At 43.8% G+C, this 57,671-nt stretch carries 51 protein-coding genes and 1 tRNA gene (1 of these 52 running past the window's edge); 34 read left to right on the top strand and 18 right to left on the bottom strand.

All coding sequences use genetic code 11. The annotated features are described in order from the left end of the window. Positions 1–182 carry the 3' portion of a UDP-glucose--hexose-1-phosphate uridylyltransferase gene (locus ACLI09_RS14800; RefSeq protein ID WP_411420413.1) on the top strand. It extends 868 nt beyond the left edge of the window, so 182 of the gene's 1,050 nt are visible here — the last part of the coding sequence; the start codon falls outside the window, past its left edge; the stop codon is at positions 180–182. A 110-nt stretch (positions 183–292) separates the two neighbouring features. Here ACLI09_RS14800 and ACLI09_RS14795 read toward each other — a convergent pair whose 3' ends face one another. After that, positions 293–610 (bottom strand): HPF/RaiA family ribosome-associated protein, encoded by a 318-nt coding sequence (locus ACLI09_RS14795; protein WP_411420412.1) that lies wholly within the window; start codon positions 608–610, stop codon positions 293–295. Between the two features lie 159 nt (positions 611–769). Here ACLI09_RS14795 and ACLI09_RS14790 point away from each other — a divergent pair, with 159 nt between their 5' ends. From ACLI09_RS14790 to fabF (ACLI09_RS14780), 3 genes are all read left to right on the top strand, one after another. After that, on the top strand, positions 770–1,360 hold the full coding sequence (locus ACLI09_RS14790) for a TetR/AcrR family transcriptional regulator (protein ID WP_411420411.1): 591 nt from the start codon (positions 770–772) through the stop codon (positions 1,358–1,360). A gap of 68 nt (positions 1,361–1,428) precedes the next feature. Beyond that, the gene (locus ACLI09_RS14785) at positions 1,429–1,863 is read left to right on the top strand and encodes a PaaI family thioesterase (protein ID WP_411420410.1); all 435 of its coding nucleotides are present in this window, start codon (positions 1,429–1,431) and stop codon (positions 1,861–1,863) included. Then, positions 1,860–3,104 carry a beta-ketoacyl-ACP synthase II gene (gene fabF, locus ACLI09_RS14780; protein ID WP_411420409.1) on the top strand — a complete coding sequence of 415 codons (1,245 nt, stop codon included), beginning with the start codon at positions 1,860–1,862 and terminating at the stop codon, positions 3,102–3,104. The genes ACLI09_RS14785 and fabF (ACLI09_RS14780) overlap by 4 nt, the downstream gene beginning before the upstream one ends. Positions 3,105–3,317: 213 nt before the next feature. Here fabF (ACLI09_RS14780) and ACLI09_RS14775 read toward each other — a convergent pair whose 3' ends face one another. After that, on the bottom strand, positions 3,318–5,216 hold the full coding sequence (locus ACLI09_RS14775) for an amidophosphoribosyltransferase (RefSeq protein WP_411420408.1): 1,899 nt from the start codon (positions 5,214–5,216) through the stop codon (positions 3,318–3,320). Positions 5,217–5,278: 62 nt separating this feature from the next. Continuing rightward, a complete protein-coding gene (locus ACLI09_RS14770) occupies positions 5,279–6,208 on the bottom strand; it encodes a PfkB family carbohydrate kinase (RefSeq protein WP_411420407.1) in 930 nt (309 codons plus the stop codon). A 174-nt stretch (positions 6,209–6,382) separates the two neighbouring features. Here ACLI09_RS14770 and ACLI09_RS14765 point away from each other — a divergent pair, with 174 nt between their 5' ends. Both ACLI09_RS14765 and ACLI09_RS14760 read left to right on the top strand, forming a co-directional pair. Then, complete coding sequence (locus ACLI09_RS14765; protein WP_411420406.1) at positions 6,383–7,321, top strand: phospholipase D family protein; 939 nt, start codon at positions 6,383–6,385, stop codon at positions 7,319–7,321. 137 nt (positions 7,322–7,458) lie between these two features. Continuing rightward, positions 7,459–7,593, top strand: a complete 135-nt coding sequence (locus tag ACLI09_RS14760; protein WP_411420405.1) for a hypothetical protein — start codon at positions 7,459–7,461, stop codon at positions 7,591–7,593. Positions 7,594–7,770: 177 nt separating this feature from the next. Here the strand turns inward: ACLI09_RS14760 and rnhA are convergent, their stop codons facing one another. Both rnhA and ACLI09_RS14750 read right to left on the bottom strand, forming a co-directional pair. After that, the gene (rnhA, locus tag ACLI09_RS14755) at positions 7,771–8,238 is read right to left on the bottom strand and encodes a ribonuclease HI (RefSeq protein WP_411420404.1); all 468 of its coding nucleotides are present in this window, start codon (positions 8,236–8,238) and stop codon (positions 7,771–7,773) included. 80 nt (positions 8,239–8,318) lie between these two features. Further along, on the bottom strand, positions 8,319–8,891 hold the full coding sequence (locus ACLI09_RS14750) for a phosphoribosylglycinamide formyltransferase (protein ID WP_411420403.1): 573 nt from the start codon (positions 8,889–8,891) through the stop codon (positions 8,319–8,321). A gap of 177 nt (positions 8,892–9,068) precedes the next feature. On the opposite strand from ACLI09_RS14750, the gene ACLI09_RS14745 reads away from it, so the two are divergent. From ACLI09_RS14745 to pyk, 5 genes are all read left to right on the top strand, one after another. Beyond that, on the top strand, positions 9,069–9,305 hold the full coding sequence (locus ACLI09_RS14745) for an acyl carrier protein (RefSeq protein ID WP_026980165.1): 237 nt from the start codon (positions 9,069–9,071) through the stop codon (positions 9,303–9,305). 210 nt (positions 9,306–9,515) lie between these two features. Next, on the top strand, positions 9,516–10,769 hold the full coding sequence (gene fabF, locus ACLI09_RS14740; RefSeq protein WP_411420402.1) for a beta-ketoacyl-ACP synthase II: 1,254 nt from the start codon (positions 9,516–9,518) through the stop codon (positions 10,767–10,769). Between the two features lie 8 nt (positions 10,770–10,777). Then, positions 10,778–11,524 carry a ribonuclease III gene (gene rnc / locus ACLI09_RS14735; protein ID WP_411420401.1) on the top strand — a complete coding sequence of 249 codons (747 nt, stop codon included), beginning with the start codon at positions 10,778–10,780 and terminating at the stop codon, positions 11,522–11,524. Positions 11,525–11,635: 111 nt separating this feature from the next. Continuing rightward, positions 11,636–12,115 carry an IPExxxVDY family protein gene (locus tag ACLI09_RS14730; RefSeq protein ID WP_411420400.1) on the top strand — a complete coding sequence of 160 codons (480 nt, stop codon included), beginning with the start codon at positions 11,636–11,638 and terminating at the stop codon, positions 12,113–12,115. Between the two features lie 4 nt (positions 12,116–12,119). Continuing rightward, positions 12,120–13,550 (top strand): pyruvate kinase, encoded by a 1,431-nt coding sequence (pyk, locus tag ACLI09_RS14725; RefSeq protein ID WP_411420399.1) that lies wholly within the window; start codon positions 12,120–12,122, stop codon positions 13,548–13,550. A 165-nt stretch (positions 13,551–13,715) separates the two neighbouring features. Here pyk and ACLI09_RS14720 read toward each other — a convergent pair whose 3' ends face one another. The 3 genes from ACLI09_RS14720 to ACLI09_RS14710 form a co-directional block, all read right to left on the bottom strand. Continuing rightward, entirely contained in the window at positions 13,716–14,900 is a 1,185-nt protein-coding gene (locus tag ACLI09_RS14720) for an MFS transporter (RefSeq protein WP_411420398.1), read from the bottom strand. Between the two features lie 218 nt (positions 14,901–15,118). Continuing rightward, a tRNA-Ile gene (locus ACLI09_RS14715) sits at positions 15,119–15,192 on the bottom strand. A gap of 146 nt (positions 15,193–15,338) precedes the next feature. Continuing rightward, positions 15,339–18,110: a PD-(D/E)XK nuclease family protein gene (locus ACLI09_RS14710; RefSeq protein WP_411420397.1), complete on the bottom strand. Its 2,772-nt coding sequence runs from the start codon at positions 18,108–18,110 to the stop codon at positions 15,339–15,341. A gap of 110 nt (positions 18,111–18,220) precedes the next feature. Here ACLI09_RS14710 and ACLI09_RS14705 point away from each other — a divergent pair, with 110 nt between their 5' ends. Beyond that, positions 18,221–18,892 carry an MBL fold metallo-hydrolase gene (locus ACLI09_RS14705; RefSeq protein ID WP_411420396.1) on the top strand — a complete coding sequence of 224 codons (672 nt, stop codon included), beginning with the start codon at positions 18,221–18,223 and terminating at the stop codon, positions 18,890–18,892. A gap of 295 nt (positions 18,893–19,187) precedes the next feature. Here ACLI09_RS14705 and ACLI09_RS14700 read toward each other — a convergent pair whose 3' ends face one another. Both ACLI09_RS14700 and ileS read right to left on the bottom strand, forming a co-directional pair. After that, a complete protein-coding gene (locus tag ACLI09_RS14700; RefSeq protein WP_143374565.1) occupies positions 19,188–19,571 on the bottom strand; it encodes a TraR/DksA family transcriptional regulator in 384 nt (127 codons plus the stop codon). A gap of 10 nt (positions 19,572–19,581) precedes the next feature. Next, a complete protein-coding gene (gene ileS / locus ACLI09_RS14695) occupies positions 19,582–23,049 on the bottom strand; it encodes an isoleucine--tRNA ligase (RefSeq protein WP_411420395.1) in 3,468 nt (1,155 codons plus the stop codon). 182 nt (positions 23,050–23,231) lie between these two features. On the opposite strand from ileS, the gene ACLI09_RS14690 reads away from it, so the two are divergent. The 5 genes from ACLI09_RS14690 to ACLI09_RS14670 all read left to right on the top strand — a co-directional run bounded on the left by ACLI09_RS14690 (position 23,232) and on the right by ACLI09_RS14670 (position 27,656). Next, positions 23,232–24,563, top strand: coding sequence for a hypothetical protein (locus tag ACLI09_RS14690; RefSeq protein WP_411420394.1), 1,332 nt, complete (start codon positions 23,232–23,234; stop codon positions 24,561–24,563). Positions 24,564–24,589: 26 nt separating this feature from the next. Further along, positions 24,590–24,781, top strand: a complete 192-nt coding sequence (locus ACLI09_RS14685; RefSeq protein WP_411420393.1) for a hypothetical protein — start codon at positions 24,590–24,592, stop codon at positions 24,779–24,781. 127 nt (positions 24,782–24,908) lie between these two features. Beyond that, positions 24,909–25,331, top strand: coding sequence for a hypothetical protein (locus tag ACLI09_RS14680; protein WP_411420392.1), 423 nt, complete (start codon positions 24,909–24,911; stop codon positions 25,329–25,331). Positions 25,332–25,512: 181 nt separating this feature from the next. Continuing rightward, positions 25,513–26,994 (top strand): amino acid permease, encoded by a 1,482-nt coding sequence (locus ACLI09_RS14675; protein WP_411420391.1) that lies wholly within the window; start codon positions 25,513–25,515, stop codon positions 26,992–26,994. Positions 26,995–27,077: 83 nt separating this feature from the next. Next, positions 27,078–27,656 carry a 5-formyltetrahydrofolate cyclo-ligase gene (locus ACLI09_RS14670; RefSeq protein ID WP_411420390.1) on the top strand — a complete coding sequence of 193 codons (579 nt, stop codon included), beginning with the start codon at positions 27,078–27,080 and terminating at the stop codon, positions 27,654–27,656. A 42-nt stretch (positions 27,657–27,698) separates the two neighbouring features. Here ACLI09_RS14670 and ACLI09_RS14665 read toward each other — a convergent pair whose 3' ends face one another. After that, positions 27,699–28,298 carry a lipoprotein signal peptidase gene (locus tag ACLI09_RS14665; RefSeq protein ID WP_411420389.1) on the bottom strand — a complete coding sequence of 200 codons (600 nt, stop codon included), beginning with the start codon at positions 28,296–28,298 and terminating at the stop codon, positions 27,699–27,701. A gap of 258 nt (positions 28,299–28,556) precedes the next feature. Between ACLI09_RS14665 and ACLI09_RS14660 the strand changes: the two genes are divergently transcribed. Further along, positions 28,557–28,982 (top strand): hypothetical protein, encoded by a 426-nt coding sequence (locus ACLI09_RS14660; RefSeq protein WP_411420388.1) that lies wholly within the window; start codon positions 28,557–28,559, stop codon positions 28,980–28,982. 90 nt (positions 28,983–29,072) lie between these two features. Then, positions 29,073–29,537 carry a PEGA domain-containing protein gene (locus ACLI09_RS14655; protein ID WP_411420387.1) on the top strand — a complete coding sequence of 155 codons (465 nt, stop codon included), beginning with the start codon at positions 29,073–29,075 and terminating at the stop codon, positions 29,535–29,537. 81 nt (positions 29,538–29,618) lie between these two features. Here the strand turns inward: ACLI09_RS14655 and ACLI09_RS14650 are convergent, their stop codons facing one another. After that, positions 29,619–30,092, bottom strand: a complete 474-nt coding sequence (locus tag ACLI09_RS14650; protein WP_411420386.1) for a sporulation protein — start codon at positions 30,090–30,092, stop codon at positions 29,619–29,621. A 276-nt stretch (positions 30,093–30,368) separates the two neighbouring features. On the opposite strand from ACLI09_RS14650, the gene ACLI09_RS14645 reads away from it, so the two are divergent. Beyond that, positions 30,369–31,421, top strand: coding sequence for a PA0069 family radical SAM protein (locus ACLI09_RS14645; protein ID WP_411420385.1), 1,053 nt, complete (start codon positions 30,369–30,371; stop codon positions 31,419–31,421). Positions 31,422–31,562: 141 nt separating this feature from the next. On the opposite strand, the gene ACLI09_RS14640 is transcribed toward ACLI09_RS14645, so the two are convergent. Next, a complete protein-coding gene (locus ACLI09_RS14640; protein WP_411420384.1) occupies positions 31,563–31,919 on the bottom strand; it encodes a TfoX/Sxy family protein in 357 nt (118 codons plus the stop codon). A gap of 107 nt (positions 31,920–32,026) precedes the next feature. Next, positions 32,027–32,635, bottom strand: coding sequence for a superoxide dismutase (locus tag ACLI09_RS14635; protein WP_411420383.1), 609 nt, complete (start codon positions 32,633–32,635; stop codon positions 32,027–32,029). A 155-nt stretch (positions 32,636–32,790) separates the two neighbouring features. On the opposite strand from ACLI09_RS14635, the gene ACLI09_RS14630 reads away from it, so the two are divergent. Beyond that, the gene (locus tag ACLI09_RS14630) at positions 32,791–33,444 is read left to right on the top strand and encodes a hypothetical protein (protein ID WP_411420382.1); all 654 of its coding nucleotides are present in this window, start codon (positions 32,791–32,793) and stop codon (positions 33,442–33,444) included. 22 nt (positions 33,445–33,466) lie between these two features. Here ACLI09_RS14630 and ACLI09_RS14625 read toward each other — a convergent pair whose 3' ends face one another. Together ACLI09_RS14625 and ACLI09_RS14620 are read right to left on the bottom strand one after the other, a co-directional pair. After that, positions 33,467–33,814 carry a DUF86 domain-containing protein gene (locus ACLI09_RS14625; RefSeq protein ID WP_411420381.1) on the bottom strand — a complete coding sequence of 116 codons (348 nt, stop codon included), beginning with the start codon at positions 33,812–33,814 and terminating at the stop codon, positions 33,467–33,469. Beyond that, positions 33,804–34,091, bottom strand: a complete 288-nt coding sequence (locus tag ACLI09_RS14620) for a nucleotidyltransferase family protein (RefSeq protein ID WP_411420380.1) — start codon at positions 34,089–34,091, stop codon at positions 33,804–33,806. The genes ACLI09_RS14625 and ACLI09_RS14620 overlap by 11 nt, the downstream gene beginning before the upstream one ends. A gap of 56 nt (positions 34,092–34,147) precedes the next feature. Here ACLI09_RS14620 and ACLI09_RS14615 point away from each other — a divergent pair, with 56 nt between their 5' ends. From ACLI09_RS14615 to ACLI09_RS14605, 3 genes are all read left to right on the top strand, one after another. Beyond that, entirely contained in the window at positions 34,148–37,312 is a 3,165-nt protein-coding gene (locus ACLI09_RS14615) for a UvrD-helicase domain-containing protein (RefSeq protein ID WP_411420379.1), read from the top strand. A 166-nt stretch (positions 37,313–37,478) separates the two neighbouring features. Next, positions 37,479–38,672, top strand: coding sequence for a glycine C-acetyltransferase (gene kbl, locus ACLI09_RS14610; RefSeq protein ID WP_411420378.1), 1,194 nt, complete (start codon positions 37,479–37,481; stop codon positions 38,670–38,672). A gap of 110 nt (positions 38,673–38,782) precedes the next feature. Next, the gene (locus tag ACLI09_RS14605; RefSeq protein ID WP_411420377.1) at positions 38,783–40,171 is read left to right on the top strand and encodes an OmpA family protein; all 1,389 of its coding nucleotides are present in this window, start codon (positions 38,783–38,785) and stop codon (positions 40,169–40,171) included. A gap of 354 nt (positions 40,172–40,525) precedes the next feature. On the opposite strand, the gene ACLI09_RS14600 is transcribed toward ACLI09_RS14605, so the two are convergent. Both ACLI09_RS14600 and uvrC read right to left on the bottom strand, forming a co-directional pair. After that, positions 40,526–42,730 (bottom strand): patatin-like phospholipase family protein, encoded by a 2,205-nt coding sequence (locus tag ACLI09_RS14600; RefSeq protein WP_411420376.1) that lies wholly within the window; start codon positions 42,728–42,730, stop codon positions 40,526–40,528. 230 nt (positions 42,731–42,960) lie between these two features. After that, positions 42,961–44,757, bottom strand: a complete 1,797-nt coding sequence (gene uvrC, locus ACLI09_RS14595; protein WP_411420375.1) for an excinuclease ABC subunit UvrC — start codon at positions 44,755–44,757, stop codon at positions 42,961–42,963. A gap of 190 nt (positions 44,758–44,947) precedes the next feature. Between uvrC and ACLI09_RS14590 the strand changes: the two genes are divergently transcribed. From ACLI09_RS14590 to pgi, 10 genes are all read left to right on the top strand, one after another. Continuing rightward, the gene (locus ACLI09_RS14590; protein ID WP_411420374.1) at positions 44,948–45,910 is read left to right on the top strand and encodes a succinylglutamate desuccinylase/aspartoacylase family protein; all 963 of its coding nucleotides are present in this window, start codon (positions 44,948–44,950) and stop codon (positions 45,908–45,910) included. 141 nt (positions 45,911–46,051) lie between these two features. After that, positions 46,052–48,805, top strand: coding sequence for a TrlF family AAA-like ATPase (locus ACLI09_RS14585; RefSeq protein WP_411420373.1), 2,754 nt, complete (start codon positions 46,052–46,054; stop codon positions 48,803–48,805). Positions 48,806–48,917: 112 nt separating this feature from the next. Next, complete coding sequence (locus tag ACLI09_RS14580) at positions 48,918–49,169, top strand: type II toxin-antitoxin system Phd/YefM family antitoxin (RefSeq protein ID WP_411420372.1); 252 nt, start codon at positions 48,918–48,920, stop codon at positions 49,167–49,169. Next, complete coding sequence (locus ACLI09_RS14575; protein ID WP_411420371.1) at positions 49,166–49,420, top strand: Txe/YoeB family addiction module toxin; 255 nt, start codon at positions 49,166–49,168, stop codon at positions 49,418–49,420. The genes ACLI09_RS14580 and ACLI09_RS14575 overlap by 4 nt, the downstream gene beginning before the upstream one ends. A gap of 702 nt (positions 49,421–50,122) precedes the next feature. Then, the gene (locus tag ACLI09_RS14570; RefSeq protein ID WP_411420370.1) at positions 50,123–51,280 is read left to right on the top strand and encodes a homogentisate 1,2-dioxygenase; all 1,158 of its coding nucleotides are present in this window, start codon (positions 50,123–50,125) and stop codon (positions 51,278–51,280) included. Positions 51,281–51,558: 278 nt separating this feature from the next. Next, a complete protein-coding gene (hppD, locus tag ACLI09_RS14565; protein ID WP_411420369.1) occupies positions 51,559–52,719 on the top strand; it encodes a 4-hydroxyphenylpyruvate dioxygenase in 1,161 nt (386 codons plus the stop codon). A 305-nt stretch (positions 52,720–53,024) separates the two neighbouring features. Then, on the top strand, positions 53,025–53,792 hold the full coding sequence (locus ACLI09_RS14560; protein WP_411420368.1) for a DUF3108 domain-containing protein: 768 nt from the start codon (positions 53,025–53,027) through the stop codon (positions 53,790–53,792). A gap of 5 nt (positions 53,793–53,797) precedes the next feature. Next, positions 53,798–54,730, top strand: coding sequence for a tryptophan 2,3-dioxygenase family protein (locus tag ACLI09_RS14555; protein WP_411420367.1), 933 nt, complete (start codon positions 53,798–53,800; stop codon positions 54,728–54,730). An 11-nt stretch (positions 54,731–54,741) separates the two neighbouring features. Further along, entirely contained in the window at positions 54,742–55,977 is a 1,236-nt protein-coding gene (locus tag ACLI09_RS14550) for a peptidoglycan DD-metalloendopeptidase family protein (RefSeq protein WP_411420366.1), read from the top strand. Positions 55,978–55,990: 13 nt separating this feature from the next. Next, on the top strand, positions 55,991–57,634 hold the full coding sequence (gene pgi, locus ACLI09_RS14545) for a glucose-6-phosphate isomerase (RefSeq protein WP_411420365.1): 1,644 nt from the start codon (positions 55,991–55,993) through the stop codon (positions 57,632–57,634). Positions 57,635–57,671 lie beyond the last annotated feature (37 nt).

Raw genomic sequence — 57,671 nt, 5'->3', positions numbered from 1 at the left:
GCCTGGCCCACCCGGAATGGCACTTCCACATGCATTTCTACCCACCGTTGCTTCGCTCTGCTACGGTTAAGAAGTTCATGGTTGGCTACGAGCTTATGGCCGAAGCCCAAAGGGATATATCGCCCGAAAAAAGCGCTGCCATGCTTAGGGAACTTCCGGAGGTGCATTACAAGCAAAAGTAGTTTCGCGTTGACCGATATATAAAAGTTACGAAAATACCCGGTAATATTGCAACATAAAAAAGGCTTCTGTACTATTTCGCAGAAGCCTTTTTAGTATGCGATGCATTTTACTAGTGCGTCTTAATTTTGTCAAATGTATGCTCCAGCAGGGCCTTCATTTTAGTTACCGCACCTAAAACTGATTTTTCAACAGTATCAGCATGGTTAGTAACTGCAAGAGGCTTTATGCCGGTAATGTGTGCTTCAATTGTGCAACGCTTATCATCCGTGCCTTTTTTGTCGCTGCTGTTTTCATCCGCCAGGTATACTTCAAGGTTGGTAATGCGTTCTTCAAAGCGTTTCAGTTTTTCCTGGATAACGTTATCAAAATAATTCTCCATCCTGTTACTCCCCTCAATATGATTGTCTGTATTTACACGAATTTGCATAATTGCTTATTTTAATGATTATACCCAAAGTTACCTTTTATCTTTTCGGTAAGCATGCATATTAGCATAAGATTAATATTTTCAGTAAATAAAATTACTAAGCAAATAATTTGGTTATTAATACCGATTGGTATAATTTTACATATCGAAACTGACGATATGACAAAGGCAGAAAAAACACGGCAATTTATAATAGAGAAAGCCGCCCCCGTTTTTAATAAAAACGGCTATGCAGGTACCTCTATAGCCCACCTTACCGAGGCAACCGGGCTTACTAAAGGAAGTATTTACGGTAACTTTGAAAATAAGGACGCTGTAGCCGTGGCGGCTTTTGAATATAACCACGCTAAAATTTCGGGGCTGGTTGCGGCAAAAGTTGCCGAAAGTAAATCGGCTGTTGACAAACTGAAAGCGTATACGATAGCCTTTTCTGAATTGTACAAAAACCCAACGCTGCAATATGGTTGCCCCATACTTAATACCGCCACCGAAGCAGATGATACGCATCCGCAGCTCAGGGCTAAAGTAGTTAAAGCTATTGATAACTGGTATGGCAGCATTGAGGCAATAATTAAGGAAGGCCAACAAGATAAAGAAATTAGAAAGAAAATTAATTCACGTGAATTTGCAGGGGCATTTATCGCGGTTATAGAAGGAGGTGTCATGCTCTGGAAGGTTACGGGAAAAAGTGATGGGCTTCAGGCGGCTTTAAAACATGCCCGGGTAATGATAGCCGAAATAAAACGTTGATATTTAAACATAATACCGAAAGGTATTTTTTAATAAAAAATAATATACCAATTGGTATTTAAACAAATATGGATACAAAAGAAGCCGCCTTTTTAAGGCAATTTATAGGCAAGGAAGTGCAGGGTTCACCCTCGCCTTTTCTTAACTGGCTCAGGCCTGTACTGTTAAAAGTGGAAGAGGGAAGCCTGGCATTTCAATATACGGTAAGAGCAGAGATGACTAACCCGTTTGGTACATTGCACGGTGGTATAACCGCGGCAATAATAGACGATGCTATAGGCGCCACGCTAATTGCGTATGGCGGGCCGGATTTTCATGTTACTATAAACCTGGTGGTGGATTACTTTGCTGCGGCGCGCGAGGGCGACGTAGTTATTGCCGAAACACAGGTAATTAAAAAAGGCAGCCAAATTGTAAACGCACAAAGCGAACTGTGGAATGAAGCCCGCACTAAACTACTGGCAAAGGGATATACAAACCTTATAAAAACAAAAACACGATGAAAAGGGTAGCAGTAACAGGTATGGGTGCCATAACCCCCCTGGGTAATACCGTTAAAGATTTTTGGAACAGTATACTCGCCGGAAAAAGCGGTGCCGGGTACATAACAAAGTTTGACGCCTCAAAATTTAAAACACAGTTTGCCTGTGAGGTAAAAGGCTTTAACGGCGAAGATTTTATAGATAAGAAAGAGATACGTAAATACGACCTTTTTACGCAATATGCCATAGTAGCCGCAGATGAAGCCATTCGCCAGGCAGGGCTTGATTTTGCAGCCATGCCGCAAACGGAGCGGTATGACGTGGGTGTTATCTGGGCCAGCGGCAATGGCGGTATCGGCACGTTTGAAGAGCAGCTGCGCGAATTTCATTCCGGCGATGGCACACCCAGGTTTAACCCGTTCTTTATCCCGAAAATGATTATAGATATTGCCGCCGGTGTACTATCCATACGATATGGTCTGCACGGGCCTAACTATGCTACAGTATCTGCCTGTGCATCGTCTAATACTGCAATTATTGCCGCCGCCGATACCATTCGCCTGGGCAAGGCCACCATAATGATAGCCGGTGGTAGCGAGGCGGCGCTTACACCATCTTCAATAGGTGGGTTTAACGCGGCTCAAGCCTTAAGCAAAAATAACGCCGACCCTTATGGAGCATCGCGGCCATTTGATAAAAACCGCGACGGCTTTGTAGCAGGCGAAGGTGCAGGCGCTTTGATATTAGAGGAATGGGAGCACGCTATAGCACGCGGCGCTACCATATATGCTGAAATTGCCGGTGGCGGTATGGCTGCTGACGCCTACCACCTTACAGGCACCCCACCGGACGGGCTTGGTGCTATGTTAGGCATGCGCCGTGCGTTAAAAGAAGCAGGTGTAACGCCTAAATCTGTGGGTTATGTAAATGCACATGCCACTTCTACAGGTCTGGGCGATATAAGCGAAGCGGTAGGTATAGCTACTGTATTCGGCCAAATCCCTATAGCGGTTACGGCTACTAAAAGCATGACCGGGCACCTGCTGGGCGCCGCGGGTGCGGTAGAGAGCATCATCAGCATCATGTCGTTAAACGATGGGGTTATCCCTCCGACAATAAATACTGTAACCATTGATGAAAATGTTCCGCCTGGTATAGAGATTATTTTAGGCAAACCCAAAAAGGCAGCACTCAACTATGTGCTTAACAATACTTTTGGCTTTGGCGGGCATACCGCCAGTACCCTATTTAAAAAGGCTTAAGGTATTGTTATTAATAAAAAAAGGGAAAACGTTTTTAGTTTTCCCTTTTTTAGCCCCCAAAAATACCGTAAAATTTACTTTTACTAATGCTATTTTGGGTAAAGATATAGGTTATTATAACAGACCACAACTTTATTAGACCAACGGCATATATTAACGATAAAATACATTAATTATCGTTAAACTACAACGGTTTCGCTAATCTGCTTTAAATTAATATGCCCTTGCGTCATTACCCTCATAAAAATTGATGAACGCACGGTTTACCACCCGGTTACCACCCGGCGTAGGATAGTCGCCTGTAAAATACCAGTCACCCAGGTTTTTAGGGCAGGCTAAGTGCAGGTTATTCACCGTCTGGAATATAATTTTCACCTCAGCTTTCACCCCTTTGGTAGTAAGCATCTGTGCAATCTTATCAGATATTTCCTGATCGGTAAACGGGGCATAAAACTCCGTAACATGGTTTACCACGTCGGCATCTTCCAGGTTTTCCTGGACCTTACATTTGGCATAAACGTCATCTACAATGTGCTGTAGCCCGCGCTCTTTAAGCAGCTCCAGCGCTGCCTGAAACGCAATAAGCCCTTCAAGCCTGGCCATGTCTATACCATAACAATCAGGATAGCGTATTTGCGGCGCGCTCGATACCACCACAATACGCTTAGGGTTAAGCCGATCCATCATTTTAATGATGCTCTTTTTCAGTGTCGTACCACGTACTATAGAGTCGTCTATAATAACAAGGTTATCCTCGGGCTTTACCACGCCATAGGTAACATCATATACGTGCGCTACAAGTTCGTCGCGGCTGCTGTCTTCCGTAATAAAGGTGCGCAGCTTGGCATCTTTAATGGCAATTTTCTCGGTGCGTATTTTTACAGAAAGCAATTCTTTAAGCGTATCTTCGGTAAGTTCACTACGCCTTCTTAATATCTCGTTATTCTTGCGGTCGTTAAGGAAATCCTGCGCGGCCTCAACCATGCCATAAAATGATGTTTCGGCGGTATTGGGTATATAAGAGAACACGGTATTATCGGTATCATCTTCGATTGCTTTAAGCACATCAGGCAGCACGAGGCGGCCAAGCTGTTTACGCTCGGTATATATTTCGGCATCACTACCACGTGAAAAGTAGATACGCTCAAACGAACATGCTTTTTTAGGGAGTGCGGGTATGATTTCTTTAACCGATATGGTGCCGTTCTTTTTTATAATGATGGCATGGCCGGGCTCCAACTCCTGCACATCGTCATATGCTACGTTAAACACGGTTTGTATTACCGGCCTTTCGCTGGCTACTATGGCTATTTCGTCGTCCTGGTAGTAGTATGCCGGGCGTATACCCGCCGGGTCGCGGAACACAAACGAGTCGCCGTGGCCAAACATACCGGCCATGGCATAGCCGCCGTCCCACTGCTTAGAGGCACGCCTTAAAATGCGGGCTATATTTAATCTTTCAGATATCACTGCCGAGGCTTCCTGCTTGGTATAGCCTTCGTTCTTGCAATCCTGGTACAGGTCGCTTACCTCGTCATCCAGGAAGTGGCCTATCTTTTCCATTACCGTTACCGTATCGGCAAGTTCTTTAGGGTGCTGCCCCAGCTCTACAAGGCTGTTAAAGAGCTGCTGCACATTAGTAAGGTTAAAGTTACCTGCTACTATAAGGTTACGGTGCATCCAGTTGTTCTGGCGCAAAAACGGGTGAACGCTCTCAATACTGTTTTTACCAAAGGTACCGTAGCGCACGTGGCCCAAATACACCTCGCCTATGTAGGGAATCATTTCTTTCTGCAGGGCTACGTTATCGGCATATTCGGGGTGGTTGGTAAGTTCCTCGTTAATGCGGTCGTTTATCTGGGCAAAAACGTCCTGTATGGGCTGCTGCTGGTTGCTGCGCACGCGGCTTATGTAGCGCTGCCCGGGCTTTACATCCATTTTAATGCTGGCAAAACCAGCCCCGTCCTGGCCCCGGTTGTGCTGCTTTTCCATCATCAGGTACATTTTTTGTATGCCGTAAAAAGCAGTACCGTATTTCTCCTTATAATATTCTAAAGGTTTAAGGAGCCTTAAAAGTGCAATACCGCATTCATGTTTGATAGCATCGCTCATAGTGTAGTTGTGTGTTGTAGTTGTATTAAAAAAAGCCCCGTAATGAGGCCTTAGTGTTTTTATTATTCTGCCAGCGAAATATCAAACTGGGTAAGCGATTTAAACTGTTGCAGGCGGTCTAGCATTTCTGCTTTGCCAAGCCCCACCATGCGTTCTGTGCCAAACTTCTCTACACAAAACGAAGCCAGGTTAGAACCATAGATAATCGCGTTCTTCATATTAGCGAATGATATGTTTTCGCTTTGCGCCAGATAGCCGCTAAAGCCCCCTGCAAATGTGTCTCCGGCGCCGGTAGGGTCAAACACTTCTTCAAGCGGAAGCGCAGGCGCGTAAAATACCTTTTTATCATGAAACAGCAGTGCGCCGTGTTCGCCTTTCTTTATCACAACATATTCCGGACCCATAGCATGAATTTTAGCAGCAGCCTTAACCAGGCTGTATTCGCCGGTAAGCTGGCGTGCCTCCTCGTCGTTAACGGTAATAACGTCAACACGTTTTATAACTTCGGTAAGTTCGGGCAGGGCACAGTCCATCCAAAAGTTCATCGTGTCAAGCACTACGAGCTTCGGGGTAGCGGTAAGCTGGTCTAATACGCTTATTTGTACCAGCGGGTGCAGGTTGCCCAGCATTACCACATCGGCATCTTTAAAGTTTTCGGGTACTTTTGGCTGAAAGTCGGCCAGCGTGTTCAGCTGTGTATCCAGCGTGTCGCGGCTGTTAAGGTCGTTATGGTAGCGGCCGCTCCAAAAGAATGTTTTGCCGCCGGGCACTATTTCGATGGCCGAAATATCAATACCGCGGTCAGTCAAAAGGTCAAGATATTCCTGCGGGAAATCATCACCTACAACCGATACTATGGCGCTTTGCGTTTTAAAGAAAGAAGCAGACAAGCCTATGTAAGTGGCGGCCCCGCCCAGTATTTTGTCGGTTTTGCCGAAAGGTGTTTCTATAGCGTCAAAGGCTACGGTACCCACAATGAGTAGTTTGTTCATCTTAATGTCCCAATTTTTGAGGACGCAAAGATAATGCATAAGTGTGACAGAAGCAATATGGTTAGTATCAATTTAAGTTATGGTATTATAGCTTTCGCGAATCAATTTTTTGATGACAATGCTAAATATTTTAACATTTTTATTAGTTTTACACTTCAACCAATATTATTTTTCATGAATAAATTTATTACCGGTAAAGACTTAGAAGAGGCAGTTTACGATATAATCTGGGATGCTAAGCAAATACTAATGATAGTTTCACCTTATGTTAAACTTGATGAGTATTTCAAAAAAATCTTCAATAACCATAAAAACAATCCAAAAGTTCATTTATTATTAGTGTTTGGTAAAAATGAGACAGCGGTTAGCAGGAGCTTAAGCAAAGATGATTTTGACTTTTTTAAACAGTTTCCTTTTGTCAGTATTATTTATGTTCCTAATCTCCATGCCAAATATTACGGTAATGAGCGGAAAGGAATTGTGACTTCAATTAACCTTTATGACTATTCGTTTAAAAATAATATTGAGTTTGGTATTTACACGGAGCAAAATGTTCTAAATACACTTACTGACCAATTTACAGGTAATCCTGATAAAGAGGCATGGAGTAAGTGCATAGACATTGCGGAGGAAAATGACGCGATTTTCATTAAAAGGCCTGTTTATGAAAAAACTTTTATGGGCCTAAGCAAAAATTATATCACATCTGAAATACTGTTAGATTATACAGATCATTTCTATGCCAAGAGTACTTCAAATTATAAAAAAAGAAGATTGACGGAATTTGATGATGAACTTGAATTAGGCGCAGCGCATGGTGCTCGCCCCATAAGATATGAAATCGAAATAAAAAAGCGGGAAGTAAAGCAAAATCATTACGAATCTCCAAAAGCATCTTACAACAAAGAAAGGCAAAATGAACCGCAGTATGGCTACTGTATTCGCACAGGTGAGCAAATTCCGTTTAATCCAGCCAGGCCTTTTACTTACGGGGCATGGCAAACGTGGAATCAATTTAAAGATGAAGTATATCCCGAAAAATACTGCCACCGTACAGGAAAGCCATCATACGGCAAAACTTCTATGAGAAACCCCATCTTATTTCACAGTTAAGCAATAAAACAATTTATTTTTCGTTAAAAATAAATATTAACAATGTGTAAAGAAAAAATTAATGTATTATTGTGAGGGTTAAGTTACATTACGCAGTAACTTTAGCCGTAAGACCTAACTATTAAAAACTTATTATCATGTCACTAAATCAAAATGAGGGGTTTACGCCGTCTGACGATTTGCCTGTTGGGATGGCTACAAGGATACTTGCTGTAAGCATAGGTTCTGTTGTAGGCGTTGGACTGTTGGTGCTGGCTATTTTTAGCCTGTAGTTCGCAATCGATTTCGGTTCAGATCATAGAAAAACCCGGATGCATGGCGCGTCCGGGTTTTTCTATTCTGTAAAATTCCAAAAATCAAATCTGAATAATAAATTCCCCCTGAGCGTTACATACGCTGATAAATCTGACCCGAGGGCAACGCATCTACAATCTGAAATCTTAAATGAATCACTCTCCCTGCTGCTCGTAGAACGCATCAATATTAAGCTGGGGCAGAGCAGATGCCATAACGGCGAGCTGATCGCAGCGCTCATTTTGTGGGTGGCTGTTATGGCCTTTAATCCATTTAAAGTCTACTTTGTGCTGGCGGTATATTTTCAGGAAACGTTTCCATAAGTCGGGGTTCTTTTTGCCGGCGTAACCTTTCTTCTCCCAGCCAAAAACCCAGCCTTTGCTGATGCTGTCTACCACATACTTACTATCTGATACTACCAGAACCGACGTGCCCGGTGTTTTAAGCTTTTCCAGCCCTACAATCACGGCCAGTAGTTCCATACGGTTGTTTGTGGTGTGCCTGAAGCCTTCATAAAACTCCTTGCGGTAGCCGGTGCCCACCTGCTCTAATATTACGCCATAGCCGCCCGGCCCGGGGTTTCCCTTGGCAGCGCCATCGGTATATATGTGTACAGTATGCATTTTTAATTGTAGATTTTAGATTGAGCTTCGCCCATCGGGCGGAACAACGGCATTTTCAAATTTTCAAATTAATAGAGGAATTAATCAATTTTTCCGTTAATCAATTCCTCAATAACCTTCGGAAAATGTTCATGTTCCAGTTCCAGCACCTTAAGGGCTACTTCATCGGGGCTCAGGCATTCTTCAATGCTAACCGCTTTCTGGAAAATTACGTTGCCCTCATCATAATTATCGTTTACATAATGTATGGTAATGCCGCTCTCTTTGTCGCCGTTTTCATGCACGGCGCGGTGCACATGGGCGCCATACATGCCTTTTCCGCCATACTTGGGCAACAGGGCAGGGTGAATATTGATTACTTTATGTGGATATGCCGCTATAATATCGCCCGGAAATTTTTGCAGGAACCCCGCCAGCACTATAAGATGAGGGTTAAACGCCTGCAGGTGGCGCAGTACAAAACCGCTGTTAAGCTGTTCTTTTGTAAACACAAGCGTGGGCACATTATGGGCTTCGGCCTTTGCCAAAACACCCGCTTTTTCGTTATTACTAAGCACTAATACAACTTTAGCAGTACTTGAATGTAAGAAATAACTTATTATTTTTTCAGCATTACTGCCGCTTCCGGAGGCAAAGATTACAATATTTTTCATGGTACAAACCCTTTTCAGGATGCAAAAAAAAGAATAATATCCCGCAAATTAACTAAGGTACAACATTTTTCTAAAATTAATTTTTTACCTTAGTGCTCACATTTTTTAGGGAATGTGCGGTTTTAAAATAAAGTTTTTTATTTTTGCCGTTCAATTTAAATTCTAAAATTAAAGATTATGTCAGACATTGCATCAAGAGTAAAAGCGATTATCGTAGACAAACTGGGCGTAGACGAGAATGAAGTAGTATCAGAAGCAAGCTTCACTAACGATCTGGGCGCCGATTCACTAGATACTGTTGAGCTTATTATGGAGTTTGAAAAAGAATTTGATATTCAGATTCCGGACGATCAGGCTGAGAACATCTCTACTGTTGGTCAGGCTATTTCTTATATAGAAGAAGCAAAAAAGTAATAAATACCTAACATCCGTGCGGCCTTAAAATTGCATGGATGTTATTGTTTATTAATACATTGCAATGCCATTTTTATAACATAACGGAGTTAATGCTGCGCTGTGCGCGGCAGTTTTATATAATTTATGAACAGTACCCATGTTTTCTTACCACTCAGTTGAAAGAGCACATGGGTATTGTTTTACAATAATAAACCAAAAAGTAACTGTATGACATTAAGGAGAGTTGTGGTAACCGGTTTAGGAGCCCTTACACCCATAGGCAACACAGTAGAGCAATACTGGAACAGCCTGATAAACGGGGTAAGCGGCGCGGCGCCCATTACATACTTTGACGCCACCAACTTTAAAACCAAATTTGCCTGCGAGCTAAAAAACTTTAATGTAGAAGAGTTTATAGACCGCAAGGAAGCCCGCCGTATGGACCGCTACGCACAGTATGCCATGGTGGCCAGCGAAGAGGCTGTAAATGATGCCGGTTTTAATTTTGAAGCCCTTGACCATGACAGGGTAGGTGTTATATGGGGTTCCGGCATAGGCGGCCTTGAAACTTTTCAGGAAGAGGTTATAAACTGGGCAAATGGTAACGGTGTGCCTAAGTTCAACCCGTTCTTTATACCAAAAATGATTGCCGATATTGCCGGTGGGCATATCTCTATGAAATATGGTTTCAGGGGGCCTAATTTTACTACAGTTAGTGCCTGTGCATCGTCTACAAACGCCCTTATAGATGCCTTTAATTACATACGCCTGGGCTATGCAGATGTAATGGTAAGCGGTGGCAGCGAGGCGGCAGTAACCATAGCAGGCATGGGCGGGTTTAATGCCATGCATGCACTTAGCACCCGTAATGACGACCCCCAAACAGCCAGCAGGCCTATGGATAAGGACCGTGAAGGCTTTGTACTGGGCGAAGGCGCCGGAGCACTGATACTGGAAGAATATGAGCATGCTAAGGCACGCGGTGCCAGGATATACTGCGAGATAGGTGGCGGTGGCATGAGTGCCGACGCACACCATATTACCGCACCGCACCCCGAGGGGCTTGGTGCGCGTAATGTAATGAGGGCATGCCTTAAAGATGCGGGCTTAAAACCTGAAGATGTAGATGGCGTAAACATGCACGGCACCAGCACACCACTGGGAGACATTGCCGAAAGCAAAGCGATACTGGAGGTTTTTGGTGAGCATGCCTACAACCTTAACCTTAACTCTACAAAAAGTATGACAGGCCACCTTTTAGGCGCGGCCGGGGCTATAGAAACCATTGCGTCAATACTATCTATTGTGCATGGTATTGTACCGCCTACCATCAACCACTTTACCGATGATGAAAACATAGACCCTAAGCTTAACTTTACTTTTAATACTGCCCAAAAGCGCGATATGAAAGTAGTAATGAGTAACACGTTTGGTTTTGGCGGGCACAACGCATGTGTATTGGTTAAAAAGCTTGAAGAATAATTTTGCCCATGGCATTCTTTAAAAAAATATTTACTAAGTCCCGCCAGGTTCCTAAGGAAGGCGGGATTTTTTTTTCTGAAATGAAAACTATCCTGGGTTTTGACCCCATTAACCAGGAGCATTACCGAAGGGCTTTTACACACCGCAGCAGCAATAAGCTCGATATAAATGGCAGCCCTATTAGCTATGAGCGGCTTGAGTTTCTGGGTGATGCCATGCTGGGGGCTGTTATTGCAGCACACCTGTTTAACGAGGTACCCGGCGGCGATGAGGGCTACCTTACTAAGATGCGCTCAAAAATTGTGAGCCGTGAACACCTTAATGAACTGGGCCGCGACCTCAACCTTATAAAATGGGTAGAGAGCAAAGTTGCAGCACAGCATTTCGGTGAAAACATACACGGTAACCTTTTTGAGGCCTTTGTGGGTGCCATATACCTTGACGGCGGCTTTGCAGCCTGCGAAAAATTTATCCACGAAAAAGTAATTTTGCCCTATGTAGATATCCCAAAGCTGGAAGGCAAGGTAATAAGTTACAAGAGCCTTGTTATAGAATGGTGCCAAAAGCAGAAAAAACCATTTTATTATGAAATTTATGAAGACAACGGTATTGAGGGACAAAAACATTTTGGTGTAAAGCTTAAAATAGATGGTAAAATAGTGGCAAGGGCGCGTGCAACATCAAAAAAGAAGGCGGAAGAAAAAGCATCTCAGCGGGCTTTTTTTGCATTTCAGGAAAAAATTAACAAAAAATAAATGAAGTTGGCAGTTTGCTCAAACGTTTTCGTGAATAAAATAGCATAAACTTAATTTTAAGATTATTTTATATAATTTATAAGTATTATATTTACCGCTTAATGTAATACAATGGCTGTTCACAAGTTAATAATAGATGATTTTGATAGCGCCGATTATACGCTAATCGCTATCCATTCGTCATTAGAAGACTACAGGCTTGCGTATTTTGTTAACCGGGAACTTGATATAAGGCTAGAGAAATGTTATAAGGATATAGGTGTTAAAAAGCAAGATGAACTTGTTTACTTTTCACGCTATAACTTTGAAGACCCCTACCAGGATGCCGCCTGGAACCTTATCCAGAACAAAAACAACATCAGAGCTTCACAAACGGCTACGGGTACATTTTTTTCCAATCCGGATTTTGCTGTAAGTACAAGTATATTTTTTATTCCTGAGCTCAAAACAGCCGATTATGTACTTAAAGTAGACAACAGTGAAATTAAAGATACGGCTATAGTGCAGGGCCTGCTTGCCGTAAAATACATAGCTACCGCCTATAAAGTAGACCACTATAAACTAAAATCGAAGAACAACTTAATTTTTTAAGAGAATGCCGACAAACAAAAAAACAAAAATTGTAGCCACGTTAGGCCCTGCCTGCAGCACAAGGGAAGTCATAAAAGATATGATTGATGCTGGTGTAAACGTGTTCAGGATAAACTTTTCGCATGCTGACTATGCCGACGTTCAGGAGCGTATTGATATTATCCGTGGCCTTAACGCTGAATTTGGGTACAATACATCAATACTTGCCGACCTTCAGGGGCCTAAACTAAGGGTAGGCGTAATGAATGAAGAGGTGGTGGTAAACCCTGGTGATTTAATTACATTCCAGACCTCAGAAAACATTCCAGGTACTGCCGAAAGGGTGTATATGAATTATAAAGAATTTCCACGGGATGTAAACCCTGGAGAACGCATATTGCTTGATGACGGTAAACTTATGTTCCAGGTTGTTTCTACCAATAAAGTTGATGAGGTTGTTACTGTAGTGGTACAGGGTGGCCCGCTTAAGTCTAAAAAAGGGGTAAACCTGCCTAATACTAAAGTATCGCTACCAGCACTTACCGAGAAAGACATAAAAGACGCCATCTTTGCTATTAAAGCTGAGGTCGACTGGTTAGCGCTTTCTTTTGTACGCACGCCGCGCGACATTGAAGACCTCCAGGAGCTGATCGCTGAGCATTCTGCCTATAAAATTCCAATTATTGCAAAAATAGAAAAACCGGAAGGCGTAGAAAACATCGATAAGATTGTAGCTTATTGCGACGGCCTTATGGTGGCGCGTGGCGACCTGGGTGTAGAGATGCCTGCACATGAGGTGCCCCTTATCCAGAAAAAGCTAATCCAGAAAGCTAAGGCCGCACGCATACCTATAATTGTGGCTACCCAAATGATGGAAACTATGATAAGCAGCCTTACGCCTACACGTGCTGAGGTAAATGACGTGGCTAACTCTGTAATGGATGGTGCCGACGCTGTGATGCTTTCCGGGGAAACATCGGTAGGAAGCTACCCGGTACAGGTTATTGAAAAAATGACACAGATTATAGAAGCTGTAGAAGATTCTCCGCTTATTAACGTGCCTCAAAATGTGCCGACTGTTCGCACAAGGCGTTATATCACTAAATCGATATGTTACCACGCTGCGCAAATGGCAGGTACCGTAGGCGCTAAAGCCATCTGTACCATGACAAACAGCGGATATACTGCATTCCAGATATCTGCCTGGAGGCCAAACGCACACATACTTGTGTTTACCGATAACAAAAAGATACTTACACAAATGAGCCTGCTTTGGGGCGTTAGTTCATTCTTTTATGACAAATCGCTTAGTACTGATGAAACCATAGAAGAGGTAAATGCTGTAGTAACTGAAAAAGGCTTTGCATCTAAAGGCGATATAATCATTAACCTTGCTGCGATGCCTGTGGCAGAGCGCGGTATGGTTAATACCTTAAGGGTATCTGAAGTAGAGTAGTTTTCTGCTGCCGGATAAAAAATACACAATACCGGATAAAATAAGGAAACCGCCCCGATGAAGGGGCGGTTTTCCTATTTATATATACACGGCAAAATCAATAATTCGTAGTGAACGTTTGAGTGTACAGTGCTTTAACTTATAGATATTGGGATAACGTCTATTTCAATGCATAATAACTGGCTTTTCGCCTTCAACTACGTAGGCGGGATTTGCCATTTTAATAAATACCACTGTAGCTGCTATGCCTACCAGTACCATAGCAATGCCTACCAGGTTTGGCGATGTATAGCCATAACCATATACTAACGGCAGCCCGCCTAAAAAAGCGCCCAGAGCATTACCTATATTAAAGCTGGCCTGTATGGTAGCACTTGCTATCATTTCGGCGCCTTTAGCCGTTTGTATTACAAGCATCTGTATAGGGGCTATGAGCGCAAAAGCCAGGCATCCGGTAAGGAATACCAGTACCAGCGATATTGCCTGGTTGCCGGACAAAAAGTATACCCCCGTAAGCACTATCGCCATGGCAATAAGAGTACCTAACAGGCTCTTTGCGGGGCTAAAGGCATCGGCAAGTCGTGCGCCCAACAGGTTGCCCACCACCATGCCGGTACCTGCAAGCATTAATATATATGGTACGCTCTCTGCCTTAAAGCCAGATACATCGGTAAGCAGTTTTGCAATATAGCTCATCCAGCAAAACAATCCACCCGTACCTATAGCGGTAATGATTATAAGCAGCCAGGCCTGGTATTTTTTAAAGAAGCCCAGCTGGGTTTTTACGCTCCCGGTTTTTTCATGATGCGTTACCGGCATAAGAGCGAGCATGCTAACAATGGTAATAAGGCCTATAATGGCAATAACTACAAAGGTGTACCGCCAGCTTAGGTTATGTCCTATCCAGGTACCCAGCGGCACGCCTACGACATTAGCTATGGTAAGGCCGCTAAACATAACGGCTACGCTGCGTGCCTCCTTCCCCTTTTCGGCAAGGCGGCTGGCTACCACAGCGCCTACTCCAAAGAAGGCGCCATGTGGCAGCCCCGATAAAAACCTTGAAGCTAAGAGCAAATTATAGCCTGGTGCTATAATACTTAGTGCGTTAAACACGGTAAGCATAAGTGCCAGTGTTACCAGCATTTTCTTGGGCGGCACATTACGGCCGGCAATAACCAGCAGCGGTGCACCTACCACTACCCCCAGCGCGTAGGCCGATATGAGGTAACCGGCTTTGGGTATAGAAACATTAAGGTCGGCAGCGATATCGGGCAGAAGGCCCATCATTACAAATTCGGTAATACCAATGGTAAGCCCGCCAAGGGCGAGGGGAAGGAGGCTTAGTTTCATGGGGAATCTTTTAAGCGTTATTAGGAGCGGCAAAGGTACGATGCAGCCTTGTTAATAAAATGGTATATTTACAATACAATTTCAGGAAAATGCTGTTGTGAGTATAAAATTTATAAAATCAAAAAAGCACAGTATTTAAAAAAGCACAAGGCCTTTTTAAATACTTACTAAACAAAAAAGCAACCACTTAATTTACAAGTGATTGCTTTTACCTTATGTGGTCCCACCTGGGCTCGAACCAGGGACCACCTGATTATGAGTCAGGTGCTCTAACCAACTGAGCTATAGGACCGGTTTTGTGGGTGCAATATTACTATTATTTTTAATACCAAACAAGCAAATCTCATGGTTTATTCACTGCTTTCTTATTACTGCCTATAACTCACTAATTCTCAACACCGCAGAAGCCGAAAAAATTTAGTTACCTATGGTGTTTTACTACACTTCCTCTTTAAAAGTAACCGCCGCATCCAGCAATTGCAGTATCAGCGTGGCCAGTTCGCCTTTAAAAGCATCCAGCAAAGCCGGAGTAATAACAGCAACCGCATCGGCTGTTTTATCAAAACCATCTTTAAAGCTAAAGCCCATAAAACCGCTTTTCATGTTTTTGAACGAAATGATGCCTGCTTCCATTTCAAGGCCGTTAGCCAGCGGTTCGTACATAAAAGCATAGCAAAGCAACTGTATAATCTTGTCGTTCTTTACATCGGCGGTAAGGCCGTTCCAGTCCTTAAGCGTTACATTGCGCTTCTCTACTTTGCCGGTTTTATAGTCGGTAATGCGCAGCTTGCCGTTACGCTCCTCTACCCTGTCTATATTTCCGGAAATCAGTACCGGGTAGGGCAGCGCCTCATGCTCCAGCCAGCGGTCAAACTTTGTTTCCAGCGCCAGTACTTTTATGGCTTCTCCGCTTTCTATAGCCTGTTTTTCCTGTTTCAAAAAATTATTTACGTTACGCTTTGCCACCTCAAACGCCAGCAGGTTACGCCCTTTTTTTATCTCGCCCTCTTTATACACTTCGGTAAACTGCTTCATGACCTCATCATTAGCCTTACCCTCCATAGTCACAATATCCTGCACAGAAAGGAATTTACCCAGCACTGGCTTATACAGCTCCTCCAGCGCGCCGTGGATAATGGTGCCCAGCGTATTCAGCGCTATGTTCTCCTCTACCTCATCGGTTTCGCGTATGCGTAAAATCCGTTGGAAATAAAACTGTATGGGGTTACGCAAATAGCCCGTGAGCGCCGAGGGCGAAAAACCTTTCACCGTAGCAATTTCCTTTAAACGCTCCATAACCAAATCGGTCTTGGCTACTTCCATAGGTTCGTAAGCCTTGGTGGGCAGCTCGGCATTGTATATTTTTTTAGTGAGGGTATGCGCCGGACGCTTTTCAATCTCCAGCTGGGTTAAAAAACGGCTGCGTTCACCCGCATCAAGGCCCTCGCTTTCGGTATTGTAAAGCAGGTACACGTTTTTCGCGCGAAGCAATAAATGGTAAAAGTGGTAACTGTAAATCGCGTCTTTTTCTTTATAGGTGGGCAGGCCCAGTTCCCGCTTTACATCATAGGGGATGAACGAATTCTGGCCTTTCCCGGCGGGGAACTTGCCTTCGTTCATACTGGTGATAATCACGTTCTCAAAATCGAGCACACGGCTTTCCAGCACACCCATTACCTGGAGGCCACTCAGCGGCTCGCCTTCAAACGAAACCTCGGCCAGGTCAATCACCTGTTTGTAGATGGCGTGCAGCACCTTAAGGTTGCTGATATGGTCGTGCTTTTCGGCATAATTTATCAGGCGGTTTATTACTTTAAAGATAGAGTATACAAACGCCTTGGTTATCTTATCTTCGTTTTCGTCGGGCGAAAGCAGGGTTTTTAGTTCCAATAAGATATTGCTGAGCCTGATTAAAATCTCACCCGCATCCTGCCCCCAACGGTCAAACAGCAGATGGAAAAATGGCGATGCGGCACCCTGTATCTCAAATAATTTATTGAGCGAAAAGAACGTAATGTTATTGCAGTTTATGGTATCTACTAATTTACCTGCGTTTATATACGGTTCTACCAGCGGATGCGTAAGCACATCAAGCACTTCGCGGTAATAAAGCGTATAGCTTTTTTCGCTTCGGTTAATGGCATTAGTATGCAGCTTAAATAGTTTCTGGATGAGTATCTGGGCGGGATTGTTGCGGCTGTTGTAACCCATAGTAATGTTAAGGCTGCCCACATTGGCCGGAAGGCTGTACAATACAGGAATCAGCAGGTTTTCCTCGCCCAGCACCAGTGCGGTCCTGTCGAGGCTGTGCCCGGCCGCCTGCAATTCCTCAATAATCTTGCCTGCTATTTTGGCCTGTCCTACGGTTTTTGGTGTGCCAATGATATTGATATCTTTTGGCTGGTCAAAATCGTTTACCACCCATTCAAAGGTGTTCCCGGCATATTGTTTCCAGTCTTTCTGGAAACGGCGGATGAACAGCCCGGCATCGTGGTAGGGGTCACTCAGGAAGGCATAGTCGATATCCCAAAAAATATGGGCCTGCCCCTGCGCCATAAGGTGCTGAATGATCTTTTCTTCGGCAGCGTTAAGGGCATTAAAACCGGCGAAAACTAATTTTGTACCCTTATACCCTGCGCTAAAATGGTCGATATTATTAACAGCCTCCCTGTAAATAAGCCCCTGGTAGCCCACACCTTTTTCAAGGAGATGGGTATAAAACGAGGTGTAATACAGCGGCAACAGTTTATAAAATTCGAGGTAGTTGCTTATCATGGGGGTACGCTTGTCAACGTCTACCGCCCAGTGCTCTATCTCGTCGATATTTTCCAGGTAAGTAAGTACAAACTGCGGGTTGAGCAGGTAGCGGTCTATCTCGTTAAAATCCTGCAGGAGGGTCTTGGCCCAGTTCGCAAAATTCTCAAACGGCTGTTGCTTGTCTTTTGGCGTAAGGCCGGCATACACCGTATAAAATTCAAACAGCAGGTCTATAGGGTCCGCCGGGCGTATGCCCGATACTTCCTGCACAAAATCTTCTATGCTGATGATCTTTGGCGCGAACACCGTGCCCGAAAGCTGCCTCTTAAGCGCCTCTAACAGAAAAATGCGTGCGCGCTTATTGGGCAATACTATGGTGGTGCCCGATAGCTGCGAACCGTAATCGGCCACCAGCCGGGCGCTGAGCTTGTCTAAAAAAGTAGGGTTTGCCATAAAAGCAAAGCTACAGAAAAATATAAGAATTGTACAACAATGGGGGTAATACAGCAGGGGTTTTGTTTATATTTACACCTAATCGCTAAACGCACAACTACACTACACGTATGACAAAATTTTACAAAAAATTACTAATTGCTACCCTAATCTGTATCTCAAACTTTGGCTTTAGCCAATCCAACGAAATCAAGATTAAATTTATAGGAAATTGTGGGTTATACCTTACTGATGGCAACTCAAACCTGTATATCGATTTTCCGTATAAATCAGGCGCGCATAAATATATGGAATATGATAAAGCCGAAATAGATAATATAAAAGACAATGCTATTTTCATATTTACCCATCGGCATGCCGACCATTATTCTCATACCCTTTTAAAGAAACTTGAAGGACAAAAATTTGACCCATGGAGTATTCCCGAGCTGGAAAAACTGGGCGAAACAATTCCGGATTTTGATATCAAAGCGTTCCGGACAAAACATAAGGTATTCGGGGTTTCATTCAAGCATTATTCTTACCTTATAACCTGGCACGGCAAAAAAATATACCTTTCTGGCGATACCGGCGACCTTGAAGATGTAAGCAATATAAAAAATATTGACTGGGCTTTTGTAAACCCCTGGCTGTACATGAATGCACTGCACGAAAAGGTTACTATTGACGCTGAAAAGTTTGCCATCTATCATTTGTACCCGAACCAAAAAATTGACGGAGAAGTCCCTCCTAACCTGCTGATATTAAAAAACCAAGGGGAAGTAATAACCATGCCTTATTGATATAATCAGGTCTTAAAAAACTTCATAATTTGAAAGACATACCCTAACCTTCCCATGAGCTATTGTATGGGCACATCTTTTTATTGTAGCGCAGAGATTCGCAGAGAAGAAAAGATTGACACCTTTGGTGTGAGATCACAAAGCTGTACGTATGATGTATCCATAGAACTCTGTGGTCTCGCGCTGTAAGCGCAATCTAAAATTTAAAAAATCTCCGTGAATCTCTGTGCTTGCTCTGCGAATCTCTGTGCTACTAAAAACAAAAAAAACCGCCTGATGGCGGTTTTAAAAGTAATTATCGTTGCATATTCTTTGCTTCAATGCTCATGGTCGCGTGTGGTACCAGCTTAAGCCTGTCTTTATTGATAAGCTTGCCGGTTACTTTGCAAATGCCGTATGTTTTGTTTTCAATACGCACAAGGGCATTTTTAAGGTCGCGGATAAATTTTTCCTGGCGTATTGCCAGCTGCGAGTTTGCCTCTTTGCTCATCGTCTCGCTGCCTTCTTCAAACGCCTTAAACGTGGGCGACGTATCATCCGTACCGTTATTGAGGTCGTTCATATAGGCTGAACGGATTAGGTCAAGATCGGCTTTTGCTTTCTCTATCTTTTTTGAAATTAATTCCTTAAACTCGGCAAGATCCGCATCCGAGTATCTTATTTGCTGCTCATCTACCATTTTTTCCTATCTATTTTGAAATTAATATTAGGGTTGTTATATCATCAAACTCAATTTCTGTACCATTTATTACTTCTGCACTGAAAATCAGTGTATCAGTGAGGGTTTCGCTTTTAATATAGGCTTCATTAGCCATAACGGCAGCGCGCAGCACCTCATTATCTTTAAGGCTTACGGTAATACGGTCGGTTACTTCAAACCCGCTATCTTTACGGATGTTTTGTATCCTGTTTACCAGTTCGCGCGCTATACCCTCTTTTTTTAATTCTTCTGTAAGCGTAATGTCAAGCGCTACGGTCAGTCCGTCAGCGTTAGCCACCAGCCAGCCCGGTATATCCTGGCTCGAAATCTCCACATCTTCGGGGGTTAAAGTAATACTTTTTCCCGAAACTGCAATATCAAGGCTTCCGTTGGCCTCAAGGGCTGCTATCTGCTCCTGCCCAAAACCTTTTATCTCATTGGCTATCAAACCCATATCTTTGCCAAAACGTGGGCCGAGCGCCTTGAAATTAGGCTTTATCTGTTTAACCAACACACCGCTTGCATCGTCCAGCAGTTCAATCTCCTTAACGTTTACTTCGGCCTTTATAAGATCGGATACGGCCTCAATTTCTGCTTTCTGTTTCGGGTCAAGTACCGGAATCATTACCCTTTGCAGCGGTTGGCGTACTTTAATACTTTCTTTCTTACGTAAAGATAATACTAACGACGATATGGTCTGCGCCTTCTGCATCCTGCTTTCCAGCGACTTATCAACATAGTTATCAGCATACGCCGGAAAATCGGCCAAATGTACACTCTCAAACGCGTCTTTTTGTGAAGCCTGTGTTAAATCTTTGTACAGCCTGTCCATAAAGAACGGCGCTATGGGCGCGCTAAGTTTGGCAACCGTTACTAAACACGTATATAATGTTTGGTAAGCCGCTATTTTATCCTGGCCGTACTCGCCTTTCCAGAAACGGCGGCGGCACAGGCGCACATACCAGTTGCTCAGGTTTTCCTGTACAAAATCAGATATCGCACGGGCGGCACGCGTAGGCTCATATTCGGCATAGAACGTGTCTACATCTTTTATAAGTGTATTAAGTTCACTCAATATCCAGCGGTCGATTTCCGGCCTGTCTTCCAGCGGCACCTCCGGCTCCGCAAAGCTAAAGTTGTCGATATTGGCATACAGCGCAAAGAACGAGTACGTATTGTACAGCGTACCAAAGAACTTACGGCGCACCTCGGCCACACCCTCTATGTCAAACTTAAGGTTATCCCACGGGTTAGCATTGCTTATCATGTACCAGCGGGTGGCATCAGGGCCATATTCGCCCAGGGTGGTAAACGGGTCTACCGCGTTGCCCAGGCGCTTGCTCATCTTCTGCCCGTTCTTGTCGAGCACCAGCCCATTACTAACTACGTTTTTATAGGCAACCTGGTTGAACACCAATGTACCTATTGCATGTAGCGTATAAAACCAGCCACGGGTCTGGTCTACCCCTTCGGCTATAAAGTCAGCCGGGAACGAAGTGTGGTTGTCTATGTATTCTTTATTCTCAAACGGGTAGTGCCACTGGGCATAGGGCATGGCGCCACTGTCGAACCAAACGTCTATAAGGTCGGTTTCGCGCTTCATCGGCTTGCCTGATGGCGACACCAGCGTTATGGCATCAACCACATTTTTATGCAGGTCAATCTTATCGTAATTCGCATCGCTCATATTGCCCGGCTCAAACCCTGCAAACGGATTCTCACTTGCCACACCTGCCGCGATGGCTTTTTCTATCTCGTTATATAATTCTTCGGCAGAGCCAATGAGTATTTCTTCGGTTTTGTCTTCCGTACGCCATATTGGTAATGGAATACCCCAGTAGCGCGAGCGCGAAAGGTTCCAGTCGTTAGCGTTTTTAAGCCAGTTGCCAAAACGCCCTTCGCCGGTAGCCTTGGGCTTCCAGTTTATGGTATCGTTAAGCTCGAACATGCGCTCTTTAACGTCGGTCATTTTTATGAACCAGCTGTCCAGCGGATAGTATAATAGCGGCTCATCCGTACGCCATGAGTGCGGGTAACTGTGTACATATTTTTCTACTTTAAAGGCTTTGTTGTTCTCTTTTAGGTAGATGGATATCTCCACGTCGGCACTGCGCTGCGGAGCCGTATCTTTATCGTAATATTCGTTTTTAACGTACTTGCCGGCAAGCTCCAGCGGCTCCCCGTTAGGGTTGGCCAGGCTGCCCACATGGCTGGTAAATTTACCCTGCAGGTCAACCAGCGGCACAGGGTTGCCATACTCATCCAATACTAACATTGGCGGCACTTCCGGTTTGGCTTCTTTCGCCACCTTGGCATCATCTGCACCAAAGGTGGGCGCGGTATGCACGATACCGGTACCGTCTTCGGTAGTAACAAAGTCGCCCGAAATTACCCTAAACGCATCCTGCGGGTTTTGGTACGGCAGTACATACGGCAGTAATTGTTCGTAGCGTATGCCTACAAGGGCTGCCCCTTTGGCTTCGGCTAAAATTTTATATGGAAGCCCCCCATCCCCCGAAGGGGGAGTAAGGAACGCGGCATCGTCTTCTGTCTCAAAAAACTTTTTGCCGCCAAATTGCTTGCCTACAAGGTTCTTTGCCAATACCACATTGATAGGCTCAAACGTATATTGGTTAAAGGTTTTAACTAATACATAATCGATGTTCGGGCCAACGGTCAATGCTGTATTACTTGGTAGCGTCCACGGTGTTGTCGTCCATGCTAATATAAAATCATCTCCTGCTCTTTCCTCAGAAAGTCCAAATGCTTTATCCAGAGAGTTCTCCTCTATTCCCCCTTTGGGGGTTAGGGGGCGGAACTGCGCCACGATAGTAGTATCGGTCACATCCCTGTAGGCACCCGGCTGGTTTACCTCGTGCGAACTTAACCCAGTGCCCGCCTTAGGCGAATACGGCTGTATGGTGTAGCCTTTATACAGCAGGCCTTTGTCATAAATCTGCTTTAGCAGCCACCAAACCGACTCCATGTACTTTGGCTTGTAGGTAACATACGGGTCTTCCATATCTACCCAGTAACCCATTTTTTCGGTAAGGTCGTTCCACACGTCGGTATAGCGCATCACGGTGCGCTTACAGGCTTCGTTATATTCTTCTACGGTAATGGTTTTACCTATGTCTTCTTTAGTAATGCCCAGTTCTTTTTCGGTACCCAGCTCTACCGGAAGGCCGTGGGTATCCCACCCTGCCTTACGCTTTACCTGGTAGCCCTTCTGGGTATGGTAGCGGCAAAAAATATCCTTAATGGCGCGGGCCATAACGTGGTGAATGCCCGGCAGGCCGTTTGCACTTGGCGGGCCTTCATAAAATACATACTGGGGTTTGCCCTCGCGCGTGGTAACACTTTGCTCAAATATGTTCTCTTTCTTCCAGAAATCAAGCACCTCGCTTGCCACTACAGGCAGGTCAAGGCCCTTATATTCAGTAAACTTCTTAGTCATTATAGTCAGGTTCAAAAAATCAATTTGCGAATGTAATGATTTTTTTGAAGTGATGGGATTTCTAAGGGAATAATGTAAAAGGTGCACCCCAAATTATGGACAACCCAACGCTTTAAAAAAATCCATCGTCGCTCTTGTTCATATCCCGATTTATTTATCTTTACCGCATAAAACCAACTTTTATGAAAATTAAACATTTAGTGCTTAGCCTTATTGCAGTTGTAGCTATGGGCTGCAATTCTGATGACAGCAACGAGCCTGTAGTAATTAATTATGACTGTTTTAACGGTATATCGGTAACTACCCAGGCCGAGTTAGACGCTGTGGCCCAAACCATAGGGCCCGATTGTAATGGATTGAATTACCTTGTACTTGGTAATAGTGTGGCAGCATCGGATATTACCAGCCTTGCGTCTTTAAGCAAAATTACAGGCATAAAGAATATAAAGATACAAAATTGCCCCCAGCTTACCTCACTTGAAGGGCTTCATAATGTGAGAGAGACCCAAAATATTGAAATATCCTATACAGCTATAACCAACCTGCAGGGCTTGCGCTCGTTAAAAACCATTAATATACCCACCGTGTCGGTTTCTGCTGGGTTGAATTACGAAAATAAAATCTATCTTCACCATAACAGTGCTTTAGTAAATCTAAATGGATTACAAAAGCTTGCTGCTATACCTTCTTTAAATTTACAAAATTGTAATGCCCTTCAAAGCTTTCATGGCCTTGAAAACTGTAACGAAATAGCCAACCTGGAAGTTGTAGATTGCCCGGATTTAACAGCATTGCCCACCAGCATACAAGTTAAGCTTCATTGCTATTTTCAAAGAACAGGAATAGTTAACCTCAATGGGCTTAGTATTTTATCCGGGGCAAGTGTAACTCTTTTTGAAAATCCATCACTTAGCTCTTTAGGAAATGCTTTTGAAAATACAACAACGTTAGGTCATTTTTACAGCTATACTAATCCCTCACTGGTTTCACTTGAAGGTCTAGAATCGTTGACCGATGCCGGCACTATTACTATTTGGTCTAATAATTCATTAAATTCAATAAGTGGCCTGCAATCGTTACTCACTATAGACTATATTAACATTGGGTCTAATAGTTCATTACAATCAATAAGTGGCCTGCAATCATTAACAACAGGCAGTATTTCTATTTCATATAATAATTTATTACAATCATTAAATGGACTACAGTCATTAACTACGGCAAACGGCATAATAATAGAGGGTAATAACACATTAACATCTATTGAAGCACTTAGCAGTGTAACAAATTCTGATAGAATTCGCGTTTTAAATAATCCTTCTCTGGCAACGCTAAACGGGCTTCAAAATATATCCGGTTTTTCCGGAGAAATTCGTATCGAATCTAATGCTTCCCTTAAAGATTTATGTGCGGTTGGAAATATTTTGCCCGGAATGGTTAGTGGTAGTATTTCCGGCAATTATAATCCGGTTACACTAAGTACATTGACGGCAGAAAATTGCAGTATTGAGTAGAAATATGCTGCCTTTTGTAACTAAACATGATATACAGAATCACAGCCCTGCTGCTTAGCGTCATTAATATGGTTGCGCTATTCTTTTTTATAGATGGCAACTATGTAAACCCGGGCACTAAAAGCATAAGCCGTCGCGACATGCTATTGCTGTTAGGTATTGACGCGGCATTTATGTTATACTTTTTATTCTGTAAAAAAGCGCTTCAAAAAAAGTAAATTTCCACTGCTGCCAGCTGCCAATGTTAAGTTTTTACCTACACTGCAATCCTTAACATTGAAAACCCGCTTTTTTATTTTATGCGTGTTAAATTTGCGTTACCAAAATGTAAATTAAAAAAACAATATGAACAGAGAAGATTTAAGGGTGGTTGAATTCACTGTTATAGAGAAAAGCAAGCCCAAAAAAGGAAAGAAGACCGTAAAAAAGGAAAAGAAAAAAATAGGCCTGTTCCACCTGTGGGGTACTAACGTAAACGGTAAGGGCAATGAGAAGTTCTTTGGCCTTATCGAAGAAGTAAGCACAGGTTATCTTTTGGAAATAAGCTATAAGGACATCCGCTTTTTAAACGAGGAGGAACTTGAAGAGCTTGCCGACAACGCACTTGCCGAAGCTGACGCGCTGCTTAGCGAAGCTGACGAAACCATTGATTTTCTTGACGAAGTAATTGCTGAAGACAAAGCATCTGAAGCTGAAGCAGCTCCGGCTGAAGAAACACCGGCTGAAGAAACACCGGCTGCACCAAAACGCGCACCACGCAAAAAATAAAGACACTGCACTAACACTACTATAAGCATCCTTATCGATACATTCGGCAAGGATGTTTTTGTTTTACAGCCGTTAGGGGCTACTAAAGTTAAAGGCTATATTAATTCGTTAAAATTATTGTAATATTTTCAAAACCGCTATATTTGGAAATTCTAATAAAAACACTAAACACATACTATATATGTCTATTTGGAGAAGGAAACCGTTAGCCCTCTTACTGGCCGAAGCTTCGGCATCTGAAAAAGGATTAAAAAGAACGTTAACAGCATGGTCGCTTATTGCCTTGGGCATCGGCGCCATTATAGGTGCCGGGCTTTTTGTACGCACGGCTACTGCGGCAGCACAAAACGCCGGCCCGTCGGTAACCATTGGCTTTATCGTAGCGGCTATAGGCTGCGCGCTTGCCGGCCTTTGCTATGCAGAGCTTTCTTCGTCCATTCCCATTTCCGGTAGTGCATACACCTATACCTATGCTACCATGGGCGAATTCCTGGCCTGGATTATAGGGTGGGACCTTATCCTGGAGTATGCCGTGGGAGCCGCAACGGTAGGCATTGCCTGGAGTGAATACCTCAACAACCTGCTGGTCACGGTGTTCCACATGAACCCTATACCGTATGAGTGGTGCCACTCCCCTTTTCAAACCTCGCCGGAAGGCATAGATGGCATCATCAACCTGCCTGCTCTTTTTATTGTAGGCGCTATAAGCCTGCTGCTTATTAAAGGCACCCAGGAATCCGCCTTTGTAAATGGCCTTATCGTATTGGTAAAAGTAACCATCGTAGTACTTATAATCGTATTTGGCTGGCAGTTTATCCAGGCAGAAAACCATGCAACCTATATCCCTGAAGCGTCTACCTATACAGACGATTCGCACGTAGCACATAATTTTGGTGGCATTATGGGTATACTCGGTGCCGCGGGTACAGTGTTCTTTGCCTTTATTGGCTTTGATGCTGTGAGTACCGCCGCACAGGAAACCAAGAACCCCAAACGCGATATGCCTATAGGCATCCTGGGTTCTCTTGCCATTTGTACCGTATTGTACATTTTATTTGCACACGTGCTAACGGGCGTTGCTACAATAGAAGATTTTCGTACTACAGGCAAAGAGGCATCGGTAGCTTTTGCCATTAACAAATATATGATAGGGTACTCATGGCTGGCAGATTTTGTTACCGTAGCCATTCTGTTCGGGTTTTCATCAGTAATACTTGTCATGCTACTTGGCCAGAGCCGCGTGTTTTATGCTATGGGTAAAGACGGGCTTTTACCTACATTTTTTAGCCACCTGCACACTAAATACCAAACCCCTTATAAAGCCAATCTTGTAATATTAGTAATAGTAGGTTTATTCGCAGCGTTTGTACCTGGTGATATTGTGGGCGACATGACCAGCATTGGTACCCTGTTTGCCTTTATTTTGGTATGTATATCAGTAATAATACTCCGCAAAAGAGAGCCTGATATGGTGCGTGAATTTAAAACCCCATGGGTGCCGATTGTACCAATTTTAGGCGTGGTTGTTTGCCTTGCCATGATCTATGGACTTGGTTGGTTAAACTGGGCCAGGCTTATTGGCTGGATGGCGCTGGGTATAGTGTTTTACTTTGCCTACAGCAAAAAGAACAGCACATTAGAAAAAAAAGAAGGAGAGTCCTAAAAAAACAAATATAAAATGCAATCCCGCCCCTTAAAAGGCGGGATTTTTTATAACCCCACCTTACAGAGTGAGTATATTTGTATATGACTAAAAAAGAACTGCGCCATAAATACAAACACCTGCGGCAGGAACTTTCAATTGCCGAGGTAGAAGAAAAAAGCCTGGAGATAGCTAACAGGCTGCTGCATTTAGCTGTTTGGGATAAAACATATTATCACCTGTTCCTTACTATAGAAAACCAAAAAGAGGTGCACACCGATGTAATTCAGCACATATTATTCGGCCGTGATAAGGAGGTTGTGATAGCACGGGCTGACTTTGAGAGTTGCAATATGGTACACTACCTGCTTACTAACAACACAAAGCTTGTAGTAAGCGCTTACGGTATTCCCGAACCTATAGACGGGCTTGAAGTGCCCCCGGAAAAAATTGATGTGGTATTTGTACCCCTGCTTGCCTTTGATACTAAAGGCCACCGTGTGGGGTATGGCAAAGGGTTTTACGACCGCTTTTTAGCCGCCTGCAAGCCGGATGTTATAAAAATAGGCTTATCTTTTTTCGAAGCTGAACATCAGGATATCGCTTGTAACGACACGGATATCCCTTTGGATTATTGTGTAACACCCGAGCGGGTGTATTCTTTTATCCCCGAATTACAATAATTTCACTAATCTGTATTCCCGATAATCCACTTAACACTTCGGCTACTGCAATTCCTCATTCTTTACCGGTTCCTCCTCGTGCTTAGGGAATGCTTTTTTATTAAATATAATAAGTATACCCACTCCTACAGATATGGCAGCATCGGCAACATTAAATATGGCATTGAAAAAAGTAAAATTTTCACCCCTGTATATAGGGAAATAAAACATATCTACCACCCTTCCTTCAAACCATTTGCCATAATGCTGAGTGGTATTAAACACCGCAACCTGGGAATTGCTATCGGTAAAAATAACACCGTAAAAAACCGAATCTAAAATGTTTCCAAAAGCCCCCGCAAGTATTAGCGCTATAGAAACTATAAGGTATGGCGATTGTTTTTTCTTAACTGTATCGGCCAGCCACCACCCTATACCTATCACTGCTCCTATACGGAAAACAGTAAGTGTTATCTTACCACCCAGCCAATACGGTATCGTAGTACCCCAGGCCATGCCTTCATTTTCTATAAACTGTATGTAAAACCAACTAAAAACTTCTTTTGCCTCCCCAAGGGTAAAATGGGTTTTTATATAAATTTTAGACAGCTGGTCGGCCAGCAAAACGAGTATAACAATAAGGTAAGCTTTCTTTAAAGACATTTTTGTAGTTTTACTGCGCAAAAATAAATTAAATTATTAAACAATCGGGTACCATGCTGAGTTAATGAAATGTTTTAGCAAATATTTATGCAGTAAATACAACAAAGCCCAATCACTTAAATTTTATAGGTGATAATTAGTGAACGCCTTCCGTCAATAATAACCAATATATACGGTTAATAACAATTAGTGTATAATGTTGTAACCTGTTTTAAATTTAATAAAATACTTTTGTAAAGTACCGTACTATATGAAAGAATGAATAAAGAAGGAAGCATTATATTATTACACCATAACCCTGACGATTGTACTGCATTATGTAAGAGCCTTACATCATCCGTGTATAACAATAAATGCATCGGATTTACAGAATCCGGTGAGGCAACGCAATACATAGTAGATAATTTGTCGGATATTTTCATTTTACTGCAAAGCACCGCCACGCCAAGTGTAGAAATACCAAACACGCGTAATATGGTATATATGCACGAAACGTTTGACACCACTAAACTGCCTTACACACTGTTGATGCTTACCCAGCCAAAAGTTACAGAAAAACAGTACACGTTTATACATAGCTATTATATTCCGGATACTGTTGAAAAAGTGACTACTACATTATCCCAGGTAGTGGCTTTTTGGCGGGACCATATGTTCCCGCCTAAGGTAATGCCGGTTGTTTAACCATATTATCTCCGTATTAATTTTTGTTTTTGAGCTTGGCTTACGTCAAAAAAACTATTTTTGCCGGATAAACCAATTTTAGCAAACAAAATGAAAAAATGTTTAACAGCACTTGCGGCCTTTGCCCTTGTGCTTTCTGCCACCGGATGCGCCACTATAGTATCGGGTTCTAAACAATATGTAAACTTTACAAGCACCCCTGCAAAAGCCAGCATTTTAATAGACGGCAATTTTGAAGGCCGTACGCCAATGGATATCAAGCTGGTGCGCAAAAAATCGCACACCGTGGTTATTCGCCTGGAAGGCTATAAAGACTTTGAAACGAAGCTTGAGCGAAAATTTAATGCATGGTATATCGGCAACATTGTTTTTGGTGGCCTTGTGGGTATTATTGTAGACCCTATTACGGGCGCTATGTACAAGCTTACGCCGGGTAAAATCAATGCGCAGCTGAGCCAGGCCACTACATCGATAAACGGCGAAATATTAATAAACGTGGCGCTTGTGCCGGAAGGTACTCAGCTTGAGAAAATAGGCCAGCTGGAAAAACTTTAGTTATATTAAACTACTGTAAATAAAAAATGCTGTAAACCCTAAAGTTTACGGCATTTTTTTTAATGTCCTAAAAAAAGGAAATTATACTATACGGATAGGTTTTTTATCGTCCGGATCTAAAGCAGCGCTCTTAACATCTGCTTCGGCCTTTACAAAATATGCTGATTTTTCGTTGTTTGCAAACGAGCCCAGTTTACCTATAGCACCTAACGCACCGCCTTTTTCGGCAAGGCTCTGGTTAGATGATTTTACCAGCGAAAAAGGTAAATCAAAATTGTGGGTAATCGTTTCTCCCGGTTTTATTTTAGCACCACCTAACGACAGGTCAAACTGCCCCAGGGTAAGCGTTGTGGTTTTTTTGTCGTCTCCCCTGCCTGTAGAATACTCTTCTATAAGTGTAACTTTAAGCGATACAAGCTCCTGCTCGCTTTTTGAAGTAAGGTTTACTTTACCGGTAATGCTTGTAGCTGTTTTGTCTACCGTGCCGGGAACAACAAGTTCTACTTTAACCCCGCCAATACCCAGTTTGTTTTTAATTGTCTGTAAAAATCCCATAATAATAAAAAATTAACGCCTACTCTTTCTAAGGATTTTCGGCACACTCCGTTGAATTGGTTAATAAATGTATAAAGCAAATATCGTTAAAAAAATCATAAAAAAAAGACTGCAATATTATTTATTTATATCGAGTTCAAATAAATTGTTTAAAAATTGTAAATTTTTCGGTATAATTCAAAATCTTACAACATTTTATAAGATTATTTTCTGTTAAGTGTTATTTTAATCTCATAAAAGTGCTATCTTGCCATAAGCAAATGAAATGGCATAACTATGAAAAAGGAAACTATAAAAGGACAGGGCGCTGTGCAAAATATCCATAACCATTTTTTGCAGTACCGGTATGAAAAGTCTATATATGATGATGAATTTGAAGAAACCGTAGCCAAGACCGAGATACTGGAAGTGTTCCCAAAAACGATCGTGAACCCGGTTAAAAGCCCTGACCTGAGCATGGCTTACAGCATGAATCCCTACCAGGGCTGCGAGCACGGCTGTGCCTACTGTTTTGCACGCCCCACACACGAGTACTGGGGCTACAGCGCGGGAGTAGACTTTGAGCGGAAGATAATGGTTAAAAAAAATGCACCCGAACTGCTGGAACAGTTCTTTAAAAAGCGTGGCTATAAGCCGGAATCTATTTTAATGTCGGGCAATACCGACTGTTACCAGCCCATAGAGCGCAAACTGCAAATAACCCGTAAGCTGCTTCAGGTATTTTTAGATTACCGCCACCCGGTAGACATCCTCACCAAGAACGCGCTGGTAACCCGCGACATCGACATACTCAAACAGCTGGCCGGCAAGAACCTGGTTACGGTATCGTTAAGCATACCCACTGTTAATGAGGAGCTGCGCCGCAAGCTGGAACCCCGAACCTCATCGGTCAACACCAAGCTGGCTGCTATAGAAATGCTAACTCAAAACGGCATACCGGTACATGTTATGGTCGCGCCCATCATTCCCGGGCTTAACAGTATGGAGATACTGAACACCCTTAAAGTAATAGCAGAGAAGGGTGCCAAAAGCTTTGGCTACACACTGGTGCGGCTTAACGATACGGTAGAGCCTATATTTATAGACTGGCTTAATGAGCATTACCCTGACCGCCGCGACAAGGTGCTGAACCAGATAGCCAGCATGCACGGCGGTAAACTGGGCGAAAAGAACGTGGCAAAACGCAAACGCGGCGAAGGCAACATTGCCCAGATGATACACACCACCTTTAAGATAGGCCGGCAAAAGTATTTTGACAATGAGGGTATACCTGATTTGCGCACCGATTTATTTGACGGCACCAGGGGGGAGCAGTTAAGGTTGTTTTAAGAGCCTCACCCCCAGCCCCTCTCCGAAAGAGAGGGGAGCAGCTTCACTCGAATATTTTGAGCAACCGTGGCATTTCCCTCTTGCGGGGTGCCCGCAGGGCGGGTGGTTTATTGGGATTGTAGACGTTGCTGCGCACCCTATCTACCGCTTACTCGCCTTTGCAAACGGGTTATAATCAAGACACAGCTGCAGCCAGTGGTTAAGCTGCTTTGTGGTAGTAAAAGCACTGGCTTCTACATACACATAGCCTTTCATGCTTTTGCCGTTAAATTCCATGGGAGTAACTTCGTCATTCTTCAGGGCTGCATCAGCGGCTTCCGGGCCCAGGCGGCACATCAGGCGGTCTTCACCCGTAGACTTTTCAATCTTGCAGGCGCACAGCATCTTGTCATCTACCATAAAGCAGATGCCGCCAAACATGGCCTTCTCATAAAAGCCTACGCCTTTTTGCTGTAGTATTTCGCGGATGCGCTGTATGGTGTTTTCGTTGTACGGCATTTTTATAGTATTGAGTACAAAGTATTAAGACTAAACATACACCAAATTTAAACAAAAAAACGGGCACCTTTCAGCACCCGTTCTCATTATCTAAAATTAAAGAAAAATTATTTTTCGTTAGCGTAGCGCCTTGCTACTTCTTCCCAGTTTACCAGTGCCCAGAATGCCTCAATATAATCAGGCCTGCGGTTTTGGTAGTTCAGGTAGTACGCGTGCTCCCACACGTCAAGGCCAAGAATTGGCGTTCCGCCACAGCCAAGGTCCGGCATTAGGGGGTTGTCCTGGTTAGCGGTAGAACATACCTCAAGCTTGCCACCCGGGTGCACGCAAAGCCATGCCCAGCCCGAGCCAAAGCGTGTTGTGGCCTCTTTATTAAATTTTGCCTTAAACTCCGCAAATGAGCCAAAAGCTTTATCTATAGCCGCTTCAAGTTCGCCGGTGGGTTCGCCGCCGCCGTTTGGCGAAAGTATGGTCCAGAACAGGTTATGGTTATAAAAACCGCCGCCATTGTTACGCACTGCCGTATTAGTGGTATCAAGGTTAAGCAGTATGTTTTCTATGGTTTTGCCTTCAAGGTCGGTACCTGCTATGGCATTGTTAAGGTTTGTAGTATAGGCATTATGGTGCTTAGTATGGTGAATTTCCATAGTTTTAGCATCAATGTGGGGTTCTAAAGCGTCGTATGCATAAGGAAGTTTTGGTAGTTCAAATGCCATGGTTATGTATGATTTTATTTATTAGTATTAATTTTAAACCAAATTTAGGCAATTCCGCTTTACTAAAAAATAAGAAATTGATATAATTTGCACCGGTTTATTACAAAATTTTGCCAAATTACACAATTAGCGTCCTTTAAACCAACACCCTAATCATGAAAACTAAAAGTCTCCTGTTCATTTGCACCTTTATCGTGTCATTGTCAGGCTGCAACCGCAAGGAAAAACCTGTAATAATAAAACCACTAAACACGGAGGGAAATGTTACCATGGTTACAAATGATGATGTTACTGAGCGTAGCTATAAGTTCAGCGACATACCCCTCACATTTATGTTTTCAGACAGTACAGCATCGTATGTACTGTATGGCAGCACCCGTAAAGAAGTGAGCGATATTTTCTATTCCAGAGAAATGGCTGAAAAAAACGCGCCGAACCTCGCAGCCCATTACACCATAGACCGCAATAGTTTTATAAATGAACCGGATCGTAACACGCTTATGGAGGCAGACCAAATTACGGCGGGGAACAACAAGTACGTGCTTTGCAGTTTTGATAAGCAGCGGTTTAGCATTGGCCCGCTCAACCATTATTATTACTATCTTATAGATATTACCAATGAAGATGATATAGCCGCAATTGCATTTACCAGCCTTGCAGAGGAGGGCGAGTATATGCCAAAGATATACAGCAAAAACGGAAGGATATGTGTTGACCTAACCTACTACTCACATTTAAAAGCGGGTGATTATACTACTGAAACTACTGTGGTAACTCAGGATGGTAATGGTAACTGGGTGATGGAGTAATGAATTTCTATAACGAAAACAGCTAACTAATATTACGAAGTATATCTTCAATCTGGTGTTTTAGCACAGGGATATCATTTACAACTGTTTTCCATATCTCATCATGATCAATCTGGAAATAAGCATGTATGAGGAAATTACGCATTCCCCTGGCATTTCTCCATTCTACATCTGGATACTTTTCTGTAATACTATCGTCTATATGCCTTGCGGCTTCACCGACAATCTCCATATTCCGGATAATAATATCCTGGCTTTTCCAATCAGCAAGATAGCTTTCATAGGTAAGCCCTTCCCTTATGATTTCTATTTTATTTATGCTGTCTAAAATATGCTGTAACCTCAGCTTATTTTTATCTTTAGCCTCCATAAATAATTTTTATATCAGTAGTAATATGACTGCGAAATATCGCATTCATAAACTTTTCTGAAACCAAGTCTACTTCCCTATTCAGTTTCCTCTCCAAAATTGCCTTAATATCGGCTTTTTCAAAAAGGCTTATAGGTTCATGAAATTGGTACAGTATATCAATATCACTGTTTGGCGTTTCTTCATTTCGGGCCATAGAACCAAATATCCCTATTTTTTTGGGATGATAGGGCTTCATTACATCTATAATGGTTTGTATTTGGCTTGCAGACAACATGTAGCAAATTTAATAAAATTATTCTTGCCCCACTCCCCTTTCACTATATTTGTACTATGCCACACACCGCATTTTCCATTTACAACGCCTCGGCAGGGTCGGGCAAAACCTACACGCTGGTTAAAGAATACCTGCGCATACTGCTTACTGCCAGTACCGACGACGCCTACCGCCGCATACTCGCCATAACCTTTACAAACAAGGCCGTGGAAGAGATGAAGAGCCGTATTATACTCAACTTATCCGACTTTGCAAAGGACGAACCCGGCCCGCGCGCCGAAGCCCTTATGGAAGTGTTGCACATAGAAACCGGGCTTTCGCTGGCAACGATAAAAGACAAGAGCCGCGCCATAATCAAGAACATTATACACAACTACGCCGCGTTTGACATCAGTACCATCGACCGTTTTACCCACAAGGTAATCCGCGCCTTTGCGCACGACCTCAACCTGCCGGTAAGTTTTGACATTTCGCTGGAAACGGATTTGCTTTTGCAGGAAGCCGTAGATGCCGTAATTGCCAAGGCGGGCGATGACCCGGTGCTTACCTCCCTCCTCGTAGATTTTTCGTTGGACAAAACCGACAACGATAAGAGTTGGGACGTAACCTACGAGCTTTTTGAGACCGGTAAGCTGTTAATCGACGAAAACCACCGCGCCGAGCTGGAGCAGTTCAGCACCAAGTCGATTGCCGATTTTATGGTGATAAAAGATAAGCTGCGTGTAATGGTGGATGCCTTGGAAGCCGAGTGCAAAGCCCTGGCCCTCGAAATGCTCGATGTGCTCGACAGTAACCGCGTAGACCACAAATCGTTTTCCGGGCAGTATTTCCCCAAGCACATTGGCTACATCCGCGACGGCGAACTGAAACCTACCCATAAACGCTACTTTGAAACTGACGATATAAAAGTAAACAAAACGGCCAAAGACCGCGCCATTATTGAAAGCCTTGCAGAAAAACTGATTGTACTTTTGCGCAAGGTCTACAAAAATTATGAGCAGAAAAATTTCTATACAGCCTTCCTTAAAAACATCACACCGCTGTCGCTGCTCAATACCATAGGGCAGGAACTAAAACGCATACAGGAGGAACAGAACGTGCTCTCGATATCTGAGTTTAACGCCATTATCCATAAAGAGATACAAAACCAGCCCGCGCCGTTTATATACGAGCGCCTGGGCGAGCGTTACCGCCACTTTTTTATTGATGAGTTCCAGGATACCAGCCACATGCAGTGGCACAACCTCATCCCGCTTATAGACAATGCCCTGGCGGGCGAAGACCCCATTGCCGGGCGCGGCTCCCTCATGATTGTGGGCGACCCCAAGCAGAGCATTTACCGCTGGCGGGGCGGTAAGGCAGAGCAGTTTATAGCACTGGGCAAAGATACCTTTAACCCCTTTAGCAATCCATCAAAAGAAACCATTTCACTGGGTACCAACTACCGCAGCTACAGCGAAGTCATCGGTTTTAATAATAGCTTCTTTACGTATCTGGCCAATCGTTTTGACGATGCCGATTATGTGGAGATGTATGCCAACAGTTTTCAGGCTATAAACACAAAAGCCGGCGGCTATGTGAACATTTCGTTCCTGCCAAGCCCCCCGGCCCCCAAAGGGGGAGACGTTGACGATGAGGACGAAGAATTTACAAAAAACGATTTATACCTTGAAGCTACAATGGCAACCATAAACAAGGCGCTTGCGCAGGGTTTTCAGTACAAAGACATTGTGCTGCTTACGCGAAAGCGCCAGCCGGGTATACTTTTAGCAAACTACCTTACCGAAGAAAACATACCCATACTATCAAGCGAAACGCTGCTGATACAAAACGCGACTGAGGTAAAGCTCATCATTAACCTGCTGCGCTACCTTAAGAGCAACGAAAACAAAGAGGCCAAAGCACACTTTTTATACTTTGCCAGCCGCACACAGACACGCCTGGGCACACATGATTTTATCGCCCAGGGTATGGAGCAGCCCGATGAAGCAACGCTCGAAGCATGGCTGGGCAGTCACGGCATTAGCATTTCGTTTAAAGACTGCCGCAAGAAATCGCTTTACGAAGCCGTGGAAAGCATTATAGATGCTTTCATCAAGGAAAAAAGCAACCAGAGTTATGTGCAGTATTTCCTCGACCTGGTGCTGGAGCGCGACGTGCGCACCCAGAGCGGCATATCCGACTTCCTGGAGTATTGGGATAAGAACGGCAGCAAGTTCAGCATCCCTTCGCCGGAGGGCGACGATAGCGTGCGCATCATGACCATACATAAAAGCAAGGGGCTGGAGTTCCCCGTGGTGATTTTCCCTTTTGCGGAAGAAGATTACAGCCGTAGCCGCCGCGACAAGTTGTGGTTGGAAGTAGACGACACCACACTCGAATTTGAAAAGGCCCTGATAGACAGCAGCCGCGCCGTAGCCGAATATGGCGAAAAAGCCGCAGAGCTTTATCATACTAAAGAGCAGGAAGCCATACTGGATAACATCAATATATTATATGTGGCACTTACCCGTGCCGAAGAGCAACTGTACATAATTAGTAACCGCAACTTTACACGCAGTGGCGCAGTGGCAACTAATAATATGTCGAGCTACTTTATAGAGTACCTGCAAAACCAGAACGTTTTTGATAACCGGATAGCGGAATATGAATTTGGCAACAGCTCAAGACTTTCAAAACCACAGGAATTTAAAGAAAAACAGCCTAAGATTGCCGTAGTAAAAGACCGTTTTAATCCACGCAGGGTAAAAATTGCGCAGCGCGAAGCCCTGATGTGGGGCAACACCCAGGCGCAGGCCATAGAATTTGGTAACGTTACCCACGAGGTGCTGTCCTATATAGAGACTGCAAATGATATTCCAATGGCGCTTATGAAGGCGGTTGAGAACGGCCTCATTACCCACAGCCAGCAGGAGGATATGGAAGCGATAGTTACCCTTGTGGTTACCCACCCTGACCTGGAAGTTTTCTTCGCAGAAGGGAATACGGTATATAACGAGCACAACATCATTAGCCCAAATATGCCTAACATTAAGCCCGACCGTGTATCTATAAAGGATGGTAAAGCCTATCTGCTGGATTATAAAACCGGGGCGCATAAGGATAGTTATGCCACGCAGCTTGAAGGATATGCTTTTGCGCTGCGCCAAATGGGGCTTGAGGTGGTGAAGAAGACAATTGTATATATAGGAGAGGGAATTGAGATAGTGGAAGCCCCCTGACCCCCAAAGGGGGAATTAGTTGCACTCTGATGGCTGAACCCTAAACAACATACCTGAATTAAATACTTTATAATACTTTTGCATACGTAAAACTATTTGAGTGAAGCTCCTCCCCTCTCCTTCGGAGAGGGGCCGGGGGTGAGGCCATAAACAACAACTAAATAATATGTACGGAAAAATCAAAGAGCACTTAGCTGCCGAACTGGAAAGCATCAAAGAAAACGGGCTTTATAAAAAAGAACGCATTATTGCTTCGCCGCAGGGCGCGGAGATAACGCTGAATACCGGCGAGACAGTACTTAATTTTTGCGCCAACAACTACCTGGGGCTGTCGTCGCACCCGGAAGTAATACAGGCGGCTAAAGACGCGCTCGATACGCACGGCTTTGGCATGTCGTCAGTTCGTTTTATATGCGGTACTCAGGACATCCACAAAGACCTGGAGGCAGCAGTAGCCAAATTTTACGGTACTGAAGACACTATATTATATGCCGCGGCTTTTGATGCAAACGGCGGGGTGTTTGAGCCGTTGCTTGGAGAAGAAGATGCCATTATCAGCGACAGCCTTAACCATGCCAGCATTATAGACGGTGTACGCCTTTGCAAGGCCGCCCGCTACCGCTATGAGAACAGCAATATGGAAGATTTAGAAGCGCAGCTTATTGCCGCTACTGATAAAGGCCACCGCTTTAAAATCATTGTTACCGATGGGGTGTTCAGCATGGATGGCGTGGTGGCGCCGCTGGACAAGATATGCGACCTGGCTGATAAATATGATGCGCTCGTAATGGTAGATGAGTGCCACGCCGCCGGCTTTATAGGCGCTACCGGCAAAGGCACGCTGGAAGCAAAAGGCGTTATGGGCCGTGTAGATATTATTACAGGTACGCTGGGCAAAGCCCTGGGCGGCGCTATGGGCGGCTATACTACCGGTAAAAAAGAAATTATAGAACTGCTCAGGCAGCGTTCGCGTCCGTACCTGTTTAGCAATTCGCTTGCGCCTGCTATAGTAGGTGCATCTATTAAGGTATTTGAACTCCTTGAAAAAGATACTGCCCTGCGCGACAAATTAGAATGGAATACAAACTATTTTAAAGAAGGAATGAAAAAAGCGGGCTTTGATATTGTAGAAGGCGACAGCGCTATAGTGCCTGTAATGTTGTATGATGCACAACTGAGCCAGAACATGGCCGACGAACTGCTCAAAAAAGGAATATACGTTATTGGGTTCTTTTTCCCGGTGGTTCCAAAGGGCAAAGCGCGGATAAGGGTACAGCTTTCGGCGGCACACTCGAAGGAACATTTAGACAAGGCAATCACTTCTTTTACAGAGGTTGGCAAAATGTTAAGTGTGATTTAACTATAATTTGGGTATATCTGTAGGATAATTTGTACTAATTAGTTTTGTGGTTATGGGGGAACGAAGTAATTTTGTAGTATATAACCTATATGTAATTTAAACAAAAAAGTATGAAACATCTAAACAAACTTTTCGTAGCTGCACTGATGGTGCTGGGATTAAATGCCCAGGCGCAGGACGAAGACAACCCATGGGCTATCTCTTTCGGTGCCAATGCCGTAAGCACACGCTTCGGAGCCTCTAATGAAGTAGGCGACCAATTTTCAGGTTATTTCAAAACTGAAAACTGGAATATCCTTCCTTCTATATCTTATGTTAATGTGTCGCGCTACATTGGCAGCGGCTTTACATTTGGCGTTACCGGTTCGGTAAACAAAATAGACAAAGTGGTAACCCGTACACCGGGCACACAAGACTACATGACTACTAACCCCGGCGATGTTACTTATTATGGCGCTGACGGTATCATTAAATACGGCTTCCTTAACAAAAGCTGGTTTAACCCATACGTTCACGTAGGTGGTGGTTATACCTGGTTAGACGACAGCGGTAACGGTACTGTAAACGGTGGTATAGGTGTTAACTTCTGGTTTACAGAAAACATAGGCCTTACTGTACAGTCTACTTACAAACACACGTTTGAAGACCAGGCAGAAGCTAACGTGCCAAGGCACATACAGCACTTTGCCGGACTTACCTTTAAATTTGGCGGAAAAGATACTGACGGTGACGGTATTTATGACAAAGACGATGAGTGCCCTGAAGTAGCAGGCCTTAAACAATTTAACGGATGCCCTGACACAGATGGTGATGGTATAGCCGATAAAAATGACTCTTGCCCGGATGTAGCCGGCCTTGCTGAATTCCAGGGTTGTCCTGATACAGACGGCGACGGTATTACCGATGCATCTGATGCGTGTCCTGAAGTAGCAGGCCTTAAACAACTACAAGGCTGCCCTGACGGAGACAGCGATGGTATTGCTGATAAAGATGACAAATGCCCTACTGTAGCAGGCCCTAAAGAAAACGGCGGCTGCCCATGGCCAGATACTGATGGCGACGGTGTATTAGACAAAGATGACCTTTGCCCTGAAGTAAAAGGTACTTCTGCTAACCGTGGTTGTCCTGAAGTTACTGAAGAAGTAATGAAACGCCTTAACGAGTATGCACGTACTATACTGTTTAACAGTGGTAAAGCTACCTTTAAAGAAGAAACTATGCCGGTACTTGCCTCTATGCTAGCCATATTTAAAGAGTATCCGCAAGCTAACTTTAGCATTGAAGGACATACCGACAGCGATGGTAGCAACGCGCTTAACCAAACGCTTTCTGAAAACAGGGCCGGTGCCGTGAAAAACTTCCTGGTAGAAAACGGTATCCAGTCAGACAGGTTAACATCTACAGGCTTTGGCGAAACTAAACCGGTTGCAAGTAACAAAACTGCAAAAGGTAAAGCTCAAAACCGTAGGGTTGAAGTAAAACTTATCAAAACTGAATAGTTTTAAGTAAACCATATAAATATAGAAACGCCTCCAATTTGGGGGCGTTTTTTTTTTGTATACGCTTGCAACTACCGAGGTACATTTCACGCCCCTGGATGTAAGGCAATTGGTGTTTGCATCAATCATTGTGAAAGTATTGGTGCCCGTAAAGTAATACAAGCCATCTGTGCGCCTTTGGGTTAACAATGCACATCTTAGGTATGACATGACAGTATGCCTCAACGTTCAACTTACCGTATTGCAGTGCTTTGATGGAATTATTTCAATGGCATTTGCGCAGGCATAGATTTGCATATTAAGCGTGAACGCCTGAATGAGAAATAATACAGGTAGAAATTTGAAAAGAAACCCCTAAAACCAAAACCCTACGCTAACCCAGGTAAAGTGCTTACGGGTATCGGGGCTCCAGCTGTGCTTTACTTCAATGGGGCCTATTATGGTTTCCATACCGTAGCCAAAGGCATAGCCGCTATACTGCGGTATTGAAAACATCTTGCCTTCCTCATACAAGTTGTTGCCTACATTGGCATAATTTGCGGTAAAGTTAAGGTGGTTTTTGCGGTAAAACTCATAGTCGGCGGTAATGCTGCCCATTATGTAGCTGTTGCCCGAAAGGCTCAGGAAGTCATAGCCATAAAAATGCCTGAAATTGTTGTTAGGATAAAAGCCATAGCCTCCCAACACAAAATCAAATGTAGGCACACGGTTTTCGCCAAATGCCATTCCGGTTTCCGATTTTAAAATAAGGGTAGCATGGTCAAATAATGTTTGGGCGGTACCTATTTCACCTTTTATTTGGGTAAAGCGTTCAAATTCATTGGTATAGTCAGATGAGTATAAGAATGCCTTGGCCTCGCCGCTAAAAAAGTAGCCCTTTGAGGGGAAATAACGGTCGTTATAAGAGTCAAACTTCAGGTAACCGTATGCGCTGGCGTAGTCGCTGTTTTCAAGGCGGGGGTTTACACCCGGCAGCGTATTAGACTCTATCCTGATGTGTTTAAATTCGCCACCGCCGCCTAATAAAAAGCGCTGCGCAAAAATGGTTTGTATATACATCTGGTTAGTAAAATCCTTAAATTCGATGTTCATATTATCTACCCCTATTACAGCGCCCAGCGAACCCGTAGTATAATCGGCAGAAATGTTGCGGTTAAAGTCATAGTAATGCGAGTGTATGCCATAACTAATGTAAAAACCGTTGTCTATATAATAATCAAAATTATACCTGAAGTTATCGCCCAGCATAATATCAAGCGAAGCCACGTCATTGCGCTTTACCAGGTTTTTTTCAGTCAGGTTTATTAATACCGCGCTTTTATACAACGCGTCGTAGTGGAGGCCAAATTTAATAAAGCGGTTTACCGGGTTTTCTTTTACGGTGAGCTTTAAAATTTCGGTATTTTCTTTTTCGCCTTTATCAAAGCAGTAGCTTAGCGCGGTAAAGTTTTGGGTGGCATTTAGTGTACTCAGGCCATCGTTAAGGGCTTTGTAGGTAATTTTATTGCCGGGCTTAAAGTTAAGTTTGCCGATAATATAGGAGCGCGTATAATTTTTAAGCCCGGCAATACGTATCTGCTCTATGTAGATAGAATCCTGCACGGGGAGCGTCGGCCTCGCTACGGGCCTGCCGGTGCCGAGGGTTACAAGCGTGTCTAAAATTTTGCGTGCGGCTTTTTCACCTTCGTCAATAATGCTGGCCCCTTCTTCAAACGAAACCACGCTAAAATTAGAGATATCGGGTTTTATGTAGATGTCAGTCGCTTTACGGTTGCCCTCCATCCGCTTTATCATCTGGTAGTTGTTTATCTGCACCAACACACCCGTGGCCCCGTTAATCTGGTCGCGGGTTTTAAGCGGGTCCTGCACATCTACCCCTATAATAAGGTCGGCGCCCATATCCTTTACTTCCTTAATAGGGTAATTGTTAGTAACCCCGCCGTCTATAAGCAGGCGCCCATCAATTTCTACCGGACTGTAGAGCGAAGGGAATGCAGCGCTGGCCAGTATGGCATCGGGCAATACGCCGTTGCGCAGTACCACTTCCTCCCCTGTCTCTATATCGGTAGCGATACACACAAAGGGTATGGGCAGCTTATTAAAATCGCGTATGTGGCGCACATGGTCAGTAAGGCGGTTAACGGTGGTATAGTTGTAAAGCCCCTTTGACAAAGCAGTAGGAAAGCCTATCTTAAAATTTTTAAACGGCAGTTGCAGCGCGTACAGTTCATCGTTGCGTTTTTCAAAAAAGTTCTTGGCATTGCGAGGGGTATAGTCACGCAGCAAGGCGTCAGCATCCAGCGAGCGGAATATAGAATCGAGTTCCTTAGCCGAATATCCTGCTGCATACAACCCGCCTACAATAGCGCCCATGCTGGTGCCGCCTATGTAAGACACCTCAATGCCGGCCTCCTCAAGCACCTTGAGCACGCCTATATGGGCAAGGCCCTTTGCCCCGCCGCCGCTAAGTACAACACCCACTTTAGGTTTTGCTTTTTCCTGTTGTGCCCACAGGTTGGTGAGTGAGAGGCACAGCAGCAGGAGCAGCAGTTTTTTCATTTATTTTATTGTTTACTTTGCCTATTGGCTAAATATTTTTTACCACAAAGTGCACAAAGATTTTTTCACAAGGGACACAAAGCTGTGCGAATATAAGATGAATACTGAGAGAACACAACGCTTTGTGTTCTTCCGCAAAAGGCGGTTTTCCTTGTGAACCTAGTGTAAATCTTTGTGCACCTTGTGGTGAAATTTCACAGTAAGCTTTCCAAATCTTTACTCTTAAATCTTTACTTCTCTGTTTCCTTATAAAACTCCGTTATCTTTTTGGCCTTGGCGGGGCCTACTACTTTGGCAATCTCTTCCTCCGGCGCGGCCTTCATCCGCTTAACCGATTTAAAATGCTTTATCAGGGTGACCATGGTTTTTTCGCCAATGCCGGGTATTGCCTCTACGCTGGTTTGCAAAGCACCTTTGCTGCGCTTGTCGCGGTGGTGCGTAATGCCAAAGCGGTGCGCCTCGTTGCGCAGGTGCTGTATTATTTTAAGTGTTTCGCTTTTCTTATCGAGGTACAGCGGCACCGAATCGCCGGGGTAGAATATCTCCTCCAGCCTCTTGGCGATGCCTAAGATAGTAATCTTTCCGCGAAGGCCGAGGTCTTCCAGGCTTTTTAACGCCGAGCTCAGCTGGCCCTTACCGCCGTCTATAATAATGAGTTGGGGCAGCGGCTGGTTCTCGTCGAGCAGGCGTTTATAGCGGCGGTACACCACCTCTTCCATACTGGCAAAGTCGTTAGGGCCTTCCACCGTTTTTATGTTGAAGTGCCTGTAATCTTTCTTGCTGGGCTTGCCGTCCTTAAATACCACGCAGGCGCTCACGGGGTTTGTACCCTGGATGTTACTGTTATCAAAACACTCTATGTGGCGTGGCTCCTCGGGCAGGCGCAGGTCTTTTTTCATCTGGCCCATAATACGGTTGGTATGCCTGTCGGGGTCTACTATCTTTTCCTGCTTGAGCTGGTCCATACGGTAGAATTTGGCATTGCGCTCGCTCATGTCGAGTATCTGCTTTTTATCGCCCATTTTTGGCACCGTTACCGTTACATTTTCACCAAGGTTAATGTCGTAGGTTGCCAGTACCTCACGGCTTACCAGGTTAAAGCGCTCGCGCAGTTCTACCACGGCAAGTTCCAAAAGTTCCTCATCGGGCTCGTCGAGCTTTTTCTTAATCTCCATGGTATGCGACCGGATGATGGCGCCGTGCGATACCTGTATAAAATTGACATAGGCCATAGTCTCATCGCTAATGATGCTAAAGCAGTCGAGGTTATTAATCCTTGGGTTAAATACCGTGCTGCGTGACTGGTAGTTTTCCAGCACCTCTATTTTCTCCTTAATACGCTGGGCTTCCTCAAAGCGCATGTCCATGGCCAGTTCGGTCATCAGCTTTTTAAAGTCCTTGAGGCTCTCCTTAAAGTTGCCCTTTAGTATCTCGCGGATGGCGTTTACATGGTGCTGGTAGGTTTCGAGCGGTTCGTGGCCTTCGCAGGGGCCTTTGCAGTTGCCTATATGGTATTCCAGGCACACTTTATACTTGCCCGACTGCACATTAGTAGGTGTCAGGTCGTAATTGCAGGTACGCAGTGGGTACAGCTCCTTAATCAGGTCGAGCAGCGTGTGCACGGTCTTGAAACTGGTATACGGGCCAAAATACTCGCTGCCGTCCTTAATCACATTCCGCGTAGGGAAAATGCGTGAAAACGGCTCCCGCTTAATGCATATCCACGGGTAGGTTTTATCGTCTTTGAGCATCACGTTGTAGCGTGGCTGCAGTTTTTTTATCAGGTTGTTTTCCAGCAGCAGGGCTTCGCTTTCGGTAAGCACCACAATGTGCTTTATAGCCACAATTTTGCGGACCATAACACGGGTACGGCCGTTATCGTGCACCTTATTAAAGTAGGACATAACCCTCTTTTTCAGGTTTTTGGCCTTGCCCACATACAGCAGCTTTTCGTCTTTATCAAAGTACTGGTATACGCCGGGGCTGTCTGGCAATGTTTGTATCTGGAGTTCTAAGGGCGTTTGCATGTAACAAAGTTACTAAACATATTGTTTTATTAAAACGATAAAACCCGCCGAAATGTTACGCCTAACCCGCTGTAATTTATTATTTTTATGCTTTAACACGAATACCCTGTAAAACAGGGCGCTTTTGCAGGACCAATATCCTTTTCAGTTACCTTGACGTTAGCATAAAACGCACGATGTACAACAGCTTATGAGCACACGAGAACTTACCATACTGGGCGAAACCATACTGCCGGGCGAAAGCAAAACCCTTAACATGGAAATTGCCCGCCTGCACACCATGACCAAGCTGAAAATTCCCGTAATTGTAGAGCGGGCAAAACTGGACGGGCCGGTGGTGCTGTTCTCTGCCGGTCTGCACGGCGACGAGATAAACGGTACCGAGATTGTACGCCAGATTATTACCCGCAAGGTAAACAAGCCATCGCGCGGCACCATCATCTGCATACCGGTGGTTAATATTTTTGGCTTCATCAACAAAAGCCGCGAGTTCCCCGACGGGCGCGACCTTAACCGGGTGTTTCCCGGCAGCAGGATGGGTTCGCTGGCCAGCCGCTTTGCTTACCACCTCATAAAAGAAATAGTGCCGCACGTAGACTATGCCGTTGATTTTCATGCCGGTGGCGCCTGCCGCTTTAATGCCCCGCAGATACGCATTGTGCCTAACAACCCCGAACTGAAGGAGTTGAGCGACGTGTTTAACGCGCCCTTCACACTGTACAGCAAGAACATAACAGGGTCGTTTCGCAATGCGAGCAGCAAGCTGGGCGTAAAGATGCTGCTGTTTGAAGGCGGCAAGTCGATGGACCTTAACCCGGAGATTACCGAGGAAGGCGTGCAGGGCGCCAAGCGTTTTTTAAACCACCTCAACATGCTGAATGCTAAAAAAACGGCTCACCCCGCCCCTGCACCCCCCATTTACATACTCACATCGGTATGGTTGCGTGCACGAAATTCAGGCCTGTTCCAGAACCATATTAAGGCAGGGCAGTTTGTGACCAAAGGCGAGGTTATTGCCCATATTACCGACCCGTTTGGCAAGTTTGAAAAGAAGGTGCGCGCCCCGCACAGCGGCTACATCATCAATAGTAACGACGCGCCCATTGTATATCAGGGCGATGCTATTTTTCATATCAGTATGAGGGTGGGGTGAGGGGATTGTTCAGGTGTATTGAATTAGGTTTTCAAAAGCATAAACACTTAATATCAAATAGTTTTTATGTTTTGTTAATTTTTTTTTGTAGGTTTATACTACCAACAAATTTTCAGCTACATTAACCAACTTCAGTACCAAATGCAAAATAGAGGTTCCGAATGGAGGAAGTGGGATTTACATCTTCATTCTCCATATACTTTTCTAAATAAATATACTTCAACAGATGAAGATTTTATAACCAAAATAGTCCATGAAAATATTTCTTGTATTGGTTTAACAAATTACTTTAGGTTTGATGATAGAGAATATGAATTAAAAGAAAAGTTAGAAAGCAGAGGTATTATTACCTTTCTGAACTTAGAATTAAGGCTTGACTATCAAAATAAAGAAGCTGACTGCATAGACCTACACGTTATCTTCTCCAATGAAATCAAGAAAGAAAACTTGCAAAGGTTTTTAATGAATATGAAAGTTAATATCAATGGGAGCAATAAAAAGTTAATTGATATTCATTCACCCGATGATTTCGACAAAGCGGTTGTAAGTTTTGATGATTTGTTAGATTGTCTTAATGAAGAATCAAATGGGTTACATGAAAAATTCTTAATAGGTTTTTTATCTAGGGGGAAAGGTACTGCTAGAACCAGTTCCAATTATGAAAAAATATGCAAAAAATCTGATTTAATAATTCATTCAACCGATTCTATAAAAAATATTGAAGATGATAGGAAGTTTTGGTTATCACATAAGATGCCACTGTTACAAAATAGCGATGCACATTCACTAGATCATATTGGGAAAAAATTTACATGGATTAAAGCACAACCTACATTTGAAGGGCTGAAGCAAATCATTTATGAACCGGAAGAACGTGTAAGAATTCAGAAAGAAATGCCCGAGTCTGAAAAGTTAGAAACTTTAATGATTAAAAAAGTAGTTTTTACTTCTTCAAAAAGCAGATTTACACCTGAGCCAATATATTTCAACAAAAACTTAAATGTGATTATTGGAGGGAAATCATCTGGAAAGTCAATCCTCCTATATGAAATCGCCAAGACTTTATATTCAGACCCCTTTGATAAAGTTTTACGATATAAGGATGTAGAAGATGCTCAAGAAAAAGATTTATATGAGCTGAATACTGATGACGCAAATCATAATTTTTGTCTGGAGCTTTATTCAGGGAGTAGTCAGTCAAAAAATGACCGGCAAACTCAATCCAGTATATTGCCTAGTATAAAATATATACCCCAAAATCATCTCTCTAATCTTGTTGACAGAAGCAGAAAAAACGGTAACACTTTAAAGAAATTAATCCGGGGTTTAATATTAGAAGAACCTGAATACCAGTTAAAATATGATGAATTTGTTTCGCAAGCAAAGAGAAACGACAACCAGCGAAACCAGGATATTGAGTATTATTACTCTTTAAAAAACGAACTGGATAAAAAAGAGAAAGAATTGCTTACTAAAGGGGATACTAAAGCTTTAGAAGAAGGCATAGCTTTTAGCAAACAAAAAATTGATGAATTAAATAGGGATTTCACAACTGATGAATTAACTGAATATAATGAGCTTATCGAAAATTCCAATAATTTGGTCATTGAAGAAAATCAAATTAATTTAGATTTCGAAAAATTAAACAATTATCTGTCTAATTTAAAAAGTTCCTTAATAGAACTTCGTAGTAAAAAAGTAATTGTTTTAGACTCTATACAAAACGCTGACATAAAAGTTGCGTATTCAGATAAATTACAATTTGTTGACGATGCTTTAAGCAGCATAAATGAAATTGCAACTCAATTCACCAAAGACGAGGATAAATTTGCTACAGGTTCAGTATTTGCAGCGGAAGTAGCAAAAATAGCGAAAGAGAAGGGAGAAGTTGAGGCGAAATTAAAACCGTTTAATGATAAAATAGAAAACCAAAACCAAGTAGCAGCTTTACAAAAAAGTATAAGTGAAGACGAAACTAAAACGTCAGAAATTAAACAATTTGAAAAGGAAATTGAAACTAACAAATCAGCCATAAAATCTCAAAAGGAAAAAATTTTCAGGGATTTTGCTGAAAACTTTAAATTGTATGAGAAAATAATTAAAGATTTAAAACGCCGTATTTCTGATATTGAAGGAGAGACTAATAAAATTGAAATCCTACCAACAATCAAATATAACTTTCCAAAATTTCGAAGATTAGCAGATAGTATTTTCGATGGTAGAGGATTTAATAACCACGATTTTGATTATCTATATCAGTATTGGGATAAAAATCCAAAATCTGCTCTAGCTCAGGTAGAGTATCAACAAATTGAAAACTCTATCAAGGTTGTTTTCGAAAAAATCGAAAAAAAAATCTTGCTCCCAAAAGGCGGAAACACTGAAAAAGATGCTGTTAAAAAAATATTTACAGATTTCTTTTTTGATCATTGGGATGTAAAATCTCAAGGAGACGATATCCATGAAATGTCTACGGGTAAAGCAAGTTTTGTTTTGCTGCAACTAATGATTAAATTGAGTAGAGAAAAAGGGCCTATATTGATTGACCAACCAGAAGATAATCTAGATAATAGATCAGTTTCAAAAGAACTGGTTGATTTTTTGAAAGATAAAAAGAAAGAACGCCAAATCATTTTAGTCACTCATAATCCCAATATAGTGGTTAACGGAGATGCAGAAAATATTATTGTAGCAAATCAGAAAGGTCAGAACGATATCGAAAGTACAAGTCTGTATAAGTTCGATTATATCAATGGCGCTTTGGAAAATTCATCCCCAAAAAACAATAATACCGATTTATTAAAATCTATGGGAATAAGAGAGCACATCGCAGATATAGTAGAAGGAGGAGAAATCGCATTCAAAAAAAGAGAAAAGAAATATGGATTTAAGTAGTTTTGAAATTACTTGCATATTAATAATCAAATAGACCAACGCCGCGAGCTGAAACGAATTTCAGCCAATATATTATTTAAGTACGTAATTAATAATTTTATATATTTGTGCTATGAAAGTAATTAATTATACCGACCTGAGACTCAACCTTAAAAAATGGCTGGATATAGTTGTGGATGATGTTGAAGAAATTATTGTAACCCGCAAAAACAATAAAGATCTTGTGCTGATTTCGTTAGACGAATACAATTCGCTTAAAGAAACTCAATACCTGCTTTCCGGCAAAAACAGGGATGTACTCCTAAACTCAGTACAAGAGGCAAAGGCTGGAAAAACCATCGAAAACGAATTGCTGCCCGAATGAGGTTAACCTGGACGACAACCAGCTGGAACGACTACGTTAACTGGCAGCAAACCGATAAAGCCAAACTCAGGCGCATTAACGAACTTATTAAAAGCACACTGCGCACCCCGTTTGAAGGCATTGGCAACCCCGAACCGCTTAAGCACGAACTTCAGGGCTACTGGTCCCGAAGGATAGACGGCGAGCACCGGCTGGTATATACTATAGAAAACGAAACGCTTTTGATTATTGCCTGCCGGTATCATTATTAGTTTTGATAATAGACCGCCGCGCTCCGTACCACCACCCGCAGTGACAGCCCGAGTGAACCTCCCAACAACCGACAACCAACAACCGACAACCACCCTGCAAAGTTACGGCACCCTTTCGGGCAAAGTACTGAAGGCAATCGTTCAGTAAAATTAATTTGATTGAAGCTGCCGACAACCAACAACCGACAACCAACAACTAAAACCCGTAAACAAATAAACCGTGCAGCGTACTGAAGGCGGTTGTTCAGTGAAATTATTAATAGGCATTGTGGAATGGTTGTGGAAAAAAAAATTCTTTAAGATGCTGTTTTTTAAAGATTTGTGTTTTTTATCATCTTTGGCATTGTGAAACATTTCAGCTGTTTTGTGAAGCAAAAAGTGGAGCATTTCGCTGCTGGAAAAAATTTTGTGATATTTTCGTGTACACGCAATAAAAATCCATGCAAGCCAGACCAATTTCACCAAACCTACAGACTTTTGTTATCAATATCACAATCCCATCAGCGCTAAAACGTTTAACATTGCCGAATATTTATTTTTACCTCAAAAAACAAATGCAAAATTAAATTTTTCCGATATTTGTTACATGAAAATGCAATGGCCGGGTTTATTGCCGTACCTTAAGTTCCTGATAAAGCGTAATCCGGAGTGAAGCAGTATGCCTGCACTGCTTACATTGTTTAATACTTAATCATAACCTATATGCCTCTATATCATAAACTTGGCAACATCCCGCACAAGCGGCACACCCAGTTTGAAAAGCCGGACGGCGGGCTGTACTACGAGCAACTGTTTGGTACTGAGGGCTTCCACGGGCACAGTGCATTGCTGTACCATGTGCACCGCCCCACCCAGGTAAAGGAGATACTGAAAAGCTACTCCGTTGAACCAAAAATAGCGATCGACAAGAACATTAAATCGCTGCTGCTCAAAGGCTTTGAACTAAAACCCGAAGTCGATTTTTTGGACAGCCGCAAGGCCATGCTGGTTAACCGCGACTGCATCATAGGGCTGGCCGCGCCGCAGGAATCGCTTCGTAGCTACTTCTACAAAAATGCCGATTCGGATGAGATGCTCTTTATTCACAGGGGTTCCGGCACGCTGCGCACCCTCATGGGCAACATTCCGTTCGGCTACGGAGACTACCTTATCATTCCCCGTGGGATGATTTACCAGATCGATTTTGACACTACCGATAACCGCATTTTTTATGTGGAATCTACCGCACCTATCTATACGCCAAAGCGTTACAAAAACGCCAGTGGCCAGCACCTGGAGCATTCGCCGTTTTGTGAGCGTGACTTCCGCATGCCTACCGAGCTGGAAACGCACGACGATAAAGGCGACTTCCTGATCAAGATTAAAAAAGAAGGCATGATGCACGAGGTGGTGTATGCCACGCACCCGTTTGACGTAATAGGCTGGGACGGTTACAACTTCCCCTACGCCTTTAGCATACATGATTTTGAGCCTATTACAGGCCGTGTACACCAGCCGCCTCCGGTACACCAAACCTTTGAAACCAGCGGGTTTGTGGTGTGCTCGTTCTGCCCCAGGCTGTACGACTACCACCCTAAGAGCATACCCGCGCCTTACAACCACAGCAACATAGACAGCGACGAGGTACTGTACTACGTAGACGGCGATTTTATGAGCCGCAACAACATAGAGCAGGGCCACATAACGCTGCACCCCAAAGGCATTCCGCACGGCCCGGCGCCCGGTGCTATGGAGCGCAGCATAGGCAAAACCGTAACCGAAGAACTGGCCGTAATGGTAGATACGTTCCGCCCGCTTATGGTAACCGAAGAAGCCATGGGGCTGGATGATGGGCAGTATTATAAAAGCTGGGTGGAGTAACCCCCTCCCTGGCCCTCCCCACAAGGGAGGGAACAGCTTCACTCGGACCTGATATCCGGTTTGAATTAAGTACGAGTGAAGCTATTCCCCTCCTTCGGAGGGGTGCCCGTAGGGTGGGGTGGTTTTCCATTTCGAGCGATAGGGAGAAATCTCGGTCGTTAATTATCTAGAGATTTCTCCACTTCGCTGCGCTCCGGTCGAAATGGAAAACCGCCGTCCGGAAATTGGGCAACAACACAACCGCTGACACCATGTCAGTTAACAAAATAATAAACTTTATGGAAAAAGAAGTTAAAAACGTAGAATACGGATTAGAGAAAATATTTGAAGGCGCGCAGGACTTTTTGCCGCTAATGGGCACTGATTATGTAGAATTTATAGTGGGTAACGCCAAGCAGGCGGCGCACTATTATAAAACCGCTTTCGGCTACCAGTCGCTGGCCTACGCAGGGCTTGAAACCGGCGTGCGCGACCGTGCCAGCTACGTGCTGCAGCAGGGTAAAATCCGCCTGGTGCTTACCTCCCCGCTTACTGAAGAAAGCGAGCTGAACAAGCACATTGCCAAGCACGGCGACGGTGTAAAAGTAGTGGCGCTTTGGGTAGAAGACGCACGCAAATCGTTTGAAGAGACAACGAAGCGCGGCGCAAAACCGTATATGGAACCCACCGTTGAGAGCGATGAATTTGGCGAAGTAGTACGCTCGGGCATCTATACCTATGGCGAAACCGTACACATGTTTGTAGAGCGCAAAAACTACAACGGTACCTTCCTGCCGGGCTATAAAGAATGGAAAAGCGACTACAATCCCGCCCCTACCGGCCTTAAGTATGTAGACCACATGGTGGGCAACGTGGGCTGGAACGAAATGAATACCTGGGTGAAATGGTATGAGGAGGTTATGGGCTTTGTAAACTTCCTTTCCTTTGACGATAAGCAGATTACAACAGAATATTCGGCGCTTATGAGTAAGGTAATGAGCAACGGCAACGGCCGTATAAAGTTCCCTATCAATGAGCCAGCAGAAGGCAAAAAGAAATCGCAGATTGAAGAATATCTTGATTTTTACGGAGGCCCCGGCGTGCAGCACATTGCCATCGCTACCGATGATATTATCAAAACAGTGTCTGACCTTAAGTCGCGCGGCATAGAATTTTTATCAGCGCCGCCACAGGCCTATTATGATGCAGTGCCTGAACGTTTGGGCGCGCACCGTGGTGCATTTAAAGAAGACATCAAAGAAATACAAAAACTGGGCATTATGGTAGATGCCGATGAAGAAGGCTACCTGTTGCAGATTTTCACCAAGCCGGTGGAAGACCGCCCTACCCTGTTTTACGAAATTATCCAGCGCATGGGTGCCCGTGGATTTGGCGCGGGTAACTTCAAGGCGCTTTTTGAAAGCATAGAACGCGAACAGGAATTGCGGGGTACATTATAAAATTTCTTATTTTTTAAACAGTTCACAATATTACCTGCCTTAAAATTTATGTTATTGATAATAATGTGTTAAAGTTGATTTTCCACAAACAATATTGCAACAAAAGCCTGTACATTTGCACCCGGAAAAAAGAGATGCATTAAACTTCGGTTTTTAAGGCAGTTGAGTTTTTCATAATTTATAGTTTTTGGTTGGTTAATAGCATAAAAACCCGGTCATTGTTTTGACTGGGTTTTTTTGTTTGCTTATTTTTGGAACAGAAATTGCATTTGTCAGTACCAACACACCAGAAAAGAAAAATTACTATGAGAAGATTGATAGCAGTTATCATGTTTTTTGCCATGGGCGATGCTTTTTCGCAGGATGCTTTTAAAACCGGCGAATATTTTAAATTCCGCATACACTACGGCGTGGTTAATGCCGGCTATGCTACACTGGAACTTAAGGAGGCCACCCGCGAGGGCAAAAAAGTACACCACGTGGTGGGCAATGGCTATACTACAGGCATGACAAAATTCTTTTTTAAAGTTACAGACAATTATGAAAGCTATTTTGATAAAACTACCGGGCAGCCTTACCAGTTTGTGCGTAAAATAGACGAGGGCGGATACACTAAAAGCCAGGAAGGTTTTTTTAACCAGGCTAACAATACTGTGCTTGTAAAAGACTATAAACACAAAAAACAGGCTACCTTTGCCGTAACCGAAAACGTGCAGGATATTGTATCGGTATTCTACTACCTGAGGAACCACCCTGGCGTAGATAAATTAAAGGCAGGCGAATCGATAAGCGTAGATATGTTTTTTGACGACGAAGTAACAAAATTTAAGCTTAAATTCCTTGGCAGGGAAGATATAAGCACTAAATTTGGAACCGTTTCTACCATGATATTCCGCCCTTATGTACAGGCAGGCAGGGTATTTAAGGAACAGGAAAGTTTAACCGTTTGGATATCAGACGACGACAATAAAGTACCACTTCGTATAAAAGCAGAGCTGGCGGTAGGTTCACTTAAGGCCGACCTTGAGGAATATAAAGGCCTGGCCCATACTTTTAAGATAAAAGCAAAATAAAACGGATGGAGATAACATCACCAATAGCGGCAAAAATTGACGAACTGGAAAAAAAATTCCAGGCCATAGGCCAGAAAACCGAAACACACCTTGAAGGCCTGCTTTGGTCTAAACCGATAACCTATTGGGATTACATCCAGACTGATGCCCTGCTTAATTTGCAAACGCAGCGTACAGTGCTGCCGGACGAAATGGTATTTATAATGTACCACCAGATAAACGAGCTTCTGTTTAAAATGATACTATGGGAGGTTGAGCAGCTTTGCGAAACCGAAACGCCCGAAACCGCATTTTTTACCGAAAAACTGCGCCGCATAAGCCGCTATTTTGATATGCTTACCACATCGTTTGATATTATGGGCGATGGCATGGAGGTAAGCCAGTATATGAAATTCCGCAATACGCTAACCCCGGCCAGCGGTTTCCAGAGTGCGCAGTACCGGCTGATAGAATTTGCCAGTACCGATCTTATCAACCTTATCGACTACCGTTTCCGCCATAATATTGACCGCGATACCCCATACGAGCATGCCCTGGAACACCTGTACTGGCAGGCGGCCGGAAAAGATTACTATACAGGGGAAAAGAGCTACTTGCTGGCCGAGTTTGAGCGTAAGTACAAAGGCGAGTTCATCCGCTTTATGGAAAAATACAATACCATAAACATCTGGCGCAAGTTTAAGCAGCTATCGCCCGAGGCACAGGCAAACCCGGAACTTGTAGCCGCCATGCGCCATTATGACTATACCGTAAACGTTACCTGGGTAATGCAGCACCTTAACACGGCTAAAAAATATATTGAGAGCACAAGCGGCCCCCAGGAAGCAACCGGCGGCAGCGACTGGAAAAAATATATGCACCCAAAATACCAACGAAGGATATTTTTCCCTGAACTTTGGAGCGAAGAGGAACTGCGCAACTGGGGAGAAAACGTATAAAAAGAACAGCATTGAGATATTTTTTATTCATACTGTCCCTACTTGCATTAACCGCCTGTAACAATAAGGAAACACAACCCGGACCACAAAAGGCAGCCGTAAAAAAACCGGCCATAAAAAAAGAGTTCGGCTATGTGGTTAATGATTTTAAGGTAGTACACGACACCATACAATCCGGCGATACCTTTGGCGGCCTTTTGGGCCAAGAAGGCTACGATGCCGCCGCAATACACAATATTACCGAGCATATTAAAGATACCTTTAACCTGCGCGACATACGCGTGGGCAAGCCTTTTACACTGTTTAAAGACAAAAAAGCGCCAAATGCGCTTAAAATGTTTATCTACGAGCCGGATAAGTTCAGCTATTATGTAGTGGATTTAAGGGATAGCATCCCAAAAGTAGTAAAGACGGTAAAACCCGTTACCGTAAAACGCCGCATTATTGCAGCAGAGATAGAAGGATCGTTAGCCGAAACCTTGGGCAAAGCCGGGGCAAGCCCTGCCCTTACACAGGAACTCAGCGAAATATATGCCTGGAGCATCGACTTTTTTAAAATACAAAAAGGTGATAAATTTGCGATAGCGGTAAATGAAAAATATATAAGTGATACCATTTACGCCGGGGTAGAAAATATCGAATCGTCGTTTTTTGAATATAAGGGCAAGCGCATCTACGCGTTCCCGTTTAAACCCGAAGCAACCGACAAAGTACAGTACTATGATGAGGAAGGGAAGGTACTAAAAAGCATGTTCCTGAAAGCGCCGCTAAAGTTCAGCCACATTACGTCGCGGTTTTCGCCGCACCGCTTCCATCCCGTACAAATGAAATGGAAGGCACACAACGGTACCGACTATGCCGCGCCTACCGGTACACCGATTATGACAACTGCCACCGGCACGGTTATACAGGCGGGCTATACATCGGGCAACGGCAATTATGTAAAAGTGAAGCACAACGGCACCTATACCACACAGTACCTGCACATGAGCAGGATACTGGTGCGCAACGGGCAGCATGTTACCCAGGGGCAAACCATAGGCCTGGTGGGCAGCACCGGCCTTGCTACGGGACCGCATGTGTGCTACCGCTTCTGGAAAAACGGCGTGCAGGTAGATGCCCTCAGGCAAAAACTGCCCAACTCAATGCCTATGAAAGACAAGTACAAGCCCCGCTATTTAGCCGAAACAAGCCCGCTTAAAAAAGAGCTGGACAGCATAGCTGATATAAAATTTAAATCCCAATAAAAACAAAGAAGAAATGGCCTTACAAAACGTTAACCCCACCACTACCGCCGCATGGCAGGCCCTGACCGACCACTTTACAGAAATGCAGCATTCCTCTATGCAGGAAATGTTTGCCGCAGACCCCCGGCGTGCAGAGAAATTCCACATTAAGTGGAACGATTTCCTGGTAGATTATTCAAAGAACATAGCTAACGAGAAAACATTCGCCCTCCTTCAGGACCTTGCAACACAGGTAGGACTTAAAGGCGCTATAGACGCTTACTTTGGCGGCGAGGCCATAAACCGTACCGAAGGACGTGCCGTATTGCACACCGCACTTCGCGCGCCTGAAAGTGCCGAAATACTGGTAGACGGCGTTAATGTAATACCCGAAGTATATGCCGTAAAAAATAAGATTAAAGAATTTACAGGCAAAGTTATAAACGGAGAGCTTAAAGGCTATACAGGCAAGCCCTTTACCGATGTGGTAAACATCGGCATAGGCGGCTCTGACCTGGGTCCTGATATGGTGGTACAGTCGCTTAAATATTACAAGAACCAGCTTAACGTAAGGTTTATCTCTAACGTAGACGGCGACCACGTTTCAGAAAGCCTTAAGGGGCTTAACCCGGAGACTACACTGTTTGTGGTAGCCTCTAAAACCTTTACCACGCAGGAAACACTTACTAATGCCGAAAGCGCACGCAAATGGTTCCTTCAAAGCGCTACGGCGGAAGATGTAGCCAAGCACTTTGTAGCGGTATCTACCAATATTAAAAAGGTTACCGAATTTGGCATTGCCGAAGAAAATATATTCCCGATGTGGGACTGGGTGGGCGGACGTTTCTCTTTATGGAGCGCCGTGGGCCTTACCATTGCCCTCGCGGTAGGGTACGATAATTTTGACAGCCTGCTTAAAGGTGCCAATAAAATGGACGAGCACTTTAAGAATACCGAGTTTGACCAGAACCTTCCGGTGGTGCTTGCGCTGATAAGCGTGTGGTACAATAACTTCTTTGGGGCCGAGAGCGAAGCGCTTATCCCGTATACACAGTACCTGCAAAAGCTGGCCCCGTACCTGCAACAGGGCATTATGGAGAGTAACGGCAAGAGCATAGGCCGCGACGGCCAGCCGGTTAATTACCAAACGGGTACAATTATCTGGGGTGAGCCGGGTACTAACAGCCAGCATGCCTTCTTCCAGCTGATACACCAGGGCACCAAGCTTATACCAACAGATTTTATTGGTTTCGCGCAGCCGCTATACGGTAATGCCGACCACCACGAAAAGCTGATGAGTAACTTCTTCGCGCAAACCGAAGCCTTACTTAGCGGCAAGACCGAAGCTAAAGTACGCGCCGAGTTTGAAAAAGCGGGCGTGTCCCAAGAGCAGGCAGATTACCTTACGCCATTTAAAGTATTTAACGGCAACAAGCCCACCAATACCTTCCTGATTAAAAAGCTCACCCCGGAAACCCTGGGCAGCCTTGTGGCGCTGTATGAGCACAAGATATTTGTACAGGGCGTTATCTGGAACATCTTCAGCTACGACCAGTGGGGTGTAGAGCTGGGCAAGCAGCTGGCCAACTCTATCCTTGATGAAATAAAATCGGGCAATGTTAAAACGCACGATGGGTCTACTACGTTTTTGGTTAAAGCGTTTTTAGCGGAGAAGTAGATTTTATCGAAAACATGATATTTGAACGCCTCCTGAC

Origin of the sequence: Flavobacterium sp. RHBU_24, assembly GCF_046613695.1 — a bacterium.
Taxonomy (GTDB): Bacteria; Bacteroidota; Bacteroidia; order Flavobacteriales; family Flavobacteriaceae; genus Flavobacterium.
This window is presented reverse-complemented; position numbering and strand designations above follow the sequence as displayed.

Bases quoted from the DNA above. Each gene is read 5' to 3' on its own strand.
- rnhA (WP_411420404.1), bottom strand. From the start codon at position 8,238: ATGCATACTGTACACATATATACCGATGGCGCTGCCAAGGGAAACCCC.
- ACLI09_RS14745 (WP_026980165.1), top strand. From the start codon at position 9,069: ATGTCAGACATTGCATCAAGAGTAAAAGCGATTATCGTAGACAAACTG.
- ACLI09_RS14685 (WP_411420393.1), top strand. From the start codon at position 24,590: ATGATATACAGAATCACAGCCCTGCTGCTTAGCGTCATTAATATGGTT.
- ACLI09_RS14690 (WP_411420394.1), top strand. From the start codon at position 23,232: ATGAAAATTAAACATTTAGTGCTTAGCCTTATTGCAGTTGTAGCTATG.
- ACLI09_RS14795 (WP_411420412.1), bottom strand. From the start codon at position 610: ATGCAAATTCGTGTAAATACAGACAATCATATTGAGGGGAGTAACAGG.
- pyk (WP_411420399.1), top strand. From the start codon at position 12,120: ATGCCGACAAACAAAAAAACAAAAATTGTAGCCACGTTAGGCCCTGCC.
- ACLI09_RS14605 (WP_411420377.1), top strand. From the start codon at position 38,783: ATGAAACATCTAAACAAACTTTTCGTAGCTGCACTGATGGTGCTGGGA.
- kbl (WP_411420378.1), top strand. From the start codon at position 37,479: ATGTACGGAAAAATCAAAGAGCACTTAGCTGCCGAACTGGAAAGCATC.
- ACLI09_RS14775 (WP_411420408.1), bottom strand. From the start codon at position 5,216: ATGAGCGATGCTATCAAACATGAATGCGGTATTGCACTTTTAAGGCTC.
- ACLI09_RS14730 (WP_411420400.1), top strand. From the start codon at position 11,636: ATGGCTGTTCACAAGTTAATAATAGATGATTTTGATAGCGCCGATTAT.
- ACLI09_RS14770 (WP_411420407.1), bottom strand. From the start codon at position 6,208: ATGAACAAACTACTCATTGTGGGTACCGTAGCCTTTGACGCTATAGAA.
- ACLI09_RS14670 (WP_411420390.1), top strand. From the start codon at position 27,078: ATGACTAAAAAAGAACTGCGCCATAAATACAAACACCTGCGGCAGGAA.
- ACLI09_RS14645 (WP_411420385.1), top strand. From the start codon at position 30,369: ATGAAAAAGGAAACTATAAAAGGACAGGGCGCTGTGCAAAATATCCAT.
- ACLI09_RS14710 (WP_411420397.1), bottom strand. From the start codon at position 18,110: ATGGCAAACCCTACTTTTTTAGACAAGCTCAGCGCCCGGCTGGTGGCC.
- pgi (WP_411420365.1), top strand. From the start codon at position 55,991: ATGGCCTTACAAAACGTTAACCCCACCACTACCGCCGCATGGCAGGCC.
- ACLI09_RS14660 (WP_411420388.1), top strand. From the start codon at position 28,557: ATGAATAAAGAAGGAAGCATTATATTATTACACCATAACCCTGACGAT.
- ACLI09_RS14570 (WP_411420370.1), top strand. From the start codon at position 50,123: ATGCCTCTATATCATAAACTTGGCAACATCCCGCACAAGCGGCACACC.
- ACLI09_RS14630 (WP_411420382.1), top strand. From the start codon at position 32,791: ATGAAAACTAAAAGTCTCCTGTTCATTTGCACCTTTATCGTGTCATTG.
- ACLI09_RS14765 (WP_411420406.1), top strand. From the start codon at position 6,383: ATGAATAAATTTATTACCGGTAAAGACTTAGAAGAGGCAGTTTACGAT.
- ACLI09_RS14600 (WP_411420376.1), bottom strand. From the start codon at position 42,730: ATGAAAAAACTGCTGCTCCTGCTGCTGTGCCTCTCACTCACCAACCTG.
- ACLI09_RS14760 (WP_411420405.1), top strand. From the start codon at position 7,459: ATGTCACTAAATCAAAATGAGGGGTTTACGCCGTCTGACGATTTGCCT.
- ileS (WP_411420395.1), bottom strand. From the start codon at position 23,049: ATGACTAAGAAGTTTACTGAATATAAGGGCCTTGACCTGCCTGTAGTG.
- fabF (WP_411420402.1), top strand. From the start codon at position 9,516: ATGACATTAAGGAGAGTTGTGGTAACCGGTTTAGGAGCCCTTACACCC.
- ACLI09_RS14750 (WP_411420403.1), bottom strand. From the start codon at position 8,891: ATGAAAAATATTGTAATCTTTGCCTCCGGAAGCGGCAGTAATGCTGAA.
- ACLI09_RS14560 (WP_411420368.1), top strand. From the start codon at position 53,025: ATGAGAAGATTGATAGCAGTTATCATGTTTTTTGCCATGGGCGATGCT.
- ACLI09_RS14615 (WP_411420379.1), top strand. From the start codon at position 34,148: ATGCCACACACCGCATTTTCCATTTACAACGCCTCGGCAGGGTCGGGC.
- ACLI09_RS14625 (WP_411420381.1), bottom strand. From the start codon at position 33,814: ATGGAGGCTAAAGATAAAAATAAGCTGAGGTTACAGCATATTTTAGAC.
- ACLI09_RS14655 (WP_411420387.1), top strand. From the start codon at position 29,073: ATGAAAAAATGTTTAACAGCACTTGCGGCCTTTGCCCTTGTGCTTTCT.
- ACLI09_RS14790 (WP_411420411.1), top strand. From the start codon at position 770: ATGACAAAGGCAGAAAAAACACGGCAATTTATAATAGAGAAAGCCGCC.
- ACLI09_RS14590 (WP_411420374.1), top strand. From the start codon at position 44,948: ATGAGCACACGAGAACTTACCATACTGGGCGAAACCATACTGCCGGGC.
- ACLI09_RS14785 (WP_411420410.1), top strand. From the start codon at position 1,429: ATGGATACAAAAGAAGCCGCCTTTTTAAGGCAATTTATAGGCAAGGAA.
- hppD (WP_411420369.1), top strand. From the start codon at position 51,559: ATGGAAAAAGAAGTTAAAAACGTAGAATACGGATTAGAGAAAATATTT.
- fabF (WP_411420409.1), top strand. From the start codon at position 1,860: ATGAAAAGGGTAGCAGTAACAGGTATGGGTGCCATAACCCCCCTGGGT.
- ACLI09_RS14575 (WP_411420371.1), top strand. From the start codon at position 49,166: ATGAGGTTAACCTGGACGACAACCAGCTGGAACGACTACGTTAACTGG.
- ACLI09_RS14700 (WP_143374565.1), bottom strand. From the start codon at position 19,571: ATGGTAGATGAGCAGCAAATAAGATACTCGGATGCGGATCTTGCCGAG.
- ACLI09_RS14680 (WP_411420392.1), top strand. From the start codon at position 24,909: ATGAACAGAGAAGATTTAAGGGTGGTTGAATTCACTGTTATAGAGAAA.
- ACLI09_RS14620 (WP_411420380.1), bottom strand. From the start codon at position 34,091: ATGTTGTCTGCAAGCCAAATACAAACCATTATAGATGTAATGAAGCCC.
- ACLI09_RS14675 (WP_411420391.1), top strand. From the start codon at position 25,513: ATGTCTATTTGGAGAAGGAAACCGTTAGCCCTCTTACTGGCCGAAGCT.
- ACLI09_RS14585 (WP_411420373.1), top strand. From the start codon at position 46,052: ATGCAAAATAGAGGTTCCGAATGGAGGAAGTGGGATTTACATCTTCAT.
- rnc (WP_411420401.1), top strand. From the start codon at position 10,778: ATGGCATTCTTTAAAAAAATATTTACTAAGTCCCGCCAGGTTCCTAAG.
- ACLI09_RS14555 (WP_411420367.1), top strand. From the start codon at position 53,798: ATGGAGATAACATCACCAATAGCGGCAAAAATTGACGAACTGGAAAAA.
- ACLI09_RS14635 (WP_411420383.1), bottom strand. From the start codon at position 32,635: ATGGCATTTGAACTACCAAAACTTCCTTATGCATACGACGCTTTAGAA.
- ACLI09_RS14650 (WP_411420386.1), bottom strand. From the start codon at position 30,092: ATGGGATTTTTACAGACAATTAAAAACAAACTGGGTATTGGCGGGGTT.
- ACLI09_RS14580 (WP_411420372.1), top strand. From the start codon at position 48,918: ATGAAAGTAATTAATTATACCGACCTGAGACTCAACCTTAAAAAATGG.
- ACLI09_RS14665 (WP_411420389.1), bottom strand. From the start codon at position 28,298: ATGTCTTTAAAGAAAGCTTACCTTATTGTTATACTCGTTTTGCTGGCC.
- uvrC (WP_411420375.1), bottom strand. From the start codon at position 44,757: ATGCAAACGCCCTTAGAACTCCAGATACAAACATTGCCAGACAGCCCC.
- ACLI09_RS14720 (WP_411420398.1), bottom strand. From the start codon at position 14,900: ATGAAACTAAGCCTCCTTCCCCTCGCCCTTGGCGGGCTTACCATTGGT.
- ACLI09_RS14705 (WP_411420396.1), top strand. From the start codon at position 18,221: ATGACAAAATTTTACAAAAAATTACTAATTGCTACCCTAATCTGTATC.
- ACLI09_RS14640 (WP_411420384.1), bottom strand. From the start codon at position 31,919: ATGCCGTACAACGAAAACACCATACAGCGCATCCGCGAAATACTACAG.